At 72.6% G+C, this 42,615-nt stretch carries 35 protein-coding genes; 9 read left to right on the top strand and 26 right to left on the bottom strand.

Going from position 1 to position 42,615, the window contains the following annotated elements; genetic code table 11:
* The 5 genes from AB0O36_RS34825 to AB0O36_RS34805 form a co-directional block, all read right to left on the bottom strand.
* Positions 1 to 2,992, bottom strand: a 2,992-nt coding sequence (locus tag AB0O36_RS34825; protein ID WP_365117462.1) for a DUF6531 domain-containing protein, incomplete at its 3' end; no start/stop codon positions are given.
* Between the two features lie 738 nt (positions 2,993 to 3,730).
* Positions 3,731 to 4,276 carry a GNAT family protein gene (locus AB0O36_RS34820; protein WP_365117460.1) on the bottom strand — a complete coding sequence of 182 codons (546 nt, stop codon included), beginning with the start codon at positions 4,274 to 4,276 and terminating at the stop codon, positions 3,731 to 3,733.
* Between the two features lie 26 nt (positions 4,277 to 4,302).
* Positions 4,303 to 6,552 carry an MMPL family transporter gene (locus AB0O36_RS34815; protein ID WP_365117458.1) on the bottom strand — a complete coding sequence of 750 codons (2,250 nt, stop codon included), beginning with the start codon at positions 6,550 to 6,552 and terminating at the stop codon, positions 4,303 to 4,305.
* A 236-nt stretch (positions 6,553 to 6,788) separates the two neighbouring features.
* Positions 6,789 to 7,241, bottom strand: coding sequence for a signal peptidase I (locus AB0O36_RS34810; RefSeq protein ID WP_365117456.1), 453 nt, complete (start codon positions 7,239 to 7,241; stop codon positions 6,789 to 6,791).
* Positions 7,238 to 8,077, bottom strand: coding sequence for a DUF817 domain-containing protein (locus AB0O36_RS34805; RefSeq protein WP_365117455.1), 840 nt, complete (start codon positions 8,075 to 8,077; stop codon positions 7,238 to 7,240). Before AB0O36_RS34805 ends, AB0O36_RS34810 begins: the two co-directional genes overlap by 4 nt.
* A gap of 72 nt (positions 8,078 to 8,149) precedes the next feature.
* Between AB0O36_RS34805 and AB0O36_RS34800 the strand changes: the two genes are divergently transcribed.
* Positions 8,150 to 8,650 (top strand): DinB family protein, encoded by a 501-nt coding sequence (locus AB0O36_RS34800; protein ID WP_365117452.1) that lies wholly within the window; start codon positions 8,150 to 8,152, stop codon positions 8,648 to 8,650.
* A 20-nt stretch (positions 8,651 to 8,670) separates the two neighbouring features.
* Here the strand turns inward: AB0O36_RS34800 and AB0O36_RS34795 are convergent, their stop codons facing one another.
* Together AB0O36_RS34795 and AB0O36_RS34790 are read right to left on the bottom strand one after the other, a co-directional pair.
* Complete coding sequence (locus AB0O36_RS34795) at positions 8,671 to 9,447, bottom strand: hypothetical protein (RefSeq protein WP_365117449.1); 777 nt, start codon at positions 9,445 to 9,447, stop codon at positions 8,671 to 8,673.
* A 206-nt stretch (positions 9,448 to 9,653) separates the two neighbouring features.
* Positions 9,654 to 10,400, bottom strand: a complete 747-nt coding sequence (locus AB0O36_RS34790; RefSeq protein WP_365117446.1) for a siderophore-interacting protein — start codon at positions 10,398 to 10,400, stop codon at positions 9,654 to 9,656.
* A 105-nt stretch (positions 10,401 to 10,505) separates the two neighbouring features.
* Between AB0O36_RS34790 and AB0O36_RS34785 the strand changes: the two genes are divergently transcribed.
* Both AB0O36_RS34785 and AB0O36_RS34780 read left to right on the top strand, forming a co-directional pair.
* Positions 10,506 to 12,623 (top strand): penicillin acylase family protein, encoded by a 2,118-nt coding sequence (locus tag AB0O36_RS34785; protein ID WP_365117463.1) that lies wholly within the window; start codon positions 10,506 to 10,508, stop codon positions 12,621 to 12,623.
* A complete protein-coding gene (locus tag AB0O36_RS34780) occupies positions 12,620 to 13,225 on the top strand; it encodes a GNAT family N-acetyltransferase (RefSeq protein ID WP_365117443.1) in 606 nt (201 codons plus the stop codon). The genes AB0O36_RS34785 and AB0O36_RS34780 overlap by 4 nt, the downstream gene beginning before the upstream one ends.
* On the opposite strand, the gene AB0O36_RS34775 is transcribed toward AB0O36_RS34780, so the two are convergent.
* The gene (locus AB0O36_RS34775) at positions 13,215 to 14,024 is read right to left on the bottom strand and encodes an alpha/beta hydrolase (protein ID WP_365117440.1); all 810 of its coding nucleotides are present in this window, start codon (positions 14,022 to 14,024) and stop codon (positions 13,215 to 13,217) included. The genes AB0O36_RS34780 and AB0O36_RS34775 overlap by 11 nt on opposite strands.
* A gap of 144 nt (positions 14,025 to 14,168) precedes the next feature.
* On the opposite strand from AB0O36_RS34775, the gene AB0O36_RS34770 reads away from it, so the two are divergent.
* From AB0O36_RS34770 to AB0O36_RS34760, 3 genes are all read left to right on the top strand, one after another.
* On the top strand, positions 14,169 to 14,993 hold the full coding sequence (locus tag AB0O36_RS34770) for a helix-turn-helix transcriptional regulator (RefSeq protein ID WP_365117438.1): 825 nt from the start codon (positions 14,169 to 14,171) through the stop codon (positions 14,991 to 14,993).
* A complete protein-coding gene (locus tag AB0O36_RS34765; RefSeq protein WP_365117435.1) occupies positions 14,990 to 15,229 on the top strand; it encodes a DUF397 domain-containing protein in 240 nt (79 codons plus the stop codon). The genes AB0O36_RS34770 and AB0O36_RS34765 overlap by 4 nt, the downstream gene beginning before the upstream one ends.
* 85 nt (positions 15,230 to 15,314) lie before the next feature.
* Positions 15,315 to 17,444 (top strand): protein kinase, encoded by a 2,130-nt coding sequence (locus AB0O36_RS34760; RefSeq protein ID WP_365117433.1) that lies wholly within the window; start codon positions 15,315 to 15,317, stop codon positions 17,442 to 17,444.
* 18 nt (positions 17,445 to 17,462) lie between these two features.
* On the opposite strand, the gene AB0O36_RS34755 is transcribed toward AB0O36_RS34760, so the two are convergent.
* From AB0O36_RS34755 to AB0O36_RS34690, 14 genes are all read right to left on the bottom strand, one after another.
* Complete coding sequence (locus tag AB0O36_RS34755) at positions 17,463 to 18,122, bottom strand: TetR family transcriptional regulator (protein WP_365117431.1); 660 nt, start codon at positions 18,120 to 18,122, stop codon at positions 17,463 to 17,465.
* Positions 18,119 to 19,222: a saccharopine dehydrogenase gene (locus AB0O36_RS34750; protein ID WP_365117429.1), complete on the bottom strand. Its 1,104-nt coding sequence runs from the start codon at positions 19,220 to 19,222 to the stop codon at positions 18,119 to 18,121. Before AB0O36_RS34750 ends, AB0O36_RS34755 begins: the two co-directional genes overlap by 4 nt.
* 292 nt (positions 19,223 to 19,514) lie before the next feature.
* The gene (gatB, locus tag AB0O36_RS34745; RefSeq protein ID WP_365117426.1) at positions 19,515 to 21,026 is read right to left on the bottom strand and encodes an Asp-tRNA(Asn)/Glu-tRNA(Gln) amidotransferase subunit GatB; all 1,512 of its coding nucleotides are present in this window, start codon (positions 21,024 to 21,026) and stop codon (positions 19,515 to 19,517) included.
* A gap of 16 nt (positions 21,027 to 21,042) precedes the next feature.
* Positions 21,043 to 21,282, bottom strand: coding sequence for a hypothetical protein (locus tag AB0O36_RS34740; RefSeq protein WP_365117425.1), 240 nt, complete (start codon positions 21,280 to 21,282; stop codon positions 21,043 to 21,045).
* Positions 21,279 to 22,778, bottom strand: coding sequence for an Asp-tRNA(Asn)/Glu-tRNA(Gln) amidotransferase subunit GatA (gene gatA, locus AB0O36_RS34735; RefSeq protein WP_365117422.1), 1,500 nt, complete (start codon positions 22,776 to 22,778; stop codon positions 21,279 to 21,281). Before gatA ends, AB0O36_RS34740 begins: the two co-directional genes overlap by 4 nt.
* 5 nt (positions 22,779 to 22,783) lie before the next feature.
* Complete coding sequence (gatC, locus tag AB0O36_RS34730; protein WP_365117419.1) at positions 22,784 to 23,080, bottom strand: Asp-tRNA(Asn)/Glu-tRNA(Gln) amidotransferase subunit GatC; 297 nt, start codon at positions 23,078 to 23,080, stop codon at positions 22,784 to 22,786.
* 424 nt (positions 23,081 to 23,504) lie between these two features.
* Positions 23,505 to 25,733, bottom strand: a complete 2,229-nt coding sequence (locus AB0O36_RS34725; protein ID WP_365117416.1) for an EAL domain-containing protein — start codon at positions 25,731 to 25,733, stop codon at positions 23,505 to 23,507.
* 338 nt (positions 25,734 to 26,071) lie between these two features.
* Positions 26,072 to 28,273 (bottom strand): NAD-dependent DNA ligase LigA, encoded by a 2,202-nt coding sequence (gene ligA, locus AB0O36_RS34720; RefSeq protein WP_365117414.1) that lies wholly within the window; start codon positions 28,271 to 28,273, stop codon positions 26,072 to 26,074.
* A 22-nt stretch (positions 28,274 to 28,295) separates the two neighbouring features.
* Positions 28,296 to 29,294, bottom strand: a complete 999-nt coding sequence (locus tag AB0O36_RS34715) for a methionine synthase (RefSeq protein ID WP_365117412.1) — start codon at positions 29,292 to 29,294, stop codon at positions 28,296 to 28,298.
* A complete protein-coding gene (locus tag AB0O36_RS34710) occupies positions 29,291 to 29,980 on the bottom strand; it encodes an SDR family oxidoreductase (protein ID WP_365117410.1) in 690 nt (229 codons plus the stop codon). Before AB0O36_RS34710 ends, AB0O36_RS34715 begins: the two co-directional genes overlap by 4 nt.
* Before the next feature lie 103 nt (positions 29,981 to 30,083).
* Entirely contained in the window at positions 30,084 to 30,923 is an 840-nt protein-coding gene (locus AB0O36_RS34705; protein ID WP_365117407.1) for a hypothetical protein, read from the bottom strand.
* Between the two features lie 10 nt (positions 30,924 to 30,933).
* On the bottom strand, positions 30,934 to 31,278 hold the full coding sequence (locus AB0O36_RS34700) for a DUF1330 domain-containing protein (protein ID WP_365117406.1): 345 nt from the start codon (positions 31,276 to 31,278) through the stop codon (positions 30,934 to 30,936).
* Between the two features lie 68 nt (positions 31,279 to 31,346).
* Complete coding sequence (locus AB0O36_RS34695) at positions 31,347 to 34,733, bottom strand: S8 family serine peptidase (RefSeq protein WP_365117405.1); 3,387 nt, start codon at positions 34,731 to 34,733, stop codon at positions 31,347 to 31,349.
* A gap of 87 nt (positions 34,734 to 34,820) precedes the next feature.
* Entirely contained in the window at positions 34,821 to 35,834 is a 1,014-nt protein-coding gene (locus tag AB0O36_RS34690; RefSeq protein WP_365117404.1) for a helix-turn-helix domain-containing protein, read from the bottom strand.
* Positions 35,835 to 35,961: 127 nt separating this feature from the next.
* Between AB0O36_RS34690 and AB0O36_RS34685 the strand changes: the two genes are divergently transcribed.
* Positions 35,962 to 36,888, top strand: coding sequence for an NADP-dependent oxidoreductase (locus tag AB0O36_RS34685; protein WP_365117402.1), 927 nt, complete (start codon positions 35,962 to 35,964; stop codon positions 36,886 to 36,888).
* Between the two features lie 57 nt (positions 36,889 to 36,945).
* Here the strand turns inward: AB0O36_RS34685 and mnmA are convergent, their stop codons facing one another.
* Positions 36,946 to 38,082, bottom strand: coding sequence for a tRNA 2-thiouridine(34) synthase MnmA (mnmA, locus tag AB0O36_RS34680; RefSeq protein ID WP_365117400.1), 1,137 nt, complete (start codon positions 38,080 to 38,082; stop codon positions 36,946 to 36,948).
* Positions 38,083 to 38,153: 71 nt separating this feature from the next.
* Here mnmA and AB0O36_RS34675 point away from each other — a divergent pair, with 71 nt between their 5' ends.
* Entirely contained in the window at positions 38,154 to 38,789 is a 636-nt protein-coding gene (locus AB0O36_RS34675) for a peptidoglycan recognition family protein (protein WP_365117397.1), read from the top strand.
* Positions 38,790 to 38,871: 82 nt separating this feature from the next.
* Positions 38,872 to 39,582, top strand: coding sequence for a hypothetical protein (locus tag AB0O36_RS34670; RefSeq protein ID WP_365117394.1), 711 nt, complete (start codon positions 38,872 to 38,874; stop codon positions 39,580 to 39,582).
* Here AB0O36_RS34670 and AB0O36_RS34665 read toward each other — a convergent pair.
* From AB0O36_RS34665 to AB0O36_RS34655, 3 genes are all read right to left on the bottom strand, one after another.
* Positions 39,575 to 40,738 (bottom strand): cysteine desulfurase family protein, encoded by a 1,164-nt coding sequence (locus AB0O36_RS34665; protein ID WP_365117392.1) that lies wholly within the window; start codon positions 40,736 to 40,738, stop codon positions 39,575 to 39,577. The genes AB0O36_RS34670 and AB0O36_RS34665 overlap by 8 nt on opposite strands.
* Positions 40,739 to 40,817: 79 nt before the next feature.
* Complete coding sequence (locus AB0O36_RS34660; protein WP_365117390.1) at positions 40,818 to 41,684, bottom strand: thioesterase family protein; 867 nt, start codon at positions 41,682 to 41,684, stop codon at positions 40,818 to 40,820.
* Positions 41,685 to 41,748: 64 nt separating this feature from the next.
* Positions 41,749 to 42,411, bottom strand: coding sequence for a trimeric intracellular cation channel family protein (locus AB0O36_RS34655; protein ID WP_365117388.1), 663 nt, complete (start codon positions 42,409 to 42,411; stop codon positions 41,749 to 41,751).
* Positions 42,412 to 42,615 lie beyond the last annotated feature (204 nt).

The following is a 42,615-nucleotide window of genomic DNA, read 5'->3' as shown; positions in this document are numbered from 1 at the left end:
TGGTCGAGGTCAGCAGGCCACGTGCGTCATGGGCGCTGGTGAGGGTCTGCCCCCGGGCGTTGACGATCTTGGTCTGGTTGCCGTCGGGGTCGTACTCGTACCGGACGGTGCGGTCGAGCGGGTCGGTGACCTTGGTGCGGCGTCCGGCCTTGTCGTACTCGTACGTCGTGACGCGGTCGTTGGCGTCGGTGCGCGAGATGACGTTCCCGGCGACGTCGAAGGCCGCCTTGGTCACGCCTCCGTCGGGGGAGGTCGTCTGGATCAGACGGTTCAGGTCGTCGTAGGCGTAGCTGGCCTGCTTGCCGTTCGGGTCCGTGCTCGCGATCAGGTTGTCGAGCGCGTCATACGACTTGGTGACGTACTTCTCGGACGGGTCGATCTCGGTGATGGCGTTGCCCGCCTCGTCGTACTCCGTCCGCCAGGTGAAGTCGCCGGGGGTCGCACCGGCCACATTGCCGCGGGGCTCGGTACGGGAGATCTGGCGTCCGGCGCCGTCATAGGCATACGTGGTCTTGAAGCCCAGGGGCGAGGTCTCGGAGACCCGGTTGCCGTCCGCGTCGTAGCCGTAGGAGAGGGTGCTTCCGTTGGGGTCCTTGACCGAGGTCAGCCGGTTCGCGGCATCGAAGACGAACGAGGTGGTCTTCCCCAGCTCGTCGGTGGTCCCGACGACGTTTCCGGTCTTGTCGTAGGTCGTCTTGGTGACGTTCCCGAGCGGATCGGTGACCGAGACCGGGCGTGAGGACGTGTCGTAGGCCGTCGCCGTCGTCCGGCCTCCGGGGTCGGTGACGCTGGTCTGGTTCCCGGCCTTGTCGTAGCCGTACGTCCAGGTGAACTCGGCCGGATCCGCGCCCTCCGCGTTACCGCGCGGGGTCGTCATCGAGACCACCCGGCCGGCCACGTCGTACGTGTACGTGGTCTTCGCGCCGGTGGCATCCGTACGGGCGATGACATGGCCCATGCTGTCGTAGCCGGTGGTGGTCTTCGCGCCGCCGGGGGCGGTCGTGGAGGTCAGACGGTTCGCATTGTCGTAGGTGTACGTCGTCACGCGTCCGGCGGCGTCCGTGGACTTCGTGAGGTTCCCGGCGCTGTCGTAGGTGTTGGTGAGGGTCTTGCCGTTGGGGGCCCTGACCGACGTCAGACGGTCTTTCCCGTCGTAGGTGTAGGTCGTCGTGAAATCGGCGGGGTCGATGCCGTCCTGGATGCCGCGCGGGTCGGTGACCGTCAGGGGCTTGCCCGAGGCGTTGTAGGTGAAGGTGGTCGTGGCACCCAGCGGATTGGTGACCGCGACCCGGTTACCGGCATCGTCATAGGTGTACGAGGTGGTTTTGCCCAGCGGCGTGGTCTCGGACTGCAACTTGCCGGCCGACGTGTAGCTGTAGGTCGTGGTGTTGCCCAGTGCGTCCTTGGCCGATGTCAGACGGGATTGGGCGTCGTAACCGTACGTCGTCGACTTGGCGCCGCCGGGGTACTCGATGCTGGCGATGCCTCCGGCACCCCATATGAACTTCGTGGTTCCGGATGCATCGGTGATATCAGTCACCGATGCGTAATTCACGTAGTTCAATGACGTCCAGTTGCCTGCGTCATCGGTGACGCGGATGACATCGGAATTCGTGTTGTACGTGTATTCGATCCGGTTGCCGAAGGGGTCGTACTGGAAGATGAGGTGGTTGTTGTTGTAGACGTCGGTCCACACACCTCCGTCCGGCATGGTGGTGTCCGTCTCGGCACCGTTGTACGCGAAGGACGTGACGGCGTCGTTGGGACCGGTCTGGGCAGTGACCCGGCCCTGACCGTCGTACGAGTTGCGGATCTGCTCCTGACCGCTGCCGTCCTTCACCGAGTTCAGGCGCGACGAAGCGTCATACCCGTAGGAGACGGTGGTGCCGCCACTGGTCACCGAGGTCAGGAGACCACCGGTGTAGGCGTAGTCCACCTTGCTGCCGTCATAGCGCTCGATCTGAGTGAGCCGGTCCCCGGTGTACCTCAGCGTGGCGATCCTGCCGGTGACGACGCCGGTGGGAAACCCGGGGGTAAACCCGCCGGAATACCAGCCTTCGATCGACGAGACACGGCCGTCACTGCCGTAGGTGTACAACTCTCCCTGGCCTGATGCCACGTCCTGAATGCGGGAAAGACGGCCTGCCGCGTCGAAGTACACGTTCTTCTTCGGGTGCTGCGTGGTGAAGGTGTAACCGAGCAGGACGAAGGGGTACTTCGAGGTGTCGCGTATGGTCCGCAGCTCTATGCGCTTCGTGCTCGCAAAGTACGACCCTGTGTCGTGCCTCCACGTGTGGGTGGAACCGGTAGGTGACGTGTAGGTCATGTTCTTCGTCACGGGGTCCTGCTGGAGCTTGCTCTCCCACGGGAGGCTCCAACCCCAGCCCATCGAGCCGGCGGCAGAGGACCCGCCCGATCCCCTGTGGGACGCGTAGTGGCGGAAGGCAGTCCAACCGCCGGCGGCCGTGGCCTGGGACAGGTCACCGGAACCGAGCGAGAACGCTCCCGTCGCGGTGTTCACCGTGCCGTTCCGCACCGTCTGAGGCTGCGCGAAGCCGGTCAGGGAACAGTCCGTCAGGCAACCGTCGGTCTCGGCTGCGGGAATCGACGCGGCGAGCCTGTGGGACGTCCCTATTGATCCGGTCCTGTCACCCGCTGCGGGGTTGGAGTCGTCCAGCACTTCGCCGATGGCCGTGGCGGTGAAGGGGTTGGCGTCATAGGCGTGGAAGCCGCCTATCCTCGAATTGGGGCACACCTCCGGAGTGATCGTCACTTGTGTAGTGGCATACGGCACCGGGGTGGTCTTGTTGCTGTTGTAGTACGTTTTGGACGGGGCCGTAACGATCTGGCCCTTGTCGATCGTGATGGTCTTCGTGCCGCACACGACCTTCCAGGTCACCTTGACCTGATGCGGCGCGTCCACGTACTTGCCGTTGACGGTCTTCGATTCGGAATTCAGCATTCCGGTGGACAGGGTGACGGTCTCCCCCATGAACACCTGCCCGGTGAAGAATTGGCTGTTCCCAACCACACTCCGGGAAATCCCCCGCGTGGAGCCTTCGGGCCCCAGAACGCGGAAGTCGTCCGGTTCTGCCTTCACGATCGGAAGAGTCGCCGCCGCGGCGACGGCGGAGCTCGCCTGCGCCTGCTTCAGGGGCTTGGGCGCCTGCGGGCCGGCGGCCGGCCCCTGCTCGCTCTTCCCGGCAGCGCCGCCCACGTCACGCCGGGCGGCATTCGACTTGTCCTCCCGCACCTGTTTCCGGCGCTCGGCGAGTGACATCGGCTTCTGTGCCGGTGTGGGCTTGGGGGCACCCTTCGCGCGCGCCTTGCCCGATGCGGAAGTGGCCTTTTTCCCCTGCGGAAGGGATAGGGCCGGCGTCGCGCCCGACAGCAGCAGCGTCCACGCCGTCAGTAAGCCCAGCGTCAATCTCGTTTGTCTGCGGAACCGTTGCGGTGTCATTACACCTCTCCAGAGAAGCGGCAGGAACGTGATTGAGGGGCGCTTCAGGCTAGAGAGGTGTCTGATACCAGTGGTGCCTGTGGGGTGCGGCGCGTCTGATTCCGGTCGGGAGAAAGTCCGAAATCACTGTTGCGTCCCAAGGGGCGAGATGAACCCAAGGGCTCAGCTCCGCTGGGCGAGGCGTCAACAGGCCGTTTGCGTCGCCGGCCATCGGGTCGGCACCGCACCCCGGGCGTGAGGTCCGGTACGGAGGTCACGCCCGGGGAGACGTCAGGAGGTGTGCCACTCGCGGGCGAGCAGGGACCAGACCTCGGTGTCCTGGCGGACGCCGCGGTGGAGGTGGTTCTCGCGCATGACGCCCTCGCGGGTGAAGCCCAGGCGTTCGGCGACGGCGATGCTCTTCTTGTTGGCGGAGGCCACGTGCCATTCCACCCGGTGCATGCCGCGTACGTTCACCGCCCAGTCGATCAGCACGCGGCAGGCCTTGGTGACCAGGCCGCGGCCGACCCCGGCGGGCTCCAGCCAGCAGCCGACCTCGCAGTTGCCCGTCTTCTCGTCGAAGGCGGGGAAGAGGACGCCGCCGACCAGGGTGCCCTCCAGGCGGATGCCGTAGAGGCGGACGCCGTCGTCGGCGGCCTTGTGGGCGTTGGAGCCGAGCAGGGTGCGGGCCGACTCCAGGTCGGTGGCCCGGTCCGGGAAGGGCACGTACTGGCCGATGAACTCGCGCCCGCGGTCGATGTGGGCGAGGAACTCCTCGGCGTGCCACACCTCCAGGGGGAACAGCTGGGCGTCGTCGGCCAGGTCTATCGAGAACACGCGGACTCCTTACGGCTGGTCGCCGGTCAACGGGAAACGGCCGCCGGACGGTCGTCCGCGTTCGGCCGCTGCGCGGGAAGTGTCGCATGCGGCGGCTCGTCGGGCCGTTCGATGCTGATCTTCGGCAGCAGCCGGTCGAGCCAGGCGGGCAGCCACCAGTTGGCCCGGCCGAGGAGGTGCATCAGGGCGGGGACGAGCAGGGTGCGCAGGACGAAGGCGTCCAGGGCGACGGCGGCGGCCAGCGCGATGCCGAACATGGCGATCAGGCGGTCGCCGCTGAGCACGAAGGCGAGGAAGACGGAGATCATGATGACGGCCGCGGAGTTGATCACCCGGCTGGTCTCGGCGAGGCCGATCCGGACGGCCCGCCGGTTGTCCCCGGTCTCCAGCCATTCCTCGTACATCCGGCTGACCAGGAAGACCTGGTAGTCCATGGAGAGGCCGAACAGCACCGACACCATGATCACGGGGAGGAAGGGTTCGATGGGGCCGGCGCTGCCCAGGCCCATCGGTTCGCTGCCCCAGCCCCACTGGAAGACGGCGACGACCACGCCGAAGGAGGAGACCACGGCGGCGACGTTCATGGCGGCGGCCTTGAGCGGTATCCCGACGGACCGGAAGGCGAGCAGCAGCAGGACGCAGCCGAGTGTGATCACCACGCCGACGAAGAGCGGCAGCTTGCCGACGATGACCTCGGCGAAGTCGTCGTAGCCGGCGGTGACCCCGCCGACGTACAGCTCGGTGCCGCCGTCCTTTCCTTCGAGGGGCGGGATGACGTCCTGGCGGAGCCGGTCGACCAGGTCGCTGGTGTCCCGGGACTGCGGGGAGGAATCCGGTACGACGGTCAGTACGGCGGTGTCCCCGGCCCGGTTGACCAGGGGCCGGGTGACGGCGGCGACGCCGTCGGTGCCGCGCAGGGCTCCGGCGAGGCGGTCGAGCGCGGCCGGGTCGAGGGCGGCCGGGGAGCCGCTGCCCGCGGCGGCGTCGCGGTGGGCGACCACGGCGAGCGGGCCGTTCATGCCCGGGCCGAAGCCCTCGGCGAGCAGGTCGTACGCCTGCCGGGTGGTGGAGCCGGCCGGGTTGTTGCCCTGGTCGGAGGTGCCGAGGTGGAGGGAGAGGGTGGGCAGCGCGAGCACCGCCATGACCACGGCGGCCACCGCTCCGAGCAGCTTGGGCCGGCGTTCCACGAAGGCGGACCAGCGGGCGGCGAAGCCGGTCGGCAGCTCGGGCCGCGGGCCTTCCTCGGCGAGTGTGCGGCGTTCCCGGCGGGAGAGGGCGCGCATGCCGATGTACGAGAGCAGGGCGGGCAGCAGGGTGACCGAGGCGGCGACGGTCAGGACCACGGTCAGGGAGGCGGCGATGGCGACGCCGTTGAGGAAGTTCAGCCGGAGCACCAGCATGCCGAGCAGCGCGATGCACACGGTGGCGCCGGCGAAGACGACGGCGCGTCCGGTGGTGGCCACCGCGTTGACGGCGGCTTCGGCGACCGGGAGGCCGCGTTTGAGGCCCGTGCGGTGCCGGGTGACGAGGAACAGCGCGTAGTCGATGCCGACGCCCAGGCCGATGAGGGTGCCCAGCATGGGGGCGAAGTCGGCGACGGGCATGGCGTGGCCGAGCAGGGTGATGCCGGCGTAGGCGGTGCCGACGCTCACCAGGGCGGTGGCGATGGGCAGCAGGCTGGCGGCGAGCGAGCCGAAGGCGAGGAAGAGGACCACGGCGGCGACGGCCACGCCGATGGCCTCGGCGATGTGGGAGGTGGGGGCCTCGGTGAGTCCGACGGCGCGGCCGCCGAGTTCCACCCGGAGCCCGTCCGTCTCGGTGACCGGGTTCCTGGCGACGTCGATGACGGCCTGGGCCTGGGCCCTGGGGACCGCGTCGGCCTGGTGGTCGAAGGTGACCACGGCGTAGGCGGTGCGTCCGTCGGGGCTGATCTGCCCGGTGCCGTCGGGCCGGTAGGGGCTGGTGACGGCGCCCACGCCGGGGAGCGTGGCGATGGTGTCGAGGGCGCGGCCCATCCGCTGTTCCACGGCGGGGGTGCGGGCGGTCTGCCCGGGCGGGGTGCGCCAGACGACGGTGTCGGTGTCGCCGCCCTGGCCGGGGAAGCCGGCCCGGAGCAGGTCGCCGGCCTTGCCGGACTCGGTCCCGGGGACCTGGTAGTCGTTGGAGAAGGCCGTTCCGGCGGCGGTCGCGGCCGCGGCGGTGCCGCCGAACGCGAGGAGCCAGATCAGGACGGCGAGGAGACGGTGCCGCACGCACCAACGGGCCAAGGCTGCCAACGGAACGTGCTCTCCCTGGTGGTTCGGATCTTCACCGGGGGACAGCCCGACGCAGAACGCATGAACGCATGTGCCTCCGGGGGGTCGCCCCGGATGGTCTCCACCGACACGATCGCAGTCATTCGTGATCGTTGGTCCGTTTCGTGGGCATCGTCACAGGGTTCGGGCGGATCGTCACGGGGGCCGGACGGATCGTCACGGGTCCGGGCGGATCGTCACGGGGTCCGGGTGGATGGTCACGGGGTCCGGGTGGAATCGGTGGCCTCGTGCCCGCCGGCGTTCCCCGCGGGGACCCGGTACCCCGGGACGGAGGGCCATCGGACGGTGAGGACGACGGTGTCCTCCTCCGCGCACCAGGAGTGGTCGACCCCGCGGCCCCAGACCACGTAGTCGCCCTGCTCGGCGAGGACGACGGTGCGCCCGGGGAACTCCAGCCGGAAACGTCCGCTGATCAGCACCTGGAGGGCGGTCCGGTGCTCGCCCCTGACCCACTGCGCGCGTGCGTCGCCCTTGGCGTGCACGCCCCACTTGATCTCGACGTCGGTGCTGTGGCGCGGGTCGCCGGGGTCCTTGAAGTGACCGAGCAGCCAGCCGTGGTCGAGGGCCGCGTCGGGGGCGGCGCGGCCGACGTAGATGGTGTCGCCGACGTAAGCGGTGTCGCCGTCTTTCACGGTGTCGCCGTCGTTCATGGGGTGAGGTTAGCGACGCCCAGGGGCGCCCGGGCGGGCCGGGCCGCGCGGGCGGCGATCACGAAGGTGACGGAGATCAGCAGGGCCCAGGCGCCGAACTTGGCGAGGGGCACGGGCTGCCAGCCGTCGAGCTGGTCGGGGTAGCTCCACGCGCCGGCGTAGGTCGCCGCGTTCTCCGCGACCCAGAGGAAGAAGCCGATCAGTACGAAGGCCAGGGCGAGCGGCATCCGGTGGCGGACGCCGCCGACGGTGTAGCCGACCCAGGTCCCCCACAGGGCGGCGAGCAGCAGTGCCGCCAGCGCCCAGCGGGCGTCGGGCAGCCAGTGGTGGGTGAAGAAATTGAGGTAGACCGCGGCGGCCAGGACGGCCATCGGCAGTGGCCGGTAGCGGGTGAGCGAGAGGTCCAGCAGCCGCCAGGCCCGGCACACGTAGCTGCCGACGGCGGCGTAGAGGAAACCTCCGTAGAGCGGAACACCCGCGATCTTGGTGAGGGCGTCCTCCGGGTAGCTCCAGGAGCCCAGCCGCACCTTGACCAGCTCGAAGAGCAGACCGATGAGGTGGCAGACGGCGATGACGGCGGTGTCCCGGGCGCTGTCCCAGCCCGCCTTGCGGGCGAAGGCCGTGAGCCCGATCCCGTAGAGCAGGACGAGGTCGTAGCGGGCCACCGGGAGCTCGGGGAGCAGTGCGGAGGCGCCGATGCCCGCCACCAGGGCGACGGCGAACGCGCAGCACCGGACCTGGAGCAGCCCGAAGCGCAGGAGCTGTCGGGCGGCGTGCCCGACGGCATGCCCGGCGCCATGCCCGACGCAATTTTTGAGCACGTTCAAAGTTCCCATGCCGGGGCAGACGCCATCGGGGGTCCCCGCGGTTGCGCATCGCAGCCCGCCCTCACATGTCATGATCGCGCCATGGAGCGAATGGGACCGCCGATGACCGGCGACGAGCGGGAGACCCTGCGGGGCTTCCTGGACTTCCACCGGGCCACGCTGGCCATGAAGTGCGAGGGCCTGACCGACGAGGAGCTGCGGCGGCCGGCGAGCCCGCCCTCCACCCTCTCCCTGCTCGGCCTGGTGCGGCACATGGCCGAGGTGGAACGGCACTGGTTCCGCCGCACGGTCGGCGGCGAGGACGTGCCGTTCGTGTGGTCCGACGGGACCGACTTCCAGGCCGCCTACGACGCCTCGGGCTCGACCCGCGCCGAGGCGTTCGCGGCCTGGGAGGCCGAGGTCGCCGAGGCCCGCCGGGTGGAGGCGGCCGCGGAGTCCCTCGACCTCACGGTGCACGTGCCGCGCTGGGAGGCGGACGCCAGCCTGCGCCTGATCATGCAGCACATGATCACGGAGTACGCCCGCCACAACGGGCACGCGGACTTCCTGCGCGAGGCGGTGGACGGCACGGTCGGCGCCTGACCGCACACCGCACAGCGCCGTCAGTCGAGGAAGTAGGGGAGCACGGCGAGGGCGATGCCGCCGAGGAGCAGGGGCAGCCCGAAGAGGGTGAGGCAGCCGGCTTTGAACGCGGTGCTCTTGGCCGACAGTTCGAAGGAGTGGTCCGCAGGGATCTTGGGATCGTAGATGACGCGGGTGACCGGGCCCAGGTCGCTGCCCCGGGCCAGGTGCTCGACGCCGTCGGCGCTGGTGTACGTGTACCAGCCTCTGGACTTGTAGCGGGCCGACACGGTGATTCCGCGCTGCTTCAGGTTGAGATACAGGCTTGTCCGAAGCACCGCGCCCAGCTGCAAGCTCGCTCCGAGGACGAGCGGGATCAGCGCAGCGAGCGGGGAGATGATCGCCGCGGCCTCGACTGTGACGCCGACCCCGATCACGTTGCCGACGTAGGCGATGAGGATGGCGAGCAGGGCCGCGCGCACGCCGTCGAACGGCCTCCTCGTCTCCTTCGGCTCCGCCGGTGGCGTCGACGGGGTGACCGTGACCCGGGCGCTTCCCGCGGGGTCGCGCCGCTCCGGGAGGGCGGCGGTCAGGGCGTCCACGAAGGCTTCGGCGGCCGTGGGGTTCCCGCCGTCCGCACGGTGCACGGCACCGTCGGTGAGCACGATCTCGACATGGCGGCCACCGCCGGTCCGGACCTCCTGGACCACCGCGAGCGGGATCTCGGTGCGGGCGCTGCGGTCGACGAGCCGCAGACCGCCGCCTTCGAGCACGGTCTCGGAACCGTCGCCGCCGACCAGTATCTGCCCGGAACCCATCGCGTCCGCCCCCCTGTTGGCACTCCGGCGCCGTCTGCCGTCGCGTCACCGGAAAGCTACGCGAGGAGCTGTCCGGCACCCGCACCGGGTCGGCGTGGCCAGGACCCGGGCCGGGCGCCCGTGCAGGAGGGCGGGCCACTTCACCCGGGCGGACCGGCTCAGGCGGCCACCCCGTCAGGCGGCCGTCCCGTCAGGCGGGCGCCCCGTCAGGCGGCCGTCCCGTCGCGCCAGTAGCCGAGGCTGTTCACCCGCTGCTTGGGCAGGGCCAGGTCCTTGCGGAGCCAGGCCGTCAGGGTGCGGGTGGTGGTGGTGTCGCAGGCCAGCCAGACGTACGCCGAGGCCGGGTCCCGGGCCAGCTCCGGCAGTTCGGCCCGGACCCGCTCGACCAGGGCCGTACCGCCGCCCTCCCGGGCGATGCGCCGGATCTCGTGCCGGGCCGGGTCCAGCCGGACCGGCAGGTCCGCGTCCGAGGCGTGCTGGGTCTCGAACCAGATGGTCGCCGGGGTCTCCGGGAAGGCGTCCAGCAGGGAGTTGATGGCCGGCAGCGAGGCGGGGTCGCCGATCAGCAGCAGCCGCTGCGGCGCCGGCGAGGGCGCGCTGAAGCCGGTGCCCTGCACGGTGGCCTCGATCGTGGCGCCGGCCTGCGCGGCGCGCGCCCAGCGGCTCGCCACCCCGTCGTGCAGGGCGAACTCCAGGGAGAAGGCGCCGGCTTCCCGGTCCGGGTCGACCAGGGTGTACGCGCGCTGGTGCGGCTTGCCCCCGTCCTCGAACCACAGCCGCACCCACATGGTCGGGTGGAGCGAGTCCCCCGCCGCCGCCAGCAGGCCGCCGTCGGTGAAGTGCACCCGGCGGAAGTCCGCCGTGACGTCCTCCGCCCCGGTCACCGTGAAGGTGAAGTCCTTGCCCCTGAGGAGCTTGAGGACGACTCCCTCCCACCCCTTGCCGACGCCCATGCCCGTCTCCCCTTCGTCGGACCCCACCTCGCGGGGCCATATAGTTAGGCCAGCCTAACCTAATGCACTCGGGGAGCAGTGAGCGGTGTGAGCAAGGAGAACAACGTGACGGACCGGGGCACGGACCGGGGCACGGACCGGGGCACGGACAGGGACTTCGAGGTGTTCCGGGACGCCCACGGCATCCCCCACCTGCGCGCCTCGGACGAACCCAGCCTCCTCCACGCCCAGGGCCGGACCACCGCCCTGGACCGGGCCTGGCAGCTGGAGGTCGAGCGGCACCGTTCGCAGGGTTCCACCGCCGCCTTCCTCGGCCCGGAGGCCGTGGACTGGGACGTCTTCGCCCGCCGGGTCCGCCTCGACGACACCGCCCGCCGCTGCTTCGAGGCCCTGGACGCGGACACCGCCGCCTGGGTCCGCGCGTACGTCGACGGCGTGAACGAGGGCCTGCCGCTCGGCGCCGCCCGCGACCCCCGGTTCGCGGACACCGGCCTGGTCCCCACTCCCTGGGAGCCCTGGGTGCCGCTCGGCATCTGGCTGTCGGCACACATCCTGTTCGCCGGTTTCCCCACCAAGCTGTGGCGCGAGCGGGTCGCCCGGGTGCTCGGCGAGGAGGCGGTGGACCTGTTCGCGACCGACGGCCCCGGCACCTCGGGCAGCAACGGCTGGCTGGTGCCCGGCGACCGCACCGCCACCGGCGCGGCGATCATCGCGGGCGATCCGCACCGCTTCATCGAGGACCCGGGCATCTACCAGCAGATCCGCCTGTCCTGCCCGGAGTACGACGTCGTCGGCATCGCCGTGCCCGGCGTCCCGGGCCTCGCCCACTTCGGCCACACCGGCTCCGCCGCCTGGGCCATCACCAACGCCATGGCGGACTACCACGACCTCTACACCGAGGAGCTGCACCGCGCGGGCGAGGACGGACCCGGCTGCACCGTCACGGCGCGCGGCGCCGACGGCACCCCGGAACCGGTCGCCCGCCACACCGAGACCATCGCCGTCAGGGGCGCCGAGGACGTCACGGTCGAGGTGCTGGAGACGGCGCGCGGCCCGGTCGTGGTCCGCGCCGGCGAGGACGGCGCCACGGCCGACCTGAGCCTGCGCTACCCGCCGCGGGTCCGCGCCGACCTGGGCTTCGCCGTCCTGCCCGCCCTCCTGCGCGCCCGTACGGTCGGCGACATCGACCGCGCCCTGGACGGCTGGGCCGAGCCGGTGAACGTGGTGCACGCCGCCGACACCGAGGGCGGGCTGCTGCACCGCGTCGCGGGCGCCGTCCCGCTGCGCGACCCCGCGGGCCGCCTCCGCCCGGTGCCCGGCTGGGACCCGCGGTACGCCTGGCAGGGCTGGGCGGAGACCACCGAGGAGCCCGTGCAGGGCTTCGCGGTGATGGCCAACGCCCGCGGGATCGCCTCGCCGTTCGGCGTGGAGTTCGCTCCCCCGCACCGGGCGAACCGGATCCGCGAGCTGCTCAGCGGCTCCGCCGACTGGACGGCCCCGGACATGGCCGGCGTCCACCGCGACACCCACCTGGCCTCCGCCGCACCGCTGCTGGCCCTGCTCCCGGACCTCGACGGCCTCTCCCCCGAGGCCGCGGCCCTGCGCGACCGGCTGCTCGGCTGGGACCGGCACATGGCCGCCGACTGCACGGAGGCCACCCTCTTCGCCGCCTTCCGCACGGCCGTGACCCGCCGCATCGCCGCCGACCCGGTGTTCGCCGGCCTGGCGGGCCCGCCGACCGGCCCCTCCGTCCTGCACGCCTGGCAGTTCCTCGTCCCCAAGACCGGCTACGCCCTGGAGGGCCTGCTCACCACGCACCTCCTGCCGGAGCTCGACCGTCCGGCGCACGTACGGGCGGCCCTGGAGGAGACGGCGAAGGCGACGGCCGGCACTCCGGACACCCCCTGGTCGGAGGTGCACCGGCTGGCCCCCTGGCAGGCGGTCCCCGACCCGGAGGCCACCTGGCCCGGCCTCGGCGGCGACCACGACTGCGTCAACGCCACCTCGTCCGTGCCGGGCGTCACCGACCTCACCGCCCGCGCCTCGGCCGCCCGTTACGTATGGGACCTGGCGCGGCGCGAGGACAGCCTGTGGGTGGTCCCGCTGGGCGCCGACGGCGTACCGGGCACCCCCCACCACCGCGACCAGCTCCCGCTCTGGGCACAGGGCGCACTCGTACCGGTCGTCACCGACTGGAACCAGCTCACCAAGGAATACGCATGAGAACCACCGCTTCCCCCCGCACGGACGTCCACGTCGAGACCATCGAGGACTTCGGCACCCTCCGCTTCACCCCCGTCGACCCTGCTGCCGACTCGGAGGTCCTGCACTCCTGGGTGAGCGAGGAGCGGGCCAGGTTCTGGGGCATGAACGGCGTGAGCCGCGAACTGGTCCAGGAGATCTACGAGGACGTCGACCGCCGCACCACCCACCACGCCTTCATGGTCCGGCTGGACGGCGCGCCGGTCGCCCTCTTCCAGACCTACCAGCCGGAGGAGGACCGGGTCAGCGAGTGCTACGAGGTCCGGGAGGGCGACATCGGCATCCACCTGATGCTCGCCCCCTTCGAGGGCCGGCCGCGCCCCGGCTTCAGCCGCACCCTGGTCGGGGCACTGGTCCGCTTCACCTTCCGCGACCCGGCGATCCGGCGCGCGGTGGCCGAGCCCGACGCCGCCAACGCCAAGGCACTGGCCCTGCTCGGCCGGATCGGCTTCGTCCCGCAGGGCGGGATCACCCTCCCGGAGATCGACCTCCCCGAGGTGTACCTCCCGGAGAAGCGCGCCGTACTGGCCTTCCTGGACCGGCCCGCCGAGCTCAGCGCGTAGCCGCCCCGGCGGCGAGGAAGCCGCTGATCAGAGCCAGCCATTCCGCCGGGCGCTCGGCGAACGGGAGGTGCCCGGTGGGAAGTTCGGCGTACCGGGCGCCCGGGATGGACTCGGCCAGCTCGCGCTGGAGGGCGGCCGGTACGAGCCGGTCCTCGGTCGTCGCGATGACGAGGGCCGGTACGCCGATCCGCCCGAGGTCCGGGCGCAGGTCGGCCCCGCCGACGAGGGCGGCATGGTCCCCGCCGCCGGGCGGGAAGGAGGCCGCGTTGGCGTGCACGGCGGCCTCCAGCTGCTCGGGGGTCAGCGCGTCCAGCTGCGCCGCGCTGAGTGCGAGCGGCAGGAGGAAGCGGGAGAGGAGCTCGTTCTCGCCCCGGGCGGCGAGCTCCGACCAGAGCCCCACGGCGAGGTTGAGCCGGTTGTCGGCGTACGGAAAGGTGCCGGTGAGCACGAGCGCGGTGACCCGCTCCGGGTACCGGGCGGCGATGCGTACGGCGACGTTCCCGCCGAGGGAGTAGCCGAGTACGGCGAAGGTGTCGAGTCCCTCGGCGTCCGCGGCGGCGACGAGTTCGTCGGCGAGCTCGTCCAGGACGAGGGGCCGGTCGGACCTGGGGGTGCCGCCGGTGCCGGGGTAGTCGGCGCCGACGACGGTGTGCGTGGCGGCGAGGCCGTCCAGGATCGTCCCGAAGTTGGACTCGACGGATCCTCCGCCGCCGTGGGCGAGGAGCAGTCCGGGACCGCCGCTCTCCTTGCGGACGGTGCGGGCGTAGGTGGCGGTGATGGTGGCGCCGGTGGTGCTCATGGGTGTCCCCGTTCTTTTTCCTAGCGATCGCTACAGAAAGAACCGTACAGGATTTAACTAGTGCTCGCTACAGAAAGATTCCTGTACGGGTGATGTACAGGTCGGCGGAGCGTCAGCATGTGGCGGCGGGGGCATGGGTCACGCATGCGTCAGACGAACAGGGCCCAGCGCAACGCCTCGTGGATGGTCATCGGCGCGCTCCACGGCCAACTCCGAAGGCGCGCGGGCTACACACAGGGCCGGCTGGCCGAGCTGCTCCATGTCGACACGGAGACGGTCGCCTCGATCGAGCAGGGACGCCGACTGCTCCAGCCGAAGCTCGCCGTACAGCTGGACGAGCTGCTGGAGACCGGCGGACTGCTCGCGGCCTCACTCGCGAAGGTGCCGGTCCGGGAGCGGTATCCGGCTTTCGCGCGGGAGTTCATCGAGCATGAGCGGGAGGCTGTGAGTCTGCTCTGGTACGAGAACCACGTGGTTCCCGGTCTTCTGCAGACCCAGGAATACGCGGCAGCGGTATTCAGCTGTGTATACCCGCCACTGACAGTCGAAGAGACCTCGCAGCGGATCAGCGCCCGACTGGACCGCCAGGCCGTCCTTCAGCGCAAGCCGGCCGCTCCCATCGTGCACGCGATCATAGAGGAGGTGGTTCTGCATCGTCCGATCGGAGGCCGCGCGGTACTCCGCGGACAGCTCGAATACCTACGCGAGATCTCCGAACTCCCCCATCTGGGAATCCAGATCATGCCAACAGCTGTCGAGTCACACGTCGCTCTGGACGGCCCGATGATCCTCCTCCAGACTCCCGACCATGAACCGCTCGCCTACCTGGAAGGACAGCGGTCCAGCTTCCTCCAAGACGATCCCAGCGAGATCCATGTGCTGCACCTCAAATATGGGATGCTGCGCTCTCAGGCCCTTACCGTCGAGGACAGCAAGGGCTTGCTGGACGACCTGCTAGGAGAGTCATGACCCACGCACTGGCCTGGTTCAAGTCGAGCTACAGCGGCAGCGAGGGCGGCGCGTGCATCGAAGTCGCCTACGGCTGGTGGAAGTCGAGCTACAGCAGCGACGAAGGCGGGGACTGCGTCGAGGTCGCCGCGCACCCCGCCGCCGTGCACGTCAGGGACTCCAAGGCCGGCGAGGTCGGGCCCGCCCTCTCGGTCTCGCCCGCATGCTGGACGGCCTTCGTCCACGCGAACACCTGACGCGGATTGACCTCGCCAGGCCCCACCCGCCAAGCTGATTGCCTATCAAATCATTGGCGCTGGGGGGACATTGGCCGGCCAGGACTTGCACATCGGACCGGACTCCGCACCGGACCGCTACCGGTTACTCCGGTCCATCGGGCGCGGCGGCGAGGCCGTGCTCTACCTCGCGGAGATCGAGCTGGCCGGCGGGGTCGAGCCCGTCGTCGTGAAGGTGCTCGATTCGAAGACGACCATCACGCCGGACGTCTTCGGCCGGGTCAGCCGGAAGTGGAACGAGCAGGCCGAACTGCTGCGGTTCGTGCACCGGCCCGGGGTGGTCGGCGTACGCGAGCACTTCGAGGGGCCGCCGATCCACCGCAAGGGCGAGGGGGACACCCTCAGCGGGCGGGCCCTGGTGCTCGTCATGAACCACGTGGACGGCCTGGACCTGCGCGACTGGCGGGCCGAACGGACCCTCGCCACGCCGGCCGAGCGGCGCGAGGTCATGCGGACGCTGGAGCAGCTCGCGGACGTCCTGGACTGGCTGCACTCGGGCCGGGCCACCCCCTCCGGACGGACGGTCATCCACGGCGACCTGTCGCCCGGCAACGTGATGGTCGACGCGCACGGCCAGGCCACCCTGGTGGACTTCGGGCTGTCCAAGCTGACCGCCGACCACCAGACGGCGGAGGTGTGGTTCACGCCGGGGTACGCGGCGCCCGAGGTGTTCGAGGGGAAGCGGACGCCCGGCACGGACCGGTACGCGTTCGGCGCCATCGCCCACTTCCTGCTGAGCGGGGAGTCCCCGCCGCCCGCGCCGGGCCAGCTGGCGGCCGCGTTCACCGCGCTCCCGCAGATCGCGATCCTCGACGAGGAGCGGCGGAAGCGGATCGTGGAGATCTGCGCCTCCGACCCGGAGGCACGCCCGGCGACCCTGTCGTCCTGGATGAAGGACCTGCGGCACGCGGTGGTCTCCACGACCACATCCGGTACGAGGTCCCGGCCCGCCGTCTCGGACGCGGTGCCGCCCGGCTTCGTACCGCCGCCGCCCGCCTCCGCGCCGCGCGTGCCGCCGATGCCGGCCGGGCTGCCCGCCGAGACGCCGAAGCCGCCCGCGTCCGCGCCGACCGCGGCCGCGGCCGGGTCCGTACCGGCCGCGGCTCCGGTCGCCCCGCCGACGGTGAACCCGCCGGTCGTACCACCGACGCCTCCTCCGGCGGCTCCGGCACCCGTACACCAGTCGTCCGGGCCCCAGCCCTCCGCACCGCAGCCGTCCGGGCCCCCCGCCCCGGAGCCGCACGCGCCCACGGCCCCCGCACCGTCGCCGGACTCCGGGCCGGGTCCGTCCGCTCCCACGCCCGCCGCACCCGCCGGGTTCGGGCCGCCGCCGGGCGGCTCGCCGTACGGGCCCGCGGCCTCCTCGCCGTACCCGCCCACCTACGGCCCCGGGCCGGCCGGGCCGTCGGGGCCCACCGCGACGCCGACTTCCGCGGCCTCGCCGACCGTGGCACTGGGCCAGGTCCCGTCGGGCGGGCCGAAGCCCAAGAAGAAGCGCGGCAAGCTGATCCTCGCCTCTGCCCTGACGGTCCTGCTGATCGCGGCGGGCGCGGTGGCCGCTGCCGCGGTCCTGTCCGACCGGAACAAGGACAAGGACGACCAGGGCAGTGGGGACAAGCCGGTCGGCCCGACGGCCAGCCACGCCCCGAAGACGCCGTCCTCCACCCCCGAGCCCTCCGACACGGTCTCGGAAGGGCCCGCCTCCGGCTCGCCCGCGCCCAGCGGATCGGGCTCCGGCTCCCCGAGCCCCGGACGCACGCCGGGCCCCGGCCCGAACTCGATCTCGCTGACCACCCTGAACCCGGTCGCCAAGGGGCAGTACGCGCACCTGGGCGTCGGCCACGGCACGATCAAGGCCAAGTACTACGAGACCGCACTGGTGCCGGACGGCGGCGACGAGGAATGCAACGGCTCCAGCGAGTACAACCTCAGCATGGAGTGGAACACGCTCACCCTGGTCGCCGGGATCGACGACTCCTCGCCCAACAAGTCCGCCCGGGTCACCATCTCGGTCGACGGCAAGGCCCTGTACACCGGTGAGGTCAACCTCGGCGCCCCGGAGAGCCTGAACCTCAAGCTCGACAGCGGACTGCGGCTGAGCATCTCGTACGCCGACCCGGGCGGCGGCTGCAAGATGGGCAATCTCGTCCTCGGGGATCCAGTGCTGAGCAAGTAGAGCCGGCCGGGCCACGGGTCAGCCCATCCCGCCCCGCCCCTCCAGCAGTCCGAGCAGCACCCGGCGGAGCCGGGCCTCGGTGGGGGCGGCGGGGCGGCCGGCGATGCCCGAGCGGAAGAGGGCGGCGCCCTCCATCAGCATCAGGAACACCTCGGCGCGGGTCCGCGCCTCCTCCGGGGTGGTGTCCGGGGCGTGCGCCCGGATGAACGTCGCGACCCGGTCGGCGTAGGCGGCGTAGAAGGCGGTGACGGCCGCCGCCGCGTCGGCGTCGTGCGCCGCCATCGCCCAGACCTCGGTGAACAGCCGGACCAGGTCCGGGTCTTCGTGGTCGGCGAGGACGCTCTCCAGGGCCGCCCCCGGGTCCGCTCCCCCGCCACCGGGGGCGGGGGCCAGGCCCGCGATCCGTTCCAGGGCTCCGGCCAGGACGCTGTCGAGCAGCGCGGCCAGCAGCTCCGTACGGGACGGGAAGTAGTACTGGAGGTTGCCGAGGCGGACGCCGGCCGCCTGCGCCACCGCCCGCATGGTCAGTTCCGCGCCACCCGAGGTGACCAGGACGTGCCGGGCCGCGTCCAGCACGGCCGCGCGCCGCTGCTCGCCCTTGGGGGTGGCGGCGCTCGGGCGGCCGGCACTCGGGCGGCCGGTGCCCGGGCGATCGGCGTCCGGGCGGTCGGCGGTCATGCCGCGGCCGGGGCGGAGGTCCGGTCGATGTCCACGCGGACCCCGTGTTCCGCCAGGGCCTTGAGCGCGCGGGCCGGGCCCGGGTGCTGCTCGGGGAAGACCAGTCCGCCGTCGGGGGCGGGCGAGCCGTCGAGGCCGAGCACCCGGCGCAGCCCGAGGAAGGCGCCGAGCGCGGTGAGCCGGCTCTGGCCGCGCGGATCGGTGACGGTGACCGTACGGGTGGTGCCGCGGTGGGTGACGTCCACCCGGAAGCCGGCGGTGCCGCCCTCGCCGGGGGCGTGCAGCAGGGCGCGGCGCACGCCGGTCCAGCGTTCGCCGCCGGCCCAGCGGAAGAAGCCGGTGCCGCCCAGGGCCAGCAGGGCCCGGGTGGCCCCGGCCGAGCTGAAGCCGATCCGGGTGGCGGCGGTGACGGCGCCGAGGGTGAGCGGCAGGGTGAACTGCTCGGGGGTGTCGATCCGGGCCACCCGGACCGCGTCGTCGCCGATGCGGACCGTACGGGCGTCACTGAGCGGGGCGGCGAGCCGGCGGCGACCGCCCTCGACCACCTCGAAGCGCACGCCGAGGCGGTCCATGAACTCCACGGAGTCCGCGCCGGCCCGGTCGGCCATGTCCCAGCGCACGGAGGTCTCGACCCGGTCGGCGCCGCCGAGTTCGGCGGCCAGCGCGGCCGCGGCGAGGCTGCTGACACCGCCCATCCAGGCGGAGGAGAGCAGCACCGGGGCGGTGGGGCGGAGCAGCGCGGTCACGGTGACTGCGCGCTGCAGGCGGGCGGTCCACCGGGTGATGTCCACGTACGGGACACCTGCGGTGACGGCGGCGCGGAGCACCCGGTCGTCGGGGTCGTTGACCGAGCCGATGACGGCGCGGACCGGCGCGGCGAAGGGGGTGGGATCGGCGAGGTCCCAGGCGCGCACCTCGCCCCCGAGTTCGTCGGCGAGCGCCCTGCCGCGCTCCGGGGTCCGGCCGGTGAGCAGGACCGGGGCCCCGGAGGCGGCGACGAGCCGGGCGGTCTCGGCGCCGACGGTGCCGTAGCCGCCGGTGATGAGAACGGGGCCGTCGGGGTCGTGCCGCAGCCGGTCGGTGATCACGTGATCGGTCATGGCGCGACTATAGGTCACCTGACCTAAAAATGGTGTCATGATCCGGCGGCGAGTTCTCCGCTGAGCTTGTCGTGCAGACGGGAGCTGGGGGCGTTGAGGCCGGTGATCTCGACGGTCTTGCCGCGCTGGGCGTACTTGGCACGCGCTGCGCGAGCGGCGCACGCCGTCGCGCCGTGTGCCCACCCGTGCCGCCCTGCGGCACGCCTGCCCACACGGCGGCGGTGCAAAAGAGCCGGCGCGGCAGGTCGTGGGGACGACCTGCCGCGCCGGATCGGCGGTGCCGGGAGGGGGATCAGCCCTCGGTGACGCCCAGGCGCTCCAGGATGAGCTCCTTCACGCGGGCGGCGTCGGCCTGGCCGCGGGTGGCCTTCATGACCGCGCCGACCAGTGCGCCGACCGCCGCGACCTTGCCGCCGCGGATCTTGTCCGCGATGGCCGCGTTGCCGGCGATGGCCTCGTCCACGGCTGTGCCCAGCGCGCCCTCGTCCGAGACGACCTTCAGGCCGCGCTTCTCGACGACCTCGTCCGGGGTGCCCTCGCCCGCGAGGACGCCCTCCAGGACCTGGCGGGCCAGCTTGTCGTTGAGCGAGCCGTCGGCGACCAGCGCCGCCACCCGGGCCACGCCGGCCGGGGTGATCGGGAGCTCGTCGACGCCGACGCCCTGCTCGTTGGCGTTGCGGGCCAGCTCGCCCATCCACCACTTGCGCGCGGCGACCGAGTCGGCGCCCGCCTCGATGGTGGCGACGATGGAGTCCACGGCGCCGGCGTTGAGCATCGACTGCATGTCGAACTCGCTGACGCCCCACTCCTCGCGGAGCCGGTTGCGGCGCACCCGGGGCATCTCGGGCAGGCCGGCGCGCAGCTCCTCGACCCAGGCGCGGGCCGGGGCGACGGGGACCAGGTCGGGCTCCGGGAAGTACCGGTAGTCCTCGGCGTTGTCCTTGATGCGGCCGGAGGTGGTGGAGCCGTCGTCCTCGTGGAAGTGACGGGTCTCCTGCACGATGGTGCCGCCGGACTGGAGGACCGCCGCGTGGCGCTGGATCTCGAAGCGCGCCGCGCGCTCGACCGACCGGAGCGAGTTGACGTTCTTGGTCTCGCTGCGGGTGCCGAACTTCGCCGTGCCGTTCGGGCGCAGCGACAGGTTCACGTCGCAGCGCATCTGGCCCTTGTCCATGCGCGCCTCGGAGACGCCCAGGGCCTTGATGACCTCGCGGAGCTCGGCGACGTACGCCTTGGCGACCTCGGGGGCCCGCTCGCCCGCGCCCTCGATGGGCTTGGTGACGATCTCGATGAGCGGGATGCCGGCCCGGTTGTAGTCGAGCAGGGAGTGGGACGCGCCGTGGATACGGCCGGTGGCGCCGCCGACGTGGGTCGACTTGCCGGTGTCCTCCTCCATGTGGGCGCGCTCGATCTCCACGCGGAAGACCTCGCCGTCCTCCAGCTGGACGTCCAGGTAGCCGTTGAAGGCGATCGGCTCGTCGTACTGGGAGGTCTGGAAGTTCTTCGGCATGTCCGGATAGAAGTAGTTCTTCCGGGCGAAGCGGCACCACTCGGCGATCTCGCAGTTCAGCGCGAGGCCGATCTTGATGGCGGACTCGACGCCGATCGCGTTGACGACCGGGAGGGCGCCGGGCAGGCCCAGGCAGACCGGGCAGGTCTGCGAGTTGGGCTCGGCGCCGAGCTCGGTCGAGCAGCCGCAGAACATCTTGGTCCTGGTGCCGAGCTCGACATGGACCTCCAGGCCCATGACGGGGTCGTACGACGCGAGCGCGGCCTCGTACGACAGCAGTTCAGTGACAGTCACGGTGGAACTTTCCCTCTCAGCCCAGCAGGACGTCGTCGTCGCCGAGGCGCTTCAGCTCGCGGTACAGGATCGCGAGGCCGGTGACGATGGCGGCGGCGGACACAACGGCGTCGATCAGCTGCAGCGTGTCGTGCTCGGTGCGGGCCTTGCGGGCCTGCTTGATCACGCTGAACGCGCCGAACGCGGTGGTGCCGATGGACAGGTAGGTGCCGGACTTCGACTTCTTGAAGCCCTTGGCCTTGGACAGTGCACTCACAGGGACGGAGCCTCCTCCAGCAGCGGGTGACCCCAGCGCTCGGTGAAGGCGGCCTCGACGGCGGCACCGACCTTGTACAGCCGGTCGTCCTTCATCGCCGGGGCGATGATCTGCAGTCCGACCGGGAGACCGTCCTCCGGCGCCAGGCCGCAGGGCAGCGACATGGCGGCGTTGCCGGCCAGGTTGGTCGGGATGGTGCACAGGTCCGCGAGGTACATCGCCATCGGGTCGTCGGCGCGCTCGCCGATCGGGAAGGCGGTGGTCGGGGTCGTCGGGGAGACGATCACGTCGACCTTCTCGAAGGACTTCTCGAAGTCCTGGGAGATGAGGGTGCGGACCTTCTGGGCGGAGCCGTAGTACGCGTCGTAGTAGCCGGAGCTCAGCGCGTACGTGCCCAGGATGATGCGGCGCTTGACCTCGGGGCCGAAGCCGGCCTCGCGGGTCAGGGCGGTGACGTCCTCGGCGGAGCGGGTGCCGTCGTCGCCGGTGCGCAGGCCGTAGCGCAGTCCGTCGAAGCGCGCCAGGTTGGAGGAGCACTCGGACGGGGCGATCAGGTAGTACGCGGCGAGCGCCAGGTCGAAGGACGGGCAGTCCAGCTCGACGATCTCGGCGCCGAGCTCCTTGAGGAGCTCCACGGACTCGTCGAACCGCTGCAGGACACCGGCCTGGTAGCCCTCGCCGCGGAACTGCTTGACCACGCCGACGCGCATGCCGGCGACGGAGCCGTTGCGGGCGGCCTCGACGACCGGCGGGACCGGGGCGTCGATGGAGGTGGAGTCCATCGGGTCGTGGCCGGCGATGACCTCGTGCAGCAGGGCCGCGTCCAGGACCGTGCGGGCACAGGGGCCGCCCTGGTCGAGGGAGGAGGAGAAGGCCACCATGCCGTAGCGGGAGACCGAGCCGTAGGTGGGCTTCACGCCGACGGTGGCGGTGACGGCGGCGGGCTGGCGGATGGAACCGCCGGTGTCCGTGCCGATGGCCAGCGGGGCCTGGAAAGCGGCGAGCGCGGCCGCGGAACCGCCGCCGGAGCCGCCGGGGATGCGGGTCAGGTCCCACGGGTTGCCGGTGGGCCCGTAGGCGCTGTTCTCGGTGGAGGACCCCATGGCGAACTCGTCCATGTTGGTCTTGCCGAGGATGACGACGTCGGCGTCCTTGAGGCGCTTGGTGACGGTGGCGTCGTACGGCGGCAGCCAGCCCTCCAGCATCTTCGAACCGACGGTGGTCGGAACGCCGACCGTGGTGAAGATGTCCTTGAGCGCGAGCGGTACGCCGGCCAGCGGGCCGAGCTCCTCGCCGGCGGCGCGCTTGGCGTCGACGGCGCGGGCCTGGGCGAGGGCGCCCTCGCGGTCGACGTGGAGGAAGGCGTTGACCTTCTCGTCGACGGCCTCGATGCGGGCCAGGTGGGCCTCGGTGACCTCGACGGCCGTGAGCTCGCCGGAAGCGATCTTCGCGGCGGTCTCGGCGGCGGTGAGCTTGATGATGCTGTGGTCGCTCATGGTGATTAGTCCTCCCCCAGGATCTGCGGCACCTTGAAACGCTGCTGCTCCTGCGCGGGGGCTCCGGAGAGCGCCTGCTCGGGGGTGAGCGACGGTCGGACCTCGTCCGTGCGCATGACGTTGGTCAGCGGCAGCGGGTGGGAGGTCGGCGGAACGTCTTGGTCGGCCACCTCGGCGACGCGGGCGACCGCGCCGATGATGGTGTCGAGCTGTCCGGCGAAGTGGTCGAGCTCGCCTTCGGCCAGTTCCAGACGTGCCAGCCGAGCGAGGTGGGCGACCTCCTCGCGCGTGATGCCAGGCATGCAGCGATCCTCTGGGGGTGAGTGTGTAGTTTCGGCCCCAATCCTATGGGGCCCGGCCCCCGACCCGTGAAACGGTTAACCCCCGGCGGCGCCGGGGCGTCCGCCCGGCGGGGCCGCGCAGCTGCTGCGCGGCCTGTCGGCTGTGCCGCTGCGCGGGTTTGTTTCCCCTCCCCGCCCCTTCCCGAAACTGTGGCCTGCGGCCCCAGACCCCGCTTCACGGGCGCTGCCCAGGGGCGCGGGGAACTGCGCGACCGGCCCCCACCGGCCCGCAGGCGAAGAAGGGGGTCCGGGGCATCCGGGGCAGAGCCCCGGTTTCGGGAAGGGGCGGGGAGGGGCGATGTTCCGCGCAGCGGAGACCGGGGCGGGCCCGGTAGGGGCCGGGAGTGGGGCTCGGCCCGCTGGGGGCCGGGCGGGGCCGGGCCCGCTAGGGGGCCGGGGTGTCGGTCAGCTCCGCGGTGATGTCGGCCGGGCGGCGCCAGCCGCGTTCGCCGCGGGCGAGGAGCCACGCGGTGGCCTCCTGCGGGGGCATCGCCGCGGCGACCAGCCAGCCCTGCACCGCGTCGCAGCCCAGGTCCCGGAGGCGTTCCCACGTCTCGTCGTCCTCCACGCCCTCCGCCACGACCAGCAGGCCCAGGCTGTGCGCCAGGTCGACCGTGCAGCGGACGATCTCCGCGTCCTGGGCGTCCACCGCCAGCCGGGCGACGAACGATCGGTCGATCTTCAGTTCGCTGACCGGGAGCCGGCGCAGGTGGACGAGCGAGGAGTAGCCCGTGCCGAAGTCGTCCAGGGACATCTTCACGCCGTGGCCGGTCAGGCCCGCCATGGTGTCCGCCGCCCGCTGGGGGTCTTCGAGCAGGACGTGTTCCGTTATTTCGAGCTGGAGGGCGCCCGCCGGCACCCCGTGGCGGGCCAGCCGGGCGGCGACGGCGCCGGCGAAGCCGGGGGTGTGGACGTCGCGCGGGGAGACGTTGACCGCGACGGGGACCTTCAGGCCCTGCGCACGCCAGCGGGCGACCTGGGCCAGGGCGGTCTCCAGGACGTACTCGGTGAGGTGGGGCATGAGCCCGGAGGTCTCGGCGATCGAGATGAACTCGTCCGGGGGGACCCGGCCGCGCTCCGGGTGGACCCAGCGGACCAGCGCCTCCAGGCCGGCGACCTGGCCGTCGAAGCGGACCTTCGGCTGGTAGTGGAGTTCCACCTCGCCCATGTCGAGGGCCCGGCGGAGGTCGCCCAGGAGGCCGAGGCGGTCCGGGGTGTTGCTGTCCCGCTTCGATTCGTAGACCTCCACGCCCGTACGGTCGCGCTTGGCCTGGTACATGGCGACGTCGGCGCGCCGGAGGAGGCCCTCCGCGTCGAGCGCGTGGTCGGGGAAGACGGCGAGGCCGGCACTGGCCTCCAGGACCAGGGTGAGGCCGTCGAGGTCGAGGGGTGAGCTGAGCTCGGCCACCAGGTGGCGGGCGACCCGCTGGGCGCTGGTGGTGGAGTCGGTGGTGGGCAGGAGGACGGCGAACTCGTCACCGCCGAGCCGGGCCGCCTCGGCCGCCCCGGGGAGGGCACGGCGGAGCCGTTCGGAGATCTGGAGGAGCAGGCGGTCCCCCGCCAGATGGCCCAGCGTGTCGTTGACGGCGCGGAACCGGTCCAGGTCGATCAGCAGAAGAGCCGACCGGGTGCCCAAACGTTCAGCCTCGTCCAGGGCGGTCCAGGTGCGCTCCAGCAGCCACTGCCGGTTGGGCAGTCCGGTCAGCGGGTCCTTCAGCTGTTCCTCGGCCCGCGCCCGGGCGATCCACAGGGTGGAGTCGAGGGCGATCAGCGGGATCGAGAACAGCGGCAGCAGCACCGGCTGGGTGACCGCGACCACGCAGATCAGCGGGGCGATGCCGAGCAGGGCGACGGCGACCAGCGCCTGCCGCAGCAGGGCCGTGCGGGCGATGGTGGGCAGCCCGCCGCCGCGCGGGACCACGGAGAACCACAGCAGCAGCCTGGTCACCAGCAGATAGCCGACGGCCGCCAGGGCCACCGCGGGGACGGCCGAGGGCCCCCAGTCGTCCGGCCCCCAGGGGGACTCCACGCTGGGGGTCTCGCCGAAGACGGCGAGGGCGAGCGCGCCGGCGCCGATGCCCAGGACGTCCACCGAGGCGTGCAGCAGTCCCTGGCGCCAGCGCTGCCGCCGGGCCGCTCCGACCAGTCCGGCCACGGCCAGCGCGACCAGCCCGGCGGGGACCCAGCCGTAGAGGATGAGCACGCCGAGGGTGAGCGCCGCGCCGGAGCCGGTGCCGCCCCACCAGCGGTCCCGGCCCAGGGCCACCAGGTTGCCGACGAGGATTCCGGCGAGCACGGCCAGCGCCCAGCCCGCGCTGCCGCCGGGGAACAGGGCCTGACGGTCGGTCAGCACCCCGGCCACGCCGGTGACGAGCAGTGCGGCGGCCAGGCCGACGATGGCGAGCGGGAGGGCGGCACGGCGCCCGGGCGGGGCGAGCGGCCCGCTGCCCGCGGCGGCGCCCGGCGGGCGGTTGCCCCGGATCCTCGACAGCGGCAGGGCGAAGCGGCCCGTCCGCAGGGACGGGAGCTCCCCGCCGCCGAAATCAGGTGACGGGTCGGCGCTTTCGGTGGATTTCATGCCCGTCCCTCTCACAGCCGGCGATGCCGATGCCACGCGATGGCCTCGGAGTCATGCCATCACGGCTGGAATCGCACCACGCAGCCGTGCACGACAGACGCACCCCTCAACAGTAGGACGCAGGAGGCTCCCAGGGGCAGCGGTCGGCGGTGGTTGCCCGAATGCGACCCAGCCATCCTCATCAGTACGGTATCCGCCGAACGGGTGAGATTGGACCAGGACCCCCTTGTCACCCGCCCGATGATCCGACAGGTCACCGGCCTGTGACCAGCCCTCAACCAGCCGTTTGCCACCCGGTTCCGCGCCCGGCGTGCGCCCGCCCGTACGGCCGCACACCACGCATCCGTTCGCCTTCGCCACTCACCCGTTCACGTTCACTCCCCCGCGGCGGGCGCGTCGTCCACCGGCAGGGCCGCCTTCCGCGCCGCGTCCGGGCCGTCCGCCAGCAGGACTTCGAAGCCGGCGTCGTCCAGCACCGCCAGCTTCAGCTGCACGGCCTTGTCGTACTTCGACCCCGGGTTCTCGCCGACCACCACGAAGGAGGTCTTCTTCGAGACCGAGCCCGTCACCTTCGCACCCCGGCTCTGCAGGGCCTCCTTGGCGCCGTCCCGGGTGTGGTTCTGCAAAGTGCCGGTGACCACCACGGTGAGGCCCTCCAGCGGACGGGGCCCCTCCTCCTCGCCGGTGCTCTCCTCCTCCATCCGCACGCCGGCGGCCCGCCACTTGCGCAGGATCTCCTGGTGCCAGTCCTCCGCGAACCACTCCTTGACGGAGGCGGCGATGATGGCCCCCACGCCGTCGGTGGCGGCCAGCTCCTCCTCGGTGGCCTGCTCGATCCGCTCGATGGAGCGGAACTCGCGGGCCAGTGCGGCCGCGGCGACGGGCCCGACGTGACGGATCGACAGGCCGTTGATGATCCGGGCGAGCGGACGGGACTTGGCCTCCTCGATGTTGGCCAGCATGGCCACGGTGTTGGACTTGGCCTCACCCTGCTTGTTGGCGAAGAAGGTGACCACCTTGGGCTCACCGGTCTTCGGGTCGATCTTGGGCTGGCCGGAGTCCTGGTCACGGACGTAGGAGGTGATGGGCAGGAGCTGCTCCAGCGTCAGGTCGAACAGGTCGCCCTCGTTCGCCATCGGCGGCTCCGCGGGCTCCAGCGGCTGGGTGAGGGCCGCGGAAGCGACGTAGCCGAAGTTCTTGATGTCCAGGCTGGACCGCCCGACGAGGTAGAACAGGCGCTCGCGCAGCTGGGCCGGACAGGTCCGCCCGTTCGGACAGCGGAGGTCGATGTCCCCCTCCTTCATGGGCCGCAGCGCCGTGCCGCACTCCGGGCACTGCGCCGGCATCACGAACTCCCGTTCGGTGCCGTCCCGCAGGTCCACCACCGGCCCGAGGATCTCGGGGATGACGTCGCCGGCCTTGCGCAGCACCACGGTGTCCCCGATGAGCACGCCCTTGGCCTTGACCACGTCCTGGTTGTGCAGGGTGGCGAACTCCACCTCGGAGCCGGCCACCGTCACCGGCTCCACCTGCGCGTACGGGGTGACCCGGCCGGTGCGGCCGACGCCCACCTTGATGTCGATGAGCTTGGTGTTGACCTCCTCCGGCGCGTACTTCCAGGCGATCGCCCAGCGCGGGGCGCGCGCCGTGGAGCCCAGCCGGCCCTGCAGCGGGATCTGGTCCAGCTTGACGACCACGCCGTCGATCTCGTGCTCGACCGAGTGCCGGTTCTCCCCGAAGTGCTCGATGAAGGACCGGACTTCCGCCAGGGTGCCGACCACGCGGTTGTGCCGGGCGGTGGGCAGGCCCCACTCGTGCAGGAGTTCGTACGCCTCGGAGAGCCGGCCGATGTCGAAGCCCTCGCGGGCGCCGAGGCCGTGCACCACCATGTGCAGCGGGCGGGTCGCCGTGACCTTGGGATCCTTCTGCCGCAGTGAGCCGGCCGCGGCGTTGCGCGGGTTGGCGAAGGGCTTGTCCCCGGCCTCGACCAGCCGGGCGTTGAGCTCCTCGAACTTCTCCATCGGGAAGAAGACCTCGCCGCGGATCTCCACCAGCTCCGGGACCCGGTCGCCCCGGAGGCGGTGCGGGATCTCGGTGATCGTCCGCACGTTCGGCGTGATGTCCTCGCCGGTGCGTCCGTCGCCGCGGGTGGCGGCCCGGGTGAGCCGGCCGTTCTCGTAGGTGAGGTTGACGGCGAGGCCGTCCACCTTGAGCTCGCACAGGAAGTGGAACACCGAGGAGCCCACGTCCCGGGTGACCCGGTCGGCCCAGGCCGAGAGCTCCTCCTCGTCGAAGGCGTTGTCGAGGGACATCATCCGCTCGCGGTGCTCGACGGACGCGAAGTCCGTCTCGTACGCCCCGGCCACCTTCTGGGTGGGCGAGTCGGGCGTGCGCAGCTCCGGGTACTGCCCCTCCAGCGCCTCCAGGGAGCGCAGCAGCTTGTCGAACTCGGCGTCGCTGACGACCGGCTGGTCCTTCACGTAGTACCGGAAGCGGTGCTCCTCGACCTGCTCGGCCAGGAGTCGGTGCTGCTCGCGCACCTCCGCCGGTACCGTCTCCTGCTGTTCGGCTGCCATGCCCCGTCCTCCCGTGGGTCCGTCACTCAGGGTTGTCGGCGAGCGACCTCGCCGCCCTGGCGCAGTGGGCCAGGGCCGCACGGGCGTAGGCGGGCGAGGCGCCCGCCAGACCGCACGAAGGGGTGACCACCACGGACTCGGCGAGAGTCCCCGGGGACAGCCCCAACCTGCGCCAAAGCTTCCTGACACCCATGACGCTACCGGCAGGGTCCGACAACGCGGTGTCGGTGCCCGGCACCACTCCGGTGAAGAGTTTCAGGCCGGCCTCCACCGACTCGCCGATGGCGTCGTCCTCGCGCTCGGTGAGCAGCGAGAAATCGAACGAAACCCCCGTGGCGCCCGCCCGCCGCAGCAGCGCGAAGGGCACCGCGGGCGCGCAGGAGTGGACGGTCACGGCCCCGTCGTGGACGGCGAAGAGGTCCCGCAGCGCGCTCTCGACCACCTGCCGGTCCACGGCCCGGTAGGTGCGGTAGCCGCTCGCGGTCCGCACCCGCCCCTGGAGCACGGCGGTGAGGGAGGGTTCGTCGAACTGCAGCACGATCTCGGCGCCGGGCACCCGCTTGCGCACGTCGGCCAGGTGGTTGCGGAGCCCCTCGGCCAGGGATCCGGCGAGGTCCCGGCAGGCGCCCGGGTCCTGGAGGACCGCCTCGCCGCCGTGCAGCTCCAGGGCGGTGGCCAGCGTCCACGGCCCGACGGCCTGCACCTTCAGCCGCCCCTGATAGCCCTGGGTGAACTCCTCCAGGGCGTCGAGGTCCTCGCCGAGCCAGGACCGGGCGCGCCGGGTGTCCCGGCCGGGCCGGTCGCTGATCCGCCAGCCGCTGGGCTCGACGTGCGCGTACAGGTCGACGAGCAGGCCGAGGGAACGGCCGATCATGTCGGCGCCGGGGCCGCGGGCGGGCAGCTCCGGCAGGTACACGAAGTCCTCGAAGGAGCCGGTCACCGTCTTGGCGGCCTCCCGGGCGTCCCCGCCGGGCATCGAGCCGATGCCGGTGGCGCCTCCGCCGGGGTGCGTCGTGCTCATCGCCCCGGCCGTACGGTCAGGTCGTTGACCTCGGCGTCGCGCGGCAGGTCGACGGCCATCAGGACGGTGGTGGCCACGGACTCCGGGTCGATCCAGGCCTCCGGGTCGTACTCCTTGCCCTCCTGGGAGTGCACCTTGGCCTGCATCGGGGTGGCGGTGCGGCCGGGGTAGACGGAGGTGACCCGCACGCCGTTGGGCTTCTCCTCGCCGCGCAGCGAGTCGGCGAGGGCCTTGAGTCCGTGCTTGGAGGCGGCGTACGCGCTCCAGTCGGGGTGGGCGGTCAGTCCGGCCCCGGAGTTGACGAAGACGACCTGGCCCTGGCCGGCCCGCAGCGAGGGGAGCAGCAGCCTGGTGATCTCGGCGGGGGCGATCAGGTTCACGTTGAGCTGCTGGTGCCAGGTCTTGGGGCGCAGCTCGCCGACCGGTCCGAGGTCCACGATCCCGGCGATGTGCAGCAGGGAGTCCAGCCGGTCGGGGAGCGCCTGGTGGGAGAAGGCCCAGGAGATCCGGTCGGGGTCGGCGAGGTCGGCGACCAGCGCCCGCGATCCCGGGTAGCGGGCGGTGAGCTCCTTGCCGCGGGCGGCGTCGCGGGCCAGCAGGATGAGCTCGTCGCCGCGGGCGTGCAGGCGGGCGGCGACGGCGGCGCCGATGCCGGAGCCGGCGCCGGTGATCAGGTGAGTAGGCATGCGCCCATGCTCGCACCCCTCCGCCCCCGGCCCGGCAGCCACCGGCCGGCCGCCGCCCGCCGCCGGGCTGGGCCGGGACGGATGTCCGGCCTGTCGGCCGCTCCTACCGGAGGGTGTCCGGCCGCGGGGCCGCCCGCTGCCGGCGGACCGCCTCGCGTACGGCGGCCCGCGCGGCGGCGCGGTCGGCGGGCGGCTGCGCGAACCGGCCCGCCGACACCCGCTCGTGCCGCGTCCAGTCGTCCTCCCAGAACTCCACCGTCCAGCCGGGCCACCGGCCGGGCACCCGGTGGGCGAGGGCCTCGGCCCCGGTCAGCCACCAGCCCACCCGCCGCCGTTCCGGATCCACGTGCAGGCCGGCCTCCGCGCACCCGTGGCGGCGGCCGTGGCCGGGGGCTGCGGCCAGCCGGTCGAGCAGGGCCGGGCCTTCGGCGGCCGGGTGGTCGCTGACCGCCGCGAGCAGATGGCACCCCTCGGTGCCGACGGTCACCACCGTGACGTACGGGTCGTCCTCGGCACGCTTCTCCCCGGGGCCGAGCGCCGGGCACGGCAGGGCCGGCACGGCGAGGCCGCGGTCGTCGTCGGGGTCCAGGCCGGCGTGGCGGCGCAGGCCGGTCTGGCCGTCGTAGGACCACTCGATGCGCCAGCCGGGCCACGCCTCGGCGAGCAGCTCGAACACGGCCGCCCGGGTCCGCGGGTCGACGGCGGCGGCCTCCCAGGCGAAGGTGAGCAGGACCTTGCGGGCGGGGTCCAGCAGGACGCCCGCCGCGACGGAGTCGTCGTCGCGCGGCGGGTGCGGCTCGTCGGCCCGGCGCTGCAGCCGGGGCAGCAGGACGCCGGGGCCGGCGAGGAGGAGTTCGAGGTCGAAGCCGATGGCACCCCACTCGTCGCCGGTCCAGCGGCAGCCGTCCGGGCCGACGAAGGCATAGGCGACCGGGTCGGACACGTGCTGCGCCCTACAGGCCCGCGGCTTCGCGGAGGGCGGCGGCGGTCTTCGTGGCGTCGTAGCCCGGCGGGACGCCGTCGACCAGCAGGATCTCGCCGGCGATGTGGTCGGCGCGCAGCGGGATGATGGCCTGGTAGGCGTCGGAGGCGTACCAGGCGCGGGCCGTCTCCATGTCGGGGAAGCCGATGACGACGAGCTGGGAGGGGAAGGTGCCCTCCAGGACCTCGGCCTGGCTGCCGTGCACGAGGAAGCGGCCGCCGAAGGGGTCCATCGTGGACTGGATCTCCTCGATGTAGCGGAGGATGTCCTCGTTCATGGTCTCGGGCCGGATGATGCCTATCGCGTATGCGGTCATGGGCCGATCATGCCCGGGGCACGACCCCGGAGTCGATTACCTCCGGGGTCATGCCGGGCCGTTGTGCGTCAGTCGGTGAAGTACGCGCGGGTGACGGCGACTTCGGACTTGTTGCCGGCGGTGTCGACCACCGTGCCGCGCAGCGAGACGTGGCCGCCCGCGGCCGGGTTCCTCACCTGCACCGCACCGCCCTGCACGGGCAGTTCCCTCCAGGTGTAGCCGTCGTCGTAGGAGACGGACACGGTCAGGGACTTCAGGGCCTTCCCGGTGGCCGCGGCGCCCTGGACGGTGACCGGGACGCGGACCGTGCGGCCGGCCGGGGAGGTGCCGGTGAGGGTCAGGTCGGGCGTGAAGCGGACGGCCGAGGCCGGCAGCGGGGTGGGTTCCCCGGCCGGGGTGGTCGCGGAGCGGAACCACCAGGTCGCCGTCACCTTGGCGGACGTACGGGACACCGCGGCCGGCCGGGTGGTCTGGGCGACCAGCTTGTACGAGCCCGCGGCGGAGGGGACGTGGAAGGGCATGGTGTCCGCGAGCTCGGCGTCCTGGCTGCCGACGACGGCGCCGTTGCGGTACAGCACGGTCTTCGGTTTGGCGAGGAAGTCCCTGCCGTCGTGCCCGGCGCCGTCGGCCAGCAGCGGCAGCGTGCCGAACAGCTCGTCGCCCTTGCGGTAGAGGGTGAGCCCTGCGGCTGCGTCGACGCGCGGACCGGCCACGGCCCCGCCGAAGCGCTCCTTGTGGGTGGTGCCGGCCTGGTAGGCCGTCGGGCGGTCGGTCCGGTGGTGGGTCTCGTCGATCGGGAAGCCGTTCTCGTCGGCCCCGCCGGACTGGAAGGCCCCGAGGTCCCACTTCGCCCCGTCGACCGCGGACAGGTGCATCGTCACCGTGGCCGGCAGCGGGCGTTGGCTGGACAGGGAGCTCCCGCCGGAGCCGCCGGGGATCCAGCCGGTGGCGTACGCCGCGCCCTTCTTGCCGGGCGCGGAGGCGCCCTGTTCCACCACGACCGTGGCCAGGTCGGACGCCTTCAGGTGCCGGGTGTAGCCGGTGGCCAGGCGCTTCACCGTGCCGCCGAGTGCCGCGTGGTACTCCTCGTCGTCCCCGTCCCGCCAGTGGGCGTCCCACTGCTGGCTCAGGGTGCCGGGCGCCGCGTCCGGTCCCAGGCTGCGGGTGCGCAACGGGGCGTACGAGTCGAGGAACCAGCCGAATCCGTACCCCATCTCGCCCTCGGTCAGGGTGTAGCTCGGCATGGCGAAGCCCATGACGGCATTGCGGGAGGGCACGGTGATGTCGACGGGCTTGGTGGTGCGCGCGTCGAGGTTCACCGTGGTGTCGCGGGTGAGGTCGAGGCCGGGCTGGGTGATCCAGTCGACGCCCTTGGAGAGGTCGGCGGGATCGGCGACGATGCTCGCGTTGAGCAGGTAGCGGCCCTTGGGGACGCGGACGGTCTCCGACCCGGAACCGTTGTGGAAGTCGGCGCGCCGGCCGTCGGCCGCGAGTCCCACGAGGGTGGTGCCGTAGTCCTTGGCGGGCTTTCCGTCCCGGCCGATGTGCTTGAGGGTCAGGTCGTAGGACTCGACCTCGCGCTCGGCGGCCACGGCGGTACGGACGGCCTGCCCACCGGGGGCGGTCGCCACCGCGTACGCCGCGTACCTGCCGTCCACCGAGCCCAGCTTGGTGTTCAGGGTGAGCCCGACGGAGGCGGTGCCGCCGGCCGGAACGGTCACCTTGGGCGCGTCGAAGGCGAGGAAGCCGGCCGGGGCGGGCTTGCCGTCGGGGCCGGTGACGGTGACGGACAGGGCGAGGGTGACCGGGGCGTTGCCCAGGTTCCGGTAGCTGAGACGTTTCTTCTGAGGGGTGTCGTCGTGGTGCGGCCAGGGCTGTCCGGTGAAGCCCAGCGAGACCGGCTCGGCGACGACCGACTGGGCCAGCGCCCGGTCCACCGCGATCCGGCCGCTGCCCTGCTCGAACGCCGTGTACGCGCCCGGCTTGGTCGAGGCGGTCAGGATGCCCTTGAGCTCGGCGCCGGTCCGCTGCGGGTTCTGCTGCTTGAGGAGCGCGGCGGCTCCGGCGGCGTGCGGGGCGGCCATGGAGGTACCGGAGATGGTGAGGTAGCCGGCCGGGTTCTGGCCGACCTCGCGTTCGATGACGCTGCCCGGGGCCGCGGCCGCGGTGATGTCCACGCCCGGGGCGGTGACGTCCGGTTTGACGGCGCCGTCGCCGGTGCGGGGGCCGGTGGAGGAGAACCGCGCGAGGACGTCCGCGTCGTCGACGGCGCCGACGGTGAGGGCGGCGTCGGCGCTGCCCGGGGAGCCGATGGTGCCGGTCGCGGACGGGCCGCTGTTGCCCGCGGAGATGGCGAAGAGCACGCCCTTCTCGGCGGAGAGCTTGTTGACGGCGGCTTCGAGCGGGTCGATGTCGGGGCCGTCGGGTCCGCCGAGGCTGAGGTTGACCACCTGGGCACCCTGGGTGACGGCCCACTCCATGCCGGCCAGGATGCCCGAGTCGGCACCGGAGCCGTTGTCGTCGAGGACCTTGCCGTTGAGCAGCTTGGCTCCGGGGGCGACGCCCTTGAACCTGCCGCCCGTCTTGGCGCCCGTACCGGCCGCGATGGAGGCGACGTGGGTTCCGTGGCCGAAGCGGTCGGCGGGGCTGCCCGAGCCGGAGAAGTCCTGCGCGCCGATCACCTGCCCGGCGAGGTCGGGGTGGGTGGCGTCGATCCCGGTGTCCAGCACCGCGATCTTCACGCCCTTGCCGTCGTATCCGGCCGCCCACGCCTTGTCGGCGCCGATCTGCCGGGTGCTCTTGTCGAGGGTGGCCGTGCGGATGCCGTCGAGCCAGACCGTGGCGATGCCGGGGGCGGCGGTGCGCTGTGCGCCGGTGCGCCGGTCGGTGAGGGCCTCCCAGAGTGCGGCGGCGCGCCCGGCGTCCGCGCTGACCGCCTCGGCGCCCAGGAAGGCGAGGGTCCGGTCGACGTGGAGGCCGCCGGTGGAGCGCAGGACGGCCTTGGCTGCGGGGGCGGAGCCGCCCTCGTAGCGGACGATCAGCCGGAGCCGGTCGCCCCGGGCGCGGTACGCGGAGCTGCCGAGCTCGGTGACGTCGAACAGCCGGGCGTCCAGCCGGCCCTCGTCGATCAGCCGCTGTGCGTCGAACGGCACGACGCTGGTGCGGCCGTGGGCCGTCCGGACCGACACGGGTATCTTCTCGCGGCCCTTGGCGGCGGCGAAGGCGATCGGGCGGCCCCGGTCGTCGGCCGTCACGCGGTCCCCGGTGATCAGCGTGATCTGGACGGGGCCCTTCCGGCCGGGCTCGTGCTGCTGCCCGGCGCCGGAGGGCCCGGGTGCGGGTGTGGCGGAGGCGGGTGTGGCGGAGGCGGGTGTGGTCAGGCCCGCCGCGAGTGCGAGGGCGGCGGTGACCGCTAACGCAGCCGCCCCTTTCCGCCGGTTCCTGCGTGTGCGCACGTCAATTCCCCCTGGAAATGAGGCGTTCGCCCGCCGGGCGGATCTCGCTCGGCGGGCCCGCAGTATCACCCGGGGTCTGACGTGCGATCAACCATGTGTCTGAACAGTGCTGTTGGGGCTGAAGGTGCGGCGGTAGGCGGCCGGGGACACCCCGAAGGAGGTCCTCATGTGCGCACGCAGGGAGTTTGCGGAACCGAAGCCGGCCCGGTGCGCGACGAGGTCGACGGGCAGGTCCGTGGTTTCCAGCAACTGCTTGGCGAGTTCGAGCCGTTGGGCGGTGAGCCACTGCACCGGGGTCATGCCGGCCTCGTCGCGGAACCGGCGGGTGAAGGAGCGCAGGCTCATCCGGGCGTGCTCGGCGAGCCGGTCGAGGGAGAGCGGCTCGCCAAGGTGCTCCAGGGCCCAGGCCCGGGTGGCGGTGGTGCTCGCGACGGTGGGTTCGGGGACCGGGCGGTCGATGTACTGCGCCTGCCCGCCGTCCCGCCAGGGCGGTACGACGCACATCCGGGCGGCCCGGTTGGCGACGGCCGCCCCGTGGTCGCGGCGGATCATGTGCAGGCACAGGTCGACTCCGGCGGCCACGCCCGCGGAGGTGAGGACGTCGCCGTCGTCGACGAACAGGACGTCCTCGTCGACCTTGACCCGGGGGTAGGCGCTGCGGAACTCCGGGGCCAGGTTCCAGTGGGTGGTGGCCGGGCGCCCGTCGAGCAGTCCGGCCGCGGCGAGCACGTAGGACCCGGTGCAGATGGACACCAGCCGGGTGCCGGGCCGGATCCCGGCGATGGCGGCGGTGACCTCGGGCGGCAGCGGGCCGCCGCGGCCCAGCTCGGGCATGGCGTGGGTGGGCGGGAGGATCACGGTGTCGGCCCCGGCGAGGGCCTCGGGGCCGGCCGCGGGCTGCACGGTGAAGCCGGCGTCGCTGAGCACCGGGGCGCCGTCGGCGGTGCAGACGGTGACCTCGTACAGCGGGCGGCCCCCGTCGTCCACGGCGCTGCCGAAGACCCGGGAGGGGATGCCGAGCTCGAAGGGCGGCACTCCGGGCAGGGCGAGCACCGCGATCCGGTGCGGCCGGTCCGTCTGCTTTCCACACATTTCACCCATGGCCAGATCCTGTCACACAGTGGCCAAACGGCCAACACCATGACGGGCCGTGCTGCCGGATCGTTGACGACGTCGCCGGGAGACACCCGGTCGCAGCCGAAAACGGAACGGAAACGAGGCGGACATCATGCGTGCAGTGGTCGTGGAGCAGTGGGGCGGACCCGAGACCCTGGTCGAGCGCGAGGTCGAGCGCCCGGAGCCCGGCCTGAACGAGGTCCTGGTCCGGGTGCACGCGGCCGGCGTCAACCCGGTGGACTGGAAGGTGCGCGCCAGTGGCGGCCTCATCGCGTGGGGCGAGGTTCCGGTGGTCGGCTGGGACGTCTCCGGCACGGTGGAGGCCGTCGGACCCGGCGTGAGCGCGTTCCGGCCCGGTGACGAGGTCTACGGGATGCCGCTGTTCCCGCGCCAGGCGGGCGGCTACGCCGAGTACGTGGTGGCCCCGGCGCGGCACTTCGCCCCCAAGCCGGCCGGCCTGACCCACGTGGAGGCCGCGGCCCTGCCGCTGGCCGCGCTGACCGCCTGGCAGGCCCTGGTGGACGCGGCGGACGTGCGGCCCGGCGAGCGGGTGCTGGTGCACGCGGCGGCCGGCGGCGTCGGCCACTTCGCGGTGCAGATCGCCAAGGCCCGCGGCGCGTACGTGATCGGCACGGCCAGCGCCGCCAAGCACGACCTGGTCCGGGAGCTGGGCGCGGACGAGGTGGTCGACTACCGCGAGGTGCGCTTCGAGGACGTCGTCTCCGACGTGGACGTGGTGCTGGACGGCATGGGCGGGGAGAACGCCGAGCGCTCCCTGAAGGTGCTCCGGGACGGCGGCCGGCTGATCACCCTGCCCGGCCCGGACGACGTCCCCGCCGCGACGCCGGAGGGCGTGCGGGCGCAGTGGGTCCTGGTCGAGCCGGACCACCTGGGCCTGCGCGAGATCGCCGCGCTGGTGGAGCGGGGCGCCCTGAAGCCGGTCGTCGACACCGTGCTGCCGCTGGCCGAGGCCGCGAAGGCCCACGAGATCGGCGAGCGCGGCCGCACCACGGGCAAGATCGTCCTGTCCGTCGTCTGACGGACCCGTCCGTCCTGTGTACCGCCCCCGCCGACGCCGGACGGCGGGGGCGGCCGGTCAGGCCGGGGTCGTGGCGCCGGCGCGGACGGTCGAGGCGATGGTGGCGGAGCCGACCACGCGGGTGCCGTCGTAGAGGACGATCGCCTGGCCGGGGGCGACGCCCCGGACCGGCTCGGTGAAGCGCACCCTCACTTCGCCGTCCACGACCTCGGCGAAGACCTCGGTCTCGCCGCCGTGGGCGCGCAGCTGCGCGGTGTACGTGCCCGGGGCCGCGGGGGTGGAACCGCACCAGCGGGGCTTGATCGCGGTCAGGCCGGTGACGTCGAGGGACTCGACCGGGCCGACCGTGACGGTGTTGTTCACCGGGGAGATGTCCAGGACGTAGCGCGGCTTGCCGTCGGGGGCCGGGTGCCCGATGCGCAGGCCCTTGCGCTGGCCGATGGTGAAGCCGTACGCGCCGTCGTGCGAGCCGAGCCGGTTGCCCTCCTCGTCGACGATGTCGCCCTCCGCCTTGCCCAGCCGCTTGGCCAGGAAGCCCTGGGTGTCGCCGTCGGCGATGAAGCAGATGTCGTGGCTGTCGGGCTTCTTCGCCACGGCCAGGCCGCGGGCTTCGGCCTCGGCGCGGATCTCCTCCTTGGTGGTGACCGTGTCGCCGAGCGGGAAGAGCGCGTGGGCGAGCTGCCGCTCGTCGAGCACACCGAGCACGTACGACTGGTCCTTGGCCATGTCGGAGGCGCGGTGCAGTTCGCGCGAGCCGTCCTCGTTCAGCACGACCGTCGCGTAGTGGCCGGTGCAGACCGCGTCGAAGCCCAGGGCGAGGGCCTTGTCCAGCAGCGCCGCGAACTTGATCTTCTCGTTGCAGCGCAGGCACGGGTTGGGGGTGCGTCCGGCCTCGTACTCGGCGATGAAGTCCTCGACCACGTCCTCGCGGAAGCGCTCGGCGAGGTCCCAGCAGTAGAAGGGGATGCCGATCACGTCCGCGGCGCGGCGGGCGTCGCGGGAGTCCTCGATCGTGCAGCAGCCGCGCGCGCCGGTCCGGAAGGACTGCGGGTTCGCGGAGAGCGCCAGGTGGACGCCGGTCACGTCGTGCCCGGCTTCGACCGCGCGGGCGGCGGCGACGGCGGAGTCCACGCCGCCGGACATGGCAGCCAGGACGCGGAGTGGGCGGGTGGTGCGCGGCAGGGTGTCAGTCATAGCGCCATCCAGAGTACGCGGGAACCGGGCGCGGCTTCCGTGCGTTCTCGGGCGGGGAGGGGATGAGGGCCATGAGGACCAGACGGGTCGTGCTGCTGGGCGGGCTCGGCGTGCTCGCTGCGGCGGCGGTGGCCGGCCGGGAGGAGATCGAGCGCGGGTACTGGCTGCTCCCGGGGGTGTCCAAGCCCCGCAAGGAGGGCGAGCTGGACCAGCCGGGGGCGAACTGGACGGGCGCCTCCCCGGCGAACTGGCGGCTCGCGGACCGGCCGGACGACTATCCGGTGGACAGGATCGTGGTGCACGTCACGCAGGGCGGCTTCAAGTCGTCGGTGGACGCGTTCAAGAACCCCTTCCACAAGGCGTCGGCGCACTACATCGTGCGGCAGGACGGGCACATCGAGCAGATGGTGCGCGAGCTGGACGTGGCGTACCACGCGGGGAACCGCTCGATGAACGAGCGGAGCATCGGCATCGAGCACGTCGGGTTCGTGGACCGGCCGCAGGACTTCACGGCCGCGATGTACGCGTCCTCCGCGCGGCTGGCCGCGCGGATATGCAAGCAGTACGGGATCCGCCCGGACCGGAGGCACATCCTCGGCCACAGCGAGGTCCCCGGGGCCGATCACACCGACCCGGGCCCGCACTGGGACTGGGACCGCTACCTGCGCCTCGTACGGGCGGAGGTCGACCGGAACGGCTCCGACTGAGCGGGCGTCCGGCCGGGACTGCGGGCTCCGCTCCCCCCGCCTAGGCTGAACGTGTGGCCCGCTCCAGGCCGGAGGTGAGGCGATGACCGGGTTCGCGGGAGTGGCGCTGGGTGTGGGCGCCCTGCTGGTGGGGTTCGCAGCCCCGCACGGGAACGGGATCGAGGACGATCCCCCTCGGGTGATCATCGAGAAGGGCCGGCAGACGCTCGTCGACGCCAAGTCCGTGCGGATGGTGGCACAGGTCGTGGAGGCATCGGGGACCACCGGGCTGGACCTCCATTTCGACGTGGACGGCAATTGCACGGGCACCGTCACCCCGCCCGGGAACGCCGGCCGGGCGGAGCTCGTCAAGCGCGGTCAGGACGTGTGGCTGAAGCCGGACGCGAAGTTCCTCCAGGCCCAGATGCCCGGCCCGGCCGGACAGGACGCCGCCGAGGTGATCAACGGCCGCTGGATCCACGGCAACGCGGGCAACCCGGAGCTCCGTGATTTCGCGGAGGTCTGCGACCTGTCCGTCTTCCAGGACGCGTACGTGTCCAAGCCGCTCGTCGGCAAGCCGGAGAAGGGCGTCGAGACGAAGGTCGACGGCAAGCCCGCGGTCACGGCGACGAGCCGTACCGGGGCCGAGAGCACCACGTACTACGTGGCCACGGAGGGCAAGCCGTACCTGCTCCGGATCGAGGGGACCAAGGCCGGCCAGAAGGGCAAGGCCACCTTCTCCGACTACGACAAGCCGGTGCCGGCGAAGACCCCGACCAAGGCCGAGTCCGTGGAGCTGTCCAGCCTCAACTGAGTCCGGCGGTGCGGGCGCGTTCGACGGCCGGGCCGATGGCGGCGGCCAGGGCGGCCACGTCCTCCTTGGTCGAGGTGTGCCCCAGGGAGAAGCGGAGGGTGCCCCGCGCCAGGTCCGGGTCCGTGCCGGTGGCGAGCAGGACGTGGCTGGGCTGGGCGATGCCCGCGGTGCACGCCGATCCGGTGGAGCAGGCGATGCCCTGGGCGTCGAGGAGCAGGAGGAGGGAGTCCCCCTCACAGCCGGGGAAGCTGAAGTGGGCGTTGGCCGGGAGCCGGTCGTCCGGGTCGCCGCCGAGGACCGCGTCGGGGACGGCGGCGCGCACGGCGGCGATCAGCTCGTCGCGCAGGGCGCCGATCTCCTCGGCGAACTGCTCGCGCCGTTCGGCGGCGAGCTGTGCGGCGACCGCGAAGGCGGCGATGGCGGGCACGTCGAGGGTGCCGGAGCGGACGTGCCGTTCCTGACCGCCGCCGTGCAGGACGGGTACGGGGGTCTGGTCCCGGCCGAGCAGCAGGGCGCCGATGCCGTACGGGCCGCCGATCTTGTGGCCGCTGACGGTCATCGCGGCGAGGCCCGAGTCTGCGAAGCGGACGTCGAGCTGGCCGACGGCCTGGACGGCGTCGGAGTGCATGGGGATGCCGGACTCGGCGCAGATCGCGGCGAGTTCGGCGACCGGCATCACGGTGCCGATCTCGTTGTTGGCCCACATCACGGTGACCAGCGCGACGTCGTCGGGGTTGCGCTCGATCGCGGCGCGCAGGGCGTCGGGGTGCACGCGGCCGTGGTGGTCGACGGGCAGGTACTCGACGGTGGCGCCCTCGTGCTCGGCGAGCCAGTGCACGGCGTCCAGGACGGCGTGGTGCTCGACGGGGCTGGCCAGGACCCGGGTCCTGGCCGGGTCGGCGTCCCGGCGGGCCCAGTACAGGCCCTTGACGGCGAGGTTGTCCGCCTCGGTGCCGCCGGCGGTGAAGACCACCTCGCTGGGGCGCGCGCCGAGCGCCTCGGCGAGCGCCTCGCGGCCCTCCTCGACGGTTCGCCGCGCCAGGCGGCCGGCGGCGTGGAGTGCGGAGGCGTTTCCGGTGATGCCGAACCGGGCGGTCATCGCGGCTGCCGCCTCCGGCAGCATCGGGGTGGTCGCGGCGTGATCGAGATAGGCCATGGTTCCCCGATTCTACGGGCCCCGCCCCGCCCGCCATACGGGCAGGCGCACCTCGGGCGGAGCACGGAGCCCCGGGGGCCTAGCGCGGGGCGCGGGCCAGTTGGCGGGACTGGGCGACCAGGTGGTCCGCCGAGTCCCAGATCTCGGCGTCCTCCTCAAGGAAGCCGCCGGCCAGGTTGCGGGTGGTGATGGAGACGCGGAGGGGGCCGGGGGCGGGGCGGCGGCGGACGTGGGCGGTCAGTTCGACCGTCGGGGCCCAGCCGACCAGGCCGAGGTCGAAGGCGGTCGGCGGGAGGGCGTCGACGGCGAGGAGCAGGGACAGCGGGTCGGCGTCGCGGCCGTCGGCGAGCTCGAACCAGGCGCGCATGTCGCCCTTGCCGGAGGGGGCGCCGACGGCCCAGCCCGCGGTCGCCGGGTCCAGGCGGAGGCGGAGCCGGTCCACGATGGCGGTGCTGCCGGGGATGGGTGCCGGGCCGGCCTCGGCGCCGAGGCAGTGCTCGTACGCGGGCATGGCCGGCGGCACCGCGGTGGTGCGGACGTCGTCGGGCAGGGCGTCCAGGTCGCCGTAGGAGGCGAGGACCCGGATGCGTTCGATCTCCGCGCCGGTCTCCGGGTCGTACTGGAAGAGGCCGGCCTGGCCGGTGGAGAGGGTGCGGCCGGAGCGGACGACCTCGGTGCGGATCACCGCCGGGCCGGGCACCGACGCGCTCAGGTAGTGCGCGGAGACGGTGAACGGGTCGGGGTGCGGCAGGGCCTCGGCGAGCGCGCGGCCGACGAGGGCGAGCAGGTAGCCGCCGTTCACCGCGCTGATGATGGTCCAGCCGGCGGAGAGTTCGGCGTCGTACACCCCGGGCTGGTCCGCCCGCGGGGTGACGGCGGTGTCGCGGTCGAACTCGCTGTCGCCGATGGGTGCCGAGGTGCTGGTGCCGGCCGCTGCGTGCGTCATGGGGCGACCGTACACCCTTCGGTTACTAAGCGGTAGCTTTTATCTTTCCCGGGTCCCCGCCGCCCTACGGGACCTCCTCCTCCTTCACCGACGAGCGGCGGTTCCACGCCAGCGGGGCCTTCCAGTGCAGGCGCATCGCGCCCAGCCGCAGGACGAAGGTGGTGACCACCGCGATGGCCGTGGTCAGGGTGTCGAGCACGTCGAAGGCGATGAACAGGGCGACCATCGTGGCGCCGACCAGCGCCGGTACGGCGTACATCTCCCGGTCGCGGAGCAGCGAGGGCACCTCGTTGGCGAGTACGTCGCGCAGCACGCCGCCCCCGACGGCCGTGGCCACGCCCAGCGCCGCCGAGGCGGTCAGCCCGAGGCCGTACTCGTACGCCTTGGTCGTGCCGGTCACGCAGAACAGCCCGAGGCCGGCCGCGTCGAAGACGTTGATGGCCTGGTTGATCCGCTGGACCTCGGGGTGCAGGAAGAAGACGATCGCCGCGGCGATCAGCGGGGTGACGAAGAAGCTGAGCTCGCCGAAGGCGGCCGGCGGTACGGCACCGATGACGAGGTCGCGGAAGAGGCCGCCGCCGAGCGCGGTCACCAGCGCGAGGACCGCGATGCCGAAGACGTCGAAGTTCTTGCGGACGGCCAGCAGGGCGCCGGCGGTGGCGAAGACGAAGATGCCCGCGAGGTCCAGGGCGTGCTGGATGCCGGGCGGGAAGAGATCGTGGAGCACTGGCCCATTGTGTCCCGCCCCGGGCCCGGCCCTGGAATCCGGGCCTCCACAAGCGGCCGCGCGGCGGGCGGAAGGGCGGTCGGACGGAAGGGCGGCCGGCACGGCGGGGCGGGGCGGGGGGGGGGGGGGGCGGGGGCGCGGCCCGGCGGGCGGCAGGGGGCGCGGCAGCCCGCCCCCCCCCCCCCCCCCCGCCCCCGGCGGCAG

The sequence above is a fragment of the Streptomyces sp. NPDC089799 genome (assembly GCF_040684755.1).
Lineage (GTDB): Bacteria > Actinomycetota > Actinomycetes > Streptomycetales > Streptomycetaceae > Streptomyces.
Note: the sequence above shows the minus strand (reverse complement) of the source record. Positions and strands in the feature narration are given on the sequence as shown.

Bases quoted from the DNA above. Each gene is read 5' to 3' on its own strand.
- AB0O36_RS34810 (WP_365117456.1), bottom strand. From the start codon at position 7,241: ATGAACGACGGCGACACCGTGAAAGACGGCGACACCGCTTACGTCGGC.
- AB0O36_RS34805 (WP_365117455.1), bottom strand. From the start codon at position 8,077: ATGGGAACTTTGAACGTGCTCAAAAATTGCGTCGGGCATGGCGCCGGG.
- AB0O36_RS34800 (WP_365117452.1), top strand. From the start codon at position 8,150: ATGGAGCGAATGGGACCGCCGATGACCGGCGACGAGCGGGAGACCCTG.
- AB0O36_RS34795 (WP_365117449.1), bottom strand. From the start codon at position 9,447: ATGGGTTCCGGGCAGATACTGGTCGGCGGCGACGGTTCCGAGACCGTG.
- AB0O36_RS34790 (WP_365117446.1), bottom strand. From the start codon at position 10,400: ATGGGCGTCGGCAAGGGGTGGGAGGGAGTCGTCCTCAAGCTCCTCAGG.
- AB0O36_RS34780 (WP_365117443.1), top strand. From the start codon at position 12,620: ATGAGAACCACCGCTTCCCCCCGCACGGACGTCCACGTCGAGACCATC.
- AB0O36_RS34775 (WP_365117440.1), bottom strand. From the start codon at position 14,024: ATGAGCACCACCGGCGCCACCATCACCGCCACCTACGCCCGCACCGTC.
- AB0O36_RS34770 (WP_365117438.1), top strand. From the start codon at position 14,169: ATGCGTCAGACGAACAGGGCCCAGCGCAACGCCTCGTGGATGGTCATC.
- AB0O36_RS34765 (WP_365117435.1), top strand. From the start codon at position 14,990: ATGACCCACGCACTGGCCTGGTTCAAGTCGAGCTACAGCGGCAGCGAG.
- AB0O36_RS34755 (WP_365117431.1), bottom strand. From the start codon at position 18,122: ATGACCGCCGACCGCCCGGACGCCGATCGCCCGGGCACCGGCCGCCCG.
- AB0O36_RS34750 (WP_365117429.1), bottom strand. From the start codon at position 19,222: ATGACCGATCACGTGATCACCGACCGGCTGCGGCACGACCCCGACGGC.
- gatA (WP_365117422.1), bottom strand. From the start codon at position 22,778: ATGAGCGACCACAGCATCATCAAGCTCACCGCCGCCGAGACCGCCGCG.
- gatC (WP_365117419.1), bottom strand. From the start codon at position 23,080: ATGCCTGGCATCACGCGCGAGGAGGTCGCCCACCTCGCTCGGCTGGCA.
- ligA (WP_365117414.1), bottom strand. From the start codon at position 28,273: ATGGCAGCCGAACAGCAGGAGACGGTACCGGCGGAGGTGCGCGAGCAG.
- AB0O36_RS34715 (WP_365117412.1), bottom strand. From the start codon at position 29,294: ATGAGCACGACGCACCCCGGCGGAGGCGCCACCGGCATCGGCTCGATG.
- AB0O36_RS34710 (WP_365117410.1), bottom strand. From the start codon at position 29,980: ATGCCTACTCACCTGATCACCGGCGCCGGCTCCGGCATCGGCGCCGCC.
- AB0O36_RS34700 (WP_365117406.1), bottom strand. From the start codon at position 31,278: ATGACCGCATACGCGATAGGCATCATCCGGCCCGAGACCATGAACGAG.
- AB0O36_RS34690 (WP_365117404.1), bottom strand. From the start codon at position 35,834: ATGGGTGAAATGTGTGGAAAGCAGACGGACCGGCCGCACCGGATCGCG.
- AB0O36_RS34685 (WP_365117402.1), top strand. From the start codon at position 35,962: ATGCGTGCAGTGGTCGTGGAGCAGTGGGGCGGACCCGAGACCCTGGTC.
- mnmA (WP_365117400.1), bottom strand. From the start codon at position 38,082: ATGACTGACACCCTGCCGCGCACCACCCGCCCACTCCGCGTCCTGGCT.
- AB0O36_RS34675 (WP_365117397.1), top strand. From the start codon at position 38,154: ATGAGGACCAGACGGGTCGTGCTGCTGGGCGGGCTCGGCGTGCTCGCT.
- AB0O36_RS34670 (WP_365117394.1), top strand. From the start codon at position 38,872: ATGACCGGGTTCGCGGGAGTGGCGCTGGGTGTGGGCGCCCTGCTGGTG.
- AB0O36_RS34665 (WP_365117392.1), bottom strand. From the start codon at position 40,738: ATGGCCTATCTCGATCACGCCGCGACCACCCCGATGCTGCCGGAGGCG.
- AB0O36_RS34660 (WP_365117390.1), bottom strand. From the start codon at position 41,684: ATGACGCACGCAGCGGCCGGCACCAGCACCTCGGCACCCATCGGCGAC.